This is a genomic window from Stenotrophomonas testudinis (assembly GCF_024499815.1).
Taxonomy (GTDB): domain Bacteria; phylum Pseudomonadota; class Gammaproteobacteria; order Xanthomonadales; family Xanthomonadaceae; genus Stenotrophomonas.
Window position 1 is genome coordinate 1 of sequence record NZ_JAMOKY010000029.1, and the last position, 48,703, is coordinate 48,703.

48 protein-coding genes and 2 pseudogenes are annotated in these 48,703 nt (G+C 65.3%); 22 read left to right on the plus strand and 28 right to left on the minus strand.

Annotation, left to right across the window (positions count from 1 at the left end):
- Positions 1–107: 107 nt before the first annotated feature.
- A complete protein-coding gene (locus NQ204_RS14500) occupies positions 108–1,799 on the plus strand; it encodes an ABC1 kinase family protein (protein ID WP_488192367.1) in 1,692 nt (563 codons plus the stop codon).
- A 233-nt stretch (positions 1,800–2,032) separates the two neighbouring features.
- Entirely contained in the window at positions 2,033–4,138 is a 2,106-nt protein-coding gene (locus NQ204_RS14505) for a phosphoglycerol transferase I (RefSeq protein ID WP_256644238.1), read from the plus strand.
- 613 nt (positions 4,139–4,751) lie between these two features.
- Here the strand turns inward: NQ204_RS14505 and NQ204_RS14510 are convergent.
- Both NQ204_RS14510 and NQ204_RS14515 read right to left on the minus strand, forming a co-directional pair.
- Complete coding sequence (locus tag NQ204_RS14510) at positions 4,752–7,148, minus strand: DUF3772 domain-containing protein (protein WP_256644267.1); 2,397 nt, start codon at positions 7,146–7,148, stop codon at positions 4,752–4,754.
- Positions 7,149–7,327: 179 nt separating this feature from the next.
- Entirely contained in the window at positions 7,328–7,576 is a 249-nt protein-coding gene (locus NQ204_RS14515; RefSeq protein ID WP_079223952.1) for a hypothetical protein, read from the minus strand.
- A gap of 184 nt (positions 7,577–7,760) precedes the next feature.
- Here NQ204_RS14515 and NQ204_RS14520 point away from each other — a divergent pair, with 184 nt between their 5' ends.
- The 3 genes from NQ204_RS14520 to NQ204_RS14530 all read left to right on the plus strand — a co-directional run bounded on the left by NQ204_RS14520 (position 7,761) and on the right by NQ204_RS14530 (position 10,086).
- Positions 7,761–8,255, plus strand: a complete 495-nt coding sequence (locus tag NQ204_RS14520; protein WP_116862559.1) for a lipocalin family protein — start codon at positions 7,761–7,763, stop codon at positions 8,253–8,255.
- A gap of 9 nt (positions 8,256–8,264) precedes the next feature.
- Positions 8,265–9,473 (plus strand): NAD(P)/FAD-dependent oxidoreductase, encoded by a 1,209-nt coding sequence (locus NQ204_RS14525; protein ID WP_116862558.1) that lies wholly within the window; start codon positions 8,265–8,267, stop codon positions 9,471–9,473.
- 124 nt (positions 9,474–9,597) lie between these two features.
- On the plus strand, positions 9,598–10,086 hold the full coding sequence (locus NQ204_RS14530; protein WP_108770283.1) for a hypothetical protein: 489 nt from the start codon (positions 9,598–9,600) through the stop codon (positions 10,084–10,086).
- A gap of 86 nt (positions 10,087–10,172) precedes the next feature.
- Here NQ204_RS14530 and NQ204_RS14535 read toward each other — a convergent pair whose 3' ends face one another.
- On the minus strand, positions 10,173–10,607 hold the full coding sequence (locus NQ204_RS14535) for a PepSY domain-containing protein (RefSeq protein ID WP_256644239.1): 435 nt from the start codon (positions 10,605–10,607) through the stop codon (positions 10,173–10,175).
- A gap of 151 nt (positions 10,608–10,758) precedes the next feature.
- Here NQ204_RS14535 and NQ204_RS14540 point away from each other — a divergent pair, with 151 nt between their 5' ends.
- From NQ204_RS14540 to NQ204_RS14550, 3 genes are read left to right on the plus strand one after another with little or no spacing between them, the layout of a single operon-like run.
- Positions 10,759–11,049 (plus strand): PepSY domain-containing protein, encoded by a 291-nt coding sequence (locus NQ204_RS14540; RefSeq protein WP_116862565.1) that lies wholly within the window; start codon positions 10,759–10,761, stop codon positions 11,047–11,049.
- Positions 11,049–11,708, plus strand: a complete 660-nt coding sequence (locus NQ204_RS14545) for a response regulator transcription factor (RefSeq protein ID WP_116862556.1) — start codon at positions 11,049–11,051, stop codon at positions 11,706–11,708. Before NQ204_RS14540 ends, NQ204_RS14545 begins: the two co-directional genes overlap by 1 nt.
- A complete protein-coding gene (locus NQ204_RS14550) occupies positions 11,705–13,036 on the plus strand; it encodes an ATP-binding protein (RefSeq protein ID WP_256644240.1) in 1,332 nt (443 codons plus the stop codon). Before NQ204_RS14545 ends, NQ204_RS14550 begins: the two co-directional genes overlap by 4 nt.
- Positions 13,037–13,124: 88 nt before the next feature.
- Here NQ204_RS14550 and NQ204_RS14555 read toward each other — a convergent pair whose 3' ends face one another.
- Both NQ204_RS14555 and speA read right to left on the minus strand, forming a co-directional pair.
- A complete protein-coding gene (locus NQ204_RS14555; protein ID WP_256644241.1) occupies positions 13,125–13,445 on the minus strand; it encodes a DUF6122 family protein in 321 nt (106 codons plus the stop codon).
- A gap of 42 nt (positions 13,446–13,487) precedes the next feature.
- Entirely contained in the window at positions 13,488–15,377 is a 1,890-nt protein-coding gene (gene speA, locus NQ204_RS14560; protein ID WP_116862553.1) for an arginine decarboxylase, read from the minus strand.
- 191 nt (positions 15,378–15,568) lie between these two features.
- On the opposite strand from speA, the gene speE reads away from it, so the two are divergent.
- Positions 15,569–16,420, plus strand: coding sequence for a polyamine aminopropyltransferase (gene speE, locus NQ204_RS14565; protein ID WP_116862552.1), 852 nt, complete (start codon positions 15,569–15,571; stop codon positions 16,418–16,420).
- Positions 16,421–16,577: 157 nt separating this feature from the next.
- Here speE and NQ204_RS14570 read toward each other — a convergent pair whose 3' ends face one another.
- On the minus strand, positions 16,578–17,483 hold the full coding sequence (locus NQ204_RS14570; protein ID WP_165835661.1) for an aspartyl/asparaginyl beta-hydroxylase domain-containing protein: 906 nt from the start codon (positions 17,481–17,483) through the stop codon (positions 16,578–16,580).
- A 416-nt stretch (positions 17,484–17,899) separates the two neighbouring features.
- On the opposite strand from NQ204_RS14570, the gene NQ204_RS14575 reads away from it, so the two are divergent.
- From NQ204_RS14575 to NQ204_RS14585, 4 genes and pseudogenes are all read left to right on the plus strand, one after another.
- Positions 17,900–18,409, plus strand: a complete 510-nt coding sequence (locus NQ204_RS14575) for an alpha/beta hydrolase (protein WP_256644242.1) — start codon at positions 17,900–17,902, stop codon at positions 18,407–18,409.
- 6 nt (positions 18,410–18,415) lie between these two features.
- Positions 18,416–18,679, plus strand: a pseudogene (locus NQ204_RS19695) (alpha/beta hydrolase); the annotation flags it as partial.
- A gap of 52 nt (positions 18,680–18,731) precedes the next feature.
- Positions 18,732–19,169: an alpha/beta fold hydrolase gene (locus tag NQ204_RS14580; RefSeq protein ID WP_256644243.1), complete on the plus strand. Its 438-nt coding sequence runs from the start codon at positions 18,732–18,734 to the stop codon at positions 19,167–19,169.
- A gap of 212 nt (positions 19,170–19,381) precedes the next feature.
- The gene (locus NQ204_RS14585; RefSeq protein WP_116862549.1) at positions 19,382–20,041 is read left to right on the plus strand and encodes an RIO1 family regulatory kinase/ATPase domain-containing protein; all 660 of its coding nucleotides are present in this window, start codon (positions 19,382–19,384) and stop codon (positions 20,039–20,041) included.
- A gap of 138 nt (positions 20,042–20,179) precedes the next feature.
- Here the strand turns inward: NQ204_RS14585 and NQ204_RS14590 are convergent, their stop codons facing one another.
- A complete protein-coding gene (locus NQ204_RS14590; RefSeq protein WP_116862548.1) occupies positions 20,180–20,518 on the minus strand; it encodes a P-II family nitrogen regulator in 339 nt (112 codons plus the stop codon).
- A 135-nt stretch (positions 20,519–20,653) separates the two neighbouring features.
- Here NQ204_RS14590 and ubiK point away from each other — a divergent pair, with 135 nt between their 5' ends.
- The gene (gene ubiK, locus NQ204_RS14595; RefSeq protein ID WP_116862547.1) at positions 20,654–20,908 is read left to right on the plus strand and encodes a ubiquinone biosynthesis accessory factor UbiK; all 255 of its coding nucleotides are present in this window, start codon (positions 20,654–20,656) and stop codon (positions 20,906–20,908) included.
- A gap of 69 nt (positions 20,909–20,977) precedes the next feature.
- Here the strand turns inward: ubiK and NQ204_RS14600 are convergent, their stop codons facing one another.
- From NQ204_RS14600 to NQ204_RS14620, 5 genes are all read right to left on the minus strand, one after another.
- Positions 20,978–22,027: a radical SAM protein gene (locus NQ204_RS14600; RefSeq protein WP_256644244.1), complete on the minus strand. Its 1,050-nt coding sequence runs from the start codon at positions 22,025–22,027 to the stop codon at positions 20,978–20,980.
- Between the two features lie 19 nt (positions 22,028–22,046).
- A complete protein-coding gene (locus tag NQ204_RS14605; RefSeq protein ID WP_343238523.1) occupies positions 22,047–24,119 on the minus strand; it encodes a peptidase domain-containing ABC transporter in 2,073 nt (690 codons plus the stop codon).
- Positions 24,120–24,140: 21 nt separating this feature from the next.
- On the minus strand, positions 24,141–25,376 hold the full coding sequence (locus tag NQ204_RS14610; protein WP_256644245.1) for an ABC transporter permease: 1,236 nt from the start codon (positions 25,374–25,376) through the stop codon (positions 24,141–24,143).
- Positions 25,373–26,665, minus strand: a complete 1,293-nt coding sequence (locus tag NQ204_RS14615; protein ID WP_256644246.1) for an ABC transporter permease — start codon at positions 26,663–26,665, stop codon at positions 25,373–25,375. The genes NQ204_RS14610 and NQ204_RS14615 overlap by 4 nt, the downstream gene beginning before the upstream one ends.
- Positions 26,666–26,731: 66 nt before the next feature.
- A complete protein-coding gene (locus NQ204_RS14620) occupies positions 26,732–26,917 on the minus strand; it encodes a hypothetical protein (RefSeq protein ID WP_256644247.1) in 186 nt (61 codons plus the stop codon).
- 550 nt (positions 26,918–27,467) lie between these two features.
- On the opposite strand from NQ204_RS14620, the gene NQ204_RS14625 reads away from it, so the two are divergent.
- Positions 27,468–28,277, plus strand: coding sequence for an SDR family oxidoreductase (locus NQ204_RS14625; protein ID WP_256644248.1), 810 nt, complete (start codon positions 27,468–27,470; stop codon positions 28,275–28,277).
- Positions 28,278–28,328: 51 nt separating this feature from the next.
- Here the strand turns inward: NQ204_RS14625 and NQ204_RS14630 are convergent, their stop codons facing one another.
- The gene (locus tag NQ204_RS14630; RefSeq protein WP_488192366.1) at positions 28,329–29,159 is read right to left on the minus strand and encodes an alpha/beta fold hydrolase; all 831 of its coding nucleotides are present in this window, start codon (positions 29,157–29,159) and stop codon (positions 28,329–28,331) included.
- A gap of 241 nt (positions 29,160–29,400) precedes the next feature.
- Between NQ204_RS14630 and NQ204_RS14635 the strand changes: the two genes are divergently transcribed.
- Positions 29,401–30,906 (plus strand): YifB family Mg chelatase-like AAA ATPase, encoded by a 1,506-nt coding sequence (locus NQ204_RS14635; protein WP_256644249.1) that lies wholly within the window; start codon positions 29,401–29,403, stop codon positions 30,904–30,906.
- A 145-nt stretch (positions 30,907–31,051) separates the two neighbouring features.
- Here NQ204_RS14635 and NQ204_RS14640 read toward each other — a convergent pair whose 3' ends face one another.
- From NQ204_RS14640 to NQ204_RS14660, 5 genes are all read right to left on the minus strand, one after another.
- On the minus strand, positions 31,052–31,684 hold the full coding sequence (locus NQ204_RS14640; protein WP_256644250.1) for a DUF4253 domain-containing protein: 633 nt from the start codon (positions 31,682–31,684) through the stop codon (positions 31,052–31,054).
- Positions 31,685–31,921: 237 nt separating this feature from the next.
- Positions 31,922–33,118, minus strand: coding sequence for a GAF domain-containing sensor histidine kinase (locus NQ204_RS14645; RefSeq protein ID WP_116862538.1), 1,197 nt, complete (start codon positions 33,116–33,118; stop codon positions 31,922–31,924).
- 139 nt (positions 33,119–33,257) lie between these two features.
- On the minus strand, positions 33,258–34,289 hold the full coding sequence (arsB, locus tag NQ204_RS14650) for an ACR3 family arsenite efflux transporter (protein ID WP_256644251.1): 1,032 nt from the start codon (positions 34,287–34,289) through the stop codon (positions 33,258–33,260).
- 14 nt (positions 34,290–34,303) lie between these two features.
- Positions 34,304–34,807, minus strand: a complete 504-nt coding sequence (locus NQ204_RS14655; protein WP_256644252.1) for an arsenate reductase ArsC — start codon at positions 34,805–34,807, stop codon at positions 34,304–34,306.
- A 37-nt stretch (positions 34,808–34,844) separates the two neighbouring features.
- On the minus strand, positions 34,845–35,174 hold the full coding sequence (locus NQ204_RS14660) for an ArsR/SmtB family transcription factor (protein WP_116862535.1): 330 nt from the start codon (positions 35,172–35,174) through the stop codon (positions 34,845–34,847).
- A 17-nt stretch (positions 35,175–35,191) separates the two neighbouring features.
- Here NQ204_RS14660 and arsH point away from each other — a divergent pair, with 17 nt between their 5' ends.
- Both arsH and NQ204_RS14670 read left to right on the plus strand, forming a co-directional pair.
- Positions 35,192–35,920, plus strand: a complete 729-nt coding sequence (gene arsH / locus NQ204_RS14665; RefSeq protein WP_256644253.1) for an arsenical resistance protein ArsH — start codon at positions 35,192–35,194, stop codon at positions 35,918–35,920.
- A gap of 125 nt (positions 35,921–36,045) precedes the next feature.
- A complete protein-coding gene (locus NQ204_RS14670; protein ID WP_256644254.1) occupies positions 36,046–37,416 on the plus strand; it encodes an alpha/beta fold hydrolase in 1,371 nt (456 codons plus the stop codon).
- Positions 37,417–37,457: 41 nt separating this feature from the next.
- Here the strand turns inward: NQ204_RS14670 and NQ204_RS14675 are convergent, their stop codons facing one another.
- From NQ204_RS14675 to NQ204_RS14700, 6 genes and pseudogenes are all read right to left on the minus strand, one after another.
- Positions 37,458–37,934, minus strand: a complete 477-nt coding sequence (locus NQ204_RS14675; protein ID WP_256644255.1) for a nuclear transport factor 2 family protein — start codon at positions 37,932–37,934, stop codon at positions 37,458–37,460.
- 62 nt (positions 37,935–37,996) lie between these two features.
- The gene (locus NQ204_RS14680) at positions 37,997–38,566 is read right to left on the minus strand and encodes a TetR/AcrR family transcriptional regulator (RefSeq protein ID WP_256644256.1); all 570 of its coding nucleotides are present in this window, start codon (positions 38,564–38,566) and stop codon (positions 37,997–37,999) included.
- Positions 38,567–38,989: 423 nt separating this feature from the next.
- Positions 38,990–39,901, minus strand: a complete 912-nt coding sequence (locus NQ204_RS14685; protein ID WP_256644257.1) for a CPBP family intramembrane glutamic endopeptidase — start codon at positions 39,899–39,901, stop codon at positions 38,990–38,992.
- 206 nt (positions 39,902–40,107) lie between these two features.
- Positions 40,108–40,411, minus strand: a pseudogene (locus NQ204_RS14690) (transposase); the annotation flags it as partial.
- Between the two features lie 102 nt (positions 40,412–40,513).
- On the minus strand, positions 40,514–41,038 hold the full coding sequence (locus tag NQ204_RS14695) for a DUF6622 family protein (RefSeq protein WP_256644258.1): 525 nt from the start codon (positions 41,036–41,038) through the stop codon (positions 40,514–40,516).
- A 142-nt stretch (positions 41,039–41,180) separates the two neighbouring features.
- Positions 41,181–41,525 (minus strand): hypothetical protein, encoded by a 345-nt coding sequence (locus tag NQ204_RS14700; RefSeq protein ID WP_256644259.1) that lies wholly within the window; start codon positions 41,523–41,525, stop codon positions 41,181–41,183.
- Positions 41,526–42,006: 481 nt separating this feature from the next.
- On the opposite strand from NQ204_RS14700, the gene NQ204_RS14705 reads away from it, so the two are divergent.
- The 3 genes from NQ204_RS14705 (at position 42,007) to NQ204_RS14715 (ending at position 43,077) form a co-directional block, all read left to right on the plus strand.
- Positions 42,007–42,234, plus strand: a complete 228-nt coding sequence (locus NQ204_RS14705; protein WP_256644260.1) for a LysR family transcriptional regulator substrate-binding protein — start codon at positions 42,007–42,009, stop codon at positions 42,232–42,234.
- Between the two features lie 9 nt (positions 42,235–42,243).
- On the plus strand, positions 42,244–42,540 hold the full coding sequence (locus NQ204_RS14710; RefSeq protein ID WP_256644261.1) for a hypothetical protein: 297 nt from the start codon (positions 42,244–42,246) through the stop codon (positions 42,538–42,540).
- Positions 42,541–42,642: 102 nt separating this feature from the next.
- The gene (locus NQ204_RS14715) at positions 42,643–43,077 is read left to right on the plus strand and encodes a hypothetical protein (protein WP_256644262.1); all 435 of its coding nucleotides are present in this window, start codon (positions 42,643–42,645) and stop codon (positions 43,075–43,077) included.
- A 176-nt stretch (positions 43,078–43,253) separates the two neighbouring features.
- Here NQ204_RS14715 and NQ204_RS14720 read toward each other — a convergent pair whose 3' ends face one another.
- The 4 genes from NQ204_RS14720 to yidA all read right to left on the minus strand — a co-directional run bounded on the left by NQ204_RS14720 (position 43,254) and on the right by yidA (position 47,744).
- Positions 43,254–43,550 carry a hypothetical protein gene (locus tag NQ204_RS14720; protein WP_116862524.1) on the minus strand — a complete coding sequence of 99 codons (297 nt, stop codon included), beginning with the start codon at positions 43,548–43,550 and terminating at the stop codon, positions 43,254–43,256.
- A 108-nt stretch (positions 43,551–43,658) separates the two neighbouring features.
- The gene (locus NQ204_RS14725) at positions 43,659–44,024 is read right to left on the minus strand and encodes a hypothetical protein (protein ID WP_256644263.1); all 366 of its coding nucleotides are present in this window, start codon (positions 44,022–44,024) and stop codon (positions 43,659–43,661) included.
- 246 nt (positions 44,025–44,270) lie between these two features.
- A complete protein-coding gene (locus tag NQ204_RS14730; protein ID WP_256644264.1) occupies positions 44,271–46,577 on the minus strand; it encodes a TonB-dependent receptor in 2,307 nt (768 codons plus the stop codon).
- A 333-nt stretch (positions 46,578–46,910) separates the two neighbouring features.
- Positions 46,911–47,744, minus strand: a complete 834-nt coding sequence (gene yidA / locus NQ204_RS14735; protein WP_116862522.1) for a sugar-phosphatase — start codon at positions 47,742–47,744, stop codon at positions 46,911–46,913.
- Between the two features lie 169 nt (positions 47,745–47,913).
- On the opposite strand from yidA, the gene NQ204_RS14740 reads away from it, so the two are divergent.
- A complete protein-coding gene (locus tag NQ204_RS14740; protein WP_256644265.1) occupies positions 47,914–48,576 on the plus strand; it encodes an exopolysaccharide biosynthesis protein in 663 nt (220 codons plus the stop codon).
- Positions 48,577–48,703 lie beyond the last annotated feature (127 nt).

Here is a 48,703-nt window from a genome sequence, read left to right on the forward strand (position 1 = left end):
CCCCCCCCCCCCCCCCCCCCCCCCCCCCCCCCCCCCCCCCCCCCCCCCCCCCCCCCCCCCCCCCCCCCCCCCCCACCACCCCTGTCTTGCCTGCATGGGAGTTCCGCTTGAGCAATCCGTCCACCGCCACGGCCAATCCCCCGCTGGTCAAGGGCATGAACCGGCGCAGCCAGATCCTGCGCCTGCTGATGCGCTACCGCCATTCGGGCGTTTTTTCCGGGATGAACCTGGAAGCCTCCGGCCCCCACACCGATATCCCGGCCGACGGGAACCCTGACCAGTTCGTCAGCGACCTGGAGGCACTGGGGCCGACCTTCGTCAAGCTTGGGCAGATGCTCTCCACGCGCCCGGACATGATCCCGGCCGAGTTCGCCACGGCCTTGGAACGCATGCAGGAGAATGTGGCGCCCATCCCGGTCGAGCGCATCCATGCCGTCATCGAGCAGGAACTGGGCGCCGGGGTCAACAAGCTGTTTGCTTCGTTCGACCCAGAGCCGTTGGGCTGCGCCTCGATCGCTCAGGTTCACCGCGCGGTCCTGCACGACGGACGACTGGTGGCGGTCAAGGTGCAGAAGCCGGAGGTCGCCGCGCAGCTGCGTTCGGACCTTGATGCGCTGCGCAGCTTCGCCCTGGCCGCCGACCATCTCACCCAGGTTGGCCGCCGAGTACGCCTGCGCGACTGGCTCAATGAGTTCGGCAAGACGCTGATGCAGGAGTTGGACTACCGCACCGAGGCGGAGAATCTGGCCCGCTTCGGCCGCCACCTCTCGCCCTTCAAGCGGTTGTGGGTGCCCCAGCCGCTGTGGGATTACTGCAGCCAGCGCGTATTGACGATGGAACTGGTCAACGGCGTTCGCGTCGATGCAATCCCCGCCGTGCGCCGTACCGAGCAGCCGATGGACCCCCTGGCTGCCGCGCTGATCCGGGGCTATCTGGACCAGATCTTCGTGCATGGCGAGATCCATGCCGATCCGCATCCCGGCAACCTGCGGGTGACGCCCGATGGCCGCCTCGCGATCTTCGACCTGGGCATGGTCGCGCACATGCCGCCGCGCCTTCGCGAGCGCATGCTGAAGATCCTGTTCGCTGCCGTGGATGGACGAGGCGAGGAGGTGGCCGACGACCTGATCAGCATCAGTACACGCCTGGAGTCATTTGACGAGGAGCGCTACCTGCGTGAGACCGGGCAACTGATTGCCCGATATGCGGCCAGCGGCAGCTTCACCGAGGGCAAGGTGGTGTTGGACATGGTGCGCATCGCCACCGCCTGCGGCCTGCGCACACCGCCGGAACTGAGCCTGATGGGCAAGGCGCTGCTGAACCTGGAGAGCGTCTGCCTGCTGCTGGCACCGGAACTGGACACCCGCCGCATCGTCGAACGACAGCTGCAGCACGTGATGCGGGCACGCCTGAAGAAGTCACTCTCGATGCCCAACCTGGCAAGCGAGGCGATGGAGCTGCAGCAGCTGCTGCGCGATGGGCCGCGCAAGCTGACCGACATCATGGCGTTGCTGGCCGAGAACCGCCTGCAGATGAAGGTGACCGGCCTGGAAGAATCGCGGCTGATGGAAAACCTGCAGAAGATCGCCAACCGCGTGGCGGCTGGCATCATCAGTGCAGCGCTGATCATGGCCGCCTCGCTGATGATGAAGCTGGAGAGCGGCTGGCACATCTTCGGCTACCCGGCCATCGCGCTGTTCCTGATGCTGATCGGCGTCGTGCTCGGACTGGGCATCGTGACCAGTGCATTGCTGTTCGATCGGCGTGCACGTGCGCGCGAGGAACGCGGGCATCGTTGAAGAAGCGGGAAATCACGCCGTTTTTTTAATGAAATCGCGTCGCGGGTTTCACGCTGGTTTTACTTGAAACGCGCGATTTCACCTCATGTAACAAACAAACATTTCAGTCAGGTTCGTGCATGCACTATCGGGTCATCAGCCTGTCATGCACGTGTGCTTGAGGCAGCGCTGGTCGGATGGACACGCGTCGGTACGACGTCCATCACCACCTCCCGTCACTGCCGAAGCCGCTTATGCTCTGGATCCTGCTGCTGTCGCTGTTGCTGTTGGCCTGGCTGTTCCTCGCTTCCGATAAATGGGTGTGGTGGAAAGCGAGCACGTTTTCGCTGCTGCTGCTCTCCCTCAGCACGTGGTGGTTGATCGACAAGCTGTCCGGGGATGGCCTGAATGCCGCAACGCTCTACCACCTGGGCGCCGACATGGAAGGCGCCGGCATCGCGGACTTCAAGGGCTATATCGCCGGCTACATCGCGCTTGTCCTGGTGTCGCTGCTGCCGCTGTTTGCCACGCGGGTGAAGCGCTGGCGTCGTCCGGGCCGCGGTGGCGCATGGTTCGCCGGCTTCGCGGTGGTGTGGATCACCACGATCATGATCAGCCCGCTGGCACGTGATGGCCAGCGCCTGTACCAGCAGCTGCGCCCGGTCGATTTCGCCCGCATCGCGCCGGAGTACCAGGTGCCGACGCAGCCGCTGCAGCGCCCGCGCAACATCGTCTGGATATACGGCGAAAGCCTGGAACGCACCTATCTGGACGAAAACGTGTTCCCGGGCCTGATGCCCAACATCAACCGTCTCACCAGCCAGTCGCTGGACGTGCGCGGGCTGGCCTCGGCCGAAGGCAGCGGCTGGACCATCGCCGGGCTGGTGTCGTCGATGTGCGGCGTGCCGCTGACCACCTCGCAGGGCGATGAAAACAGCATGGACCGCATGGGCACGTTCCTGCCCAAGGCCGTGTGCCTGGGCGACTACCTCAAGCAGCAGGGTTACACCAATCATTACCTGGGCGGTGCCAGCGGCCGCTTCGCCGGCAAGGGCCAGTTCCTGGCCAGCCACGGTTTCGATGAAGTGCACGATCTGGAATGGTTCAAGCAGCAGAAGAAGATCGGCCGCGCGCATTACTCGCCGTGGGGCGTGCATGACGACGTGCTGCTGGACACCGCCTACCAGCGTTTCGAACAGCTCTCGCGCAAGGGCGAGCCGTTCATGCTGACCACGCTGACCATGGACACCCACCACCCGGCCGGCCATCTGCCGGTGGCGTGCAAAGGCCAGCGCTATGAAAGCAAGTACGGCAACATCAACATGCTCAATGCACTGAAGTGCAGCGACCGGCTGATCTCGCAGCTGGTGCAGCGCATCCAGGCCAGCCCCTATGGCAAGGACACGCTGATCGTGATCGCCTCGGACCATCTGGCGATGCCCAACGACCTCACCGACATCCTGACGAAACAGAAGCGCGAGAACCTGCTGCTGTTCCTCGGCGATGGCATTGCCCCGCAGCAGCTGAAGGCCGACGCAGGCACCACGCTGGATTCGGGTGCGACCCTGCTCAACCTGCTGGACCCGCAGCTGAAGACGATGGGCTTCGGTCGTTCGCTGATCGACACCCAGCGCGCGCCCAGCGCCAGCGTGGCGACCCAGCGCGATGGCGGCCGCGATTATCCGCAGTACCTGGCCTTCGCCCGCTCGTTGTGGCTGGGCGAGCCGACCCGCGAACTGAAGATCGATGGAGATGACCAGGTGGTGGTCGGCCTGCAGCACGTGCAGCCGCCGGTGCTGCTGGAGTACGACAAGGACTGGGGCCTGAAGTCGGTATATCTGGAAAACACCTCGCGCCAGTTCGACGATGCCGACCCGGACAACACGCTGGCCTATGTGGATCGCTGCACGGCGTTCGAGGACGGCTCGGCCGACGGCGACTGGTGCGCGCTGCTGGTGAACCGCGACAACGGCATCAAGCTGTTCCGCGATGACGACCTGCGTGGCGGCATCGCGGTGGATGCACCGCTGGAATCGTTCCAGGGCCCGCGCCCGAGCGTGCGCCAGGCGCACATGATCACCCAGAAGGGCCGCCGCACCCGTGCGGGCCAGTACATGCTGGAACTGGTGGCGAGCCAACGCCCGGACCGCGGTTTCTGGATCGAGGCGGTGTCGTCGCAGCGCAAGGTGGTGCTGGCCCAGCAGTGGGTGCAGCCGGATGCGGACGGCAAGATCAACGTCTCGTTCGGGCTGGACCACGAGGTGGATGATCTGGAGATCCGGGCGTGGTTGAACCATGCCGAGAAGCTGGCGGTGGATACGTTTGCGCTAGTGCCGTCGCGCGCACGACCGCGGGGGTAGAGGGTTTTTCTTCTGCCGGGCTTGCAGCCCTGCACCCGCAGAAGCAACGGCAAGGGCAACGGTAACGGCAACGGCAACGACGGGCATTCCGTGGGATGGCGGGGCACTGTGGGTTTGCGCGGACGCCGTAAATACGTCCCTGTAGGCTTGGTCGCCGCTTGCTCGTGTGCGCTGTCCTGCGCACACGGCAAGACCGGGGTTGGGCGTCCTGCCGAACCCGCCCGAGGCATGCCTCGGGCCCATGCGGCTCGCACCCCGCAAACCCACAGTGCCCCGCCTTCGACAGTTGGCCGGTGGCTGTAGGTGGGTGGCGACCGTTGGTCGGCACATCTGTCAGATATCGATATCCGACCCCGTGCCGACCAACGGTCGGCGCCCACCAACAGCAGCATCATGCCGTTCCGACAGATCGCGGAGAACTGTCGAAGGCGGGGTGGGTCCGGTTGAGGGGGTGTGAGCGGCATGGATGCCGCGACCAAGCCTACATGGACGTATTTACGGCGTCCCCCTCAACCGGACCCGCCCCGCCAACCCTCAGCAAACCAGCTTCTGCTGTTGCTTTGGCTTCGGCTTGAAGCAGGTGCAGGGCTGCAAGCCCTGCAGAAAACCTCAATTACTCCGGAGGGGTGTCGCGTACCAGGTGGATGTCGGTCGGGGTCGACAGCGGGATGTCCCGCTCGGCCAGTATCTGCAGCAGGCTGAAATACAGATCACTGCGCGTGCCGTACACCTGCCGCGGGCTCGCCACGTAGGCGAAGCTGTTGAACGTGATCTGGCCGCCGCCAATGCTGTCGATGAACACCGACGGCGCCGGCTGCTGCAGCACCGCCTGGTGCGCACCATAGGCATCCAGCAGCGCCTGCTTCAGGCCCGCCACGTCGGTGCTGGTCGGCACCGCGAACTGGATCTGGATGCGGCCCTGGTTGTTGCCCATCGTCATGTTGCGGATGGTCTTGGTGATCAGCTCCGAGTTCGGCACGATCAGCGTCGACTTGTCGCCCACCTGGATCTCGGTCGAACGCACGTTGATGCGGCGGATGTCGCCTTCCTGGTCACCCAGCTTCACCCAGTCGCCGATCTTCACCGGTCGCTCGGCCAGCAGGATCAGGCCCGAGACGAAGTTCTGGATGATCGCCTGCAGGCCGAAACCAATACCCACCGACAGCGCGCTGGCCAGCAGCGCCAGGTTCTTCATGTCCAGGCCCATCGCGGTCAGCGCCCACAGGCCCACCAGGATGATGCCGACGTAACCGGCGATGGTGCTGATCGAGTTGCGCGCGCCCAGGTCCAGCTCGGTCTTGGGCAGGTAGGTGTCGGTCAGCCAGCGCTGCATCAGCTGGGTCAAGCCCACGCCGATCAGCAGCACCAGCACGCCGGTGGCGATGCGGCCGGGCTGCAGCGTCAGGTCCTTGTTGATCGTGATGCCGTTGGCCAGGGCGGCGATGCGCTCGACGATGGTGCCGACGTTGCCGAACGGCGCGGCCAGGGCCAGCAGCGCGATCAGCACCACCAGGGTGCGCAGCACCGCCGACAGCAGCACGCCGGCCTGCTCCAGCCGCGACACGCTCAGGCCGGTGCTCAGCAGAATGGTCTGGCCCACCTTGCTGTCGGCGTTGAGCAGCCAGGTGCAGAGGTCATCGACGAATTTGAACAGCAGCAGCGCCGCCAGCACCACGATGCTGCCGCCGATCAGCTGCTGGTTCACGAACTTGGCGAAGTTCACGTAGCCCAGCAAAGTGGCGATGATCGCGGCAGTAACCGCGAGGTTGCCGGCCACGCGGGCCAGCACCAGCCAGCTGCTGCGACGTACCGGCACCGCCGCGCCCACGCCGTCGGCCTGCGCCTCCAGCTTGGCCTCGGCTTCGGCAGTCTGGCGGCGATGCAGGCGCGACAGGGTAACCAGCATGGCCATGATCAGCCCGAGGTAGGTCAGCGCGATCACGCCGTCCAGCGCCACCGTGGTCACATCGCTGGTGCGCGTGGCCCGGTCGATGGCCACCAGCACCGTGCTGAACCAGGCCAGCGCGGCCGCGCCCCAAGCGTACTTGCGCAGCTTCAGCGCGGCGGTGTCATCCAGGTTCAACAGGCGCCACGAGGGCCGCTTGGGCACCAGCAGGCAGGCGCTGAGCGCGGCAATGAAGGCGGCAGCGAAGCTGGCCTGCTGCACGCCGTCGGCCACGGTCTGCAGGCGCGGGGCGATACCGCCAATGGCATTGAGCGAGGCGATGAACACCACCACCGCGTAGCCCGGCAGCAGAGTGCCGACCAGCAGCAGCCACATGGCCAGGCCGGAACGGCGCAGGCGGCCATCGGGCGCGCGCTCGGAGGCGGCGAAGCGGCGGCCCAGCGCGCGCAGCCACAGGCGCAGCGGGAACATCATCACCAGCGCGGCCAGCAGGCCCAGCAGCGGCGTGCCCCAGCCTTCCTTGTCCAGGGCGGCCACCAAGGCATCGCGGCCCTGCGCGGCCAGCGGCGTGACCCGGGCGATATCCACCGGCAGCTGCTTGGCGACCTTCCGCCACAGCGCGGGCGACAGCGGCGAATCGACCTTCTGGCCCAGTTCCTCGGTGCGCTGCGCGGTGCGCTGCTTCTCGATATCGTTGGCAAGCTGGCCGGCACGCACGGCACTGGACTTGGCCTGCGCGACCGAAGACGCCAGCGCATCACGCTGGCGGGTGAGGTTGCGGCGCTGCGCCGCCAGCTCGGGCAGCTCGGTGGTGCCCTCCGGCGCCGTGCCCAGCTGGGCCAACTGCTCGGTCAACTGGTCCAGCTGCGGCTGCAGGCTCTTGTCCAGCGCCTCGGCATCGCGGCGCACCTGCGATGCGGTCTCGGACAGCATCGCCAGCGTTTCGGTGGCCTCGGCGGAATCGCGCTTGCGCTCCACGTCCTTCAGGCTGGCATCGAACTGGGCCAGCTGCTGCTTCGGCGTCGGGTCGTCGACCTGGGCCAGCACCGGCGCGGCCAGCAGCAGCGCACCACACAGCAGCAGCGCCAGCGACGGGCCACGCATCAGGATCGTTCGGAGGAAGGAAAGCAAGCCAGCCACACCGGTTCGCGCGGACCACCGCGCCTGCGCGCGACTATACGGCACGGCTGGTCACGCCCGCGTAGAGTCGAGCTTGCTCGACTGGCGTGATGCCATTCGCTACGCGAAATGCAGTCGACCAGCGGTCGACTCTACCCAAGCCCTCAGTACTTCAAGCGCAGCTCTTCCACCTGCGGCTGCTGCAGCGCGTACCAATCCTGGAATTCCTCTTCGCTGATCTCATCCGGCGCGTACACGGCGATGGGGTGCCAGTCGTGGTCGGTCGGCAGCGGCTGGCGCGGGCCCGCGCGCAGGCTGTAGCTGACGCCCTCGTAATCCACCACGTCGTCCACCTGCGGCCACTGCTCGCGGGCAAACGCGGTTTCACTCTTCAACAGGATCACCTGGTACATCGGCACCTCCACTTCGCTTGTATGGGGAAAAAACCCGGCGCTGACGCAAGGATAGCGCTGCGCCGGCGACAGCTGCGCCGCCGCGCGGGCGACGCATTGTTCTGGACGTGGGCCTCGCCCCGGCTTCACCTGCCCATGGCGAGCCCGACGGCATGGTGGAGGTCCGTTCCCAAACTGCCTGTCCATGACCGACCACCCCCCGCTGAAGACCGTCGCCGACCTCAAGCTGCCCCGCTACCTGGGCACCTGGTACGAGATCGCCCGCCTGCCCATGCGCCACGAGCCGGAGGGCTGCACCGACGTGTCGGCGCACTACAGCCTGCTCGACAACGGCAACGTGCAGGTGCACAACCGCTGCCGCATGGACGGCGAGGTGGAAGAGGCCATCGGCGAAGCCAGCCCGGTGGACAATGACAGCGCGCGTTTGGCCGTGAGCTTCCTTCCCAAGGGCCTGCGCTGGCTGCCCTTCACCAAGGGCGACTACTGGGTGATCCAGGTGGCCCCGGACTACAGCGTTGCCCTGGTCGGCAGCCCCGACCGGAAATTCCTGTGGCTGCTGGCCCGCGAACCGCAGCTGGATGCCACCGTGCGCGACCATTATCTGGCCACGGCGCAGCAGCAGGGCTTCGATCTGTCCGAACTGATCCACACCCCGCATACCGGCAACCCCACGGCCTGAGCCCACCCCATGGACCTGAAGAGCGGCTACCCCTGGTGGGCCGTGAGCAATGGGCTGATCCAGGCCTTCCCGTCGCTGCAGCAGGACCTGCGTTGCGATGTCCTGGTGGTGGGCGGCGGTGTCACCGGCGCGCTGATTGCCGATGAGCTGTCCGGCCACGGCCACGAGGTCGCGGTGATCGAGCAGCGCGACATCGGCTGGGGCAGCACCGCGGCCAGCACCGCCCTGCTGCAGTACGAGATCGACACCCACCTGCTGGACCTGGCCCGCCAGTACGGCACCGATGCTGCGGAACTGGCCTACCGCGCCTGCGCAGAGGCCATCCCGGCCCTGGGCGAAGTGGCGCGCGGGCTGAAGAACGTCGATTTCCAGCGCATGGACAGCCTCTATCTGGCCAGCCGCCATCGCGACGTGCCGGTGCTGATGGCCGAGGGTGCCGCACGCCGCCAGGCCGGACTGGACGCCCGCTGGCTGCAGCCGGACGACCTGCAGCAGCGCTTCGGCGTGGACGCCGGTGGCGCGCTGCTGACCCGCCAGGCCGCGCGGGTCGATCCCTACTGCCTCACCTATGGCCTGCTCAAGCGCGTGCGCCGCCGCGGCGGCCATGTGCATGACCGCACCGTGCTGCACCGCCTGGACGCCACCTCACGCGGCGTGACCGCGCGTACCGAGGCGGGGGCCGCCATCCGTGCGCGCCACGTCGTGCTCGCGATGGGCTACGCCAACCAGCGCTGGATCGACCAACGGGTGGCGCGCAACCGCAGCAGCTACGCGTTCATCACCGACCCCATCGGTGCCGACGTGCTGGGCCCGCTGCAGCGCACGATGGTGTGGGAGAGCGCGCGCCCCTACCTGTACCTGCGGGCCACCGGCGAAGGCCGGCTGCTGGTGGGCGGGCTGGACGATGCCATCGACATCCCGGCGCGCCGCGACCGGCGAGTGGAGGGCAAGGCGAAGCAGCTGATGAAGCAGCTGCAGCACTGGTTCCCGCAGCTGGACCCGACCCCGGCGTTTTCCTGGGCGGGCACCTTCGCCGAGACCGCTGACGGCCTGCCGTTCTTCGGCCCGCACCCGCAGTGGGGGCCGCGTGTGCACCTGGCCATGGCCTACGGCGGCAACGGCATCACCTACTCGATGATCGGTGCCGGGCTGCTGCGGGCGCGGATCGAGCGGCGCCGGCATCCGCTGCAGGACCTTTTCGGGTTCGGCCGGGTCTAAGGGGATCCGGGCCTGGCCCGGATCTACCACAAGCCCGCGGCGACAGGCATCATTCAAGCAACGCCTGTTAGCGTCGGCCTGTACCGCCGCGCGTGGCGCGGTCCCTGCCCGTTGGAGCATCGCGATGATCCGTCCCCTGACCCTGCTGCTGTGCCTGGCCAGCCTTCCCGGGACCGTCCTTGCCCAGTCCGCTGCGGGTGCCACGGCACCGCAGTCGCCCGGTCTGGACCTGTCCGTGCCGCAGGCACCGATGCGCTATCTCAACGACCCGACCGTGCAGCAGGACCCGCCGGGCACCTACTACGGCGACAAGAGCGGCCCGCGCGTGCACGACGACGCCCGCATCGCCGACGTGACCGACGACAAGCTGAAGGTGTCCGGCAGCTTCACCACCGGCATCGGTTATTCGAAGGGCTACGGCAACTCGCACTACAACGCCGCCACGCTCAACCTCAGCAAGAACTACACCACCGATGAGGGCAAGACCCACGGGGTCAACGTCAACATCCATGTCAGCGAAGGCAAGGGCCCGGGCTTCGGCCCGTATGGTGGTGGTTTCTATGGCGGCGGTGGCCCGGGTTACTGGGATTACCCGCCGCCTTATGGCTGGTAAACAGCTCCCGCTGCGCTCGCCGGGCATGGCCCGGCGCTACCGTCAGAGCCCACGCTCGGCTGCACATCGCCCCGCCGTTACCGACCTCAATCCAGCCAGCCATCGCGCTCGCTGTGGAGGATCCGCCCGTCATGGCCGCTCAGGCGCACTTCCACGCGCTGGTTGCGGGCGTTGCGTGCTTCCAGCGACCAGGTCGCGCCATCGCGTTCCAGCGAATGGATCTCGCGCAGCCCGTGCGCCTGTGCCTTGGCCAGCACCTGCTCGGTGCCCAGCAGCGCGCGGCCATCGTGTTCGTCGAAGATCTCGCCGGTCTTCGGGTCGACATATACCTCGCTGAAGCGACCATCGGCACGGCTGACATCGGCTTCCCACAGGCCATCATCGCGCTCGATCTCGTGGATCTGGGTGTAGCCGGCCTTGCGCAGGGTCTGCTCGACCTGGGCCATGCCCAGCGGGGCCGCCTGCACGGCGGGGGCGAAGGCCAGGGCGGTGACGGTGGCGAGGGTGAGTGACTTCAACATGGGGGGTCTCCTGTTCGATGCCGGACCATCCCGGCACCGCCACGATGCCGGGTGCGGTTAACAGCCCCTTAGCCGGCGCTGTTAGCCAATGGTTAGCCGCAACCGGCACACTCGCGCCATCCTCCCCGCATGGCTGCCCTCCCCCGTGACGCTGCTGTTCGCCCTGCCCCTGCTGCTGGCCCTGGCCAGCCCCGCGACCGCCGCCCGGCCTGCCCAGGATCCGGCGCAGGATGTCGCGCGCCGGGCCGTGCAGCAGGGTCGCTACGTCGCGCTGGAAGGCGTGGTGCGCGATGCGCTCAAGCGCCACCCCGGCCAGCTGCTGGAAGTCGAGCTGGACGATGGCGTGTATGAAGTGGAGATCCTGCGCGCCGACGGCGTGGTGGTGGAGCTGGACTATGATGCGCGCAACGGCAGGCTGCTGAAGACGGAGCTGGACGACTGATGCGCATTCTGCTGGCCGAGGACGATGCGGCGCTGGCACAGCGCCTGCAGCCGCTGCTGGAACAGGCCGGTTACGTGGTGCAGACCGTGGCCGATGGCCGCCAGGCCGAAGAGATCGGCCAGATCGAGGATCTGCAGGCGGCCATCGTCGACCTCGGCCTGCCCGGGCTGGACGGCCTGAGCGTGATCGAGCGCTGGCGCAGCAACGGCCGCAGTTTCCCGGTGCTGGTGCTGACCGCCCGCGGGCGCTGGCACGACAAGCTGGCCGGTTTCGATGCCGGCGCCGATGACTACCTGACCAAACCCTTCCAGGCCGATGAACTGGTGCTGCGCCTGCGCGCCCTGATTCGCCGCAGCCATGGCCATGCCAGCCCACGCCTGCACTGTGGTCCCCTGCAGCTGGACGTCAACGCCGGGCGCTTCGAACTGGACGGCCAGGCCCTGGCGCTCAGCCCGCAGGAATTCCGCCTGCTCAGCTGCTTCATCCACCATAGTGGCCAGGTGATCGGCCGCGACCGGCTGGGCGAACAGGTCTTCGATGGCGGCCTCGACCCGGATTCGAACGCGCTGGACGTGCTGCTCGGGCGCGTGCGCCGCAAGCTCGGCAGCGACCTGATCCAGACCGTGCGCGGCCAGGGCTGGCGGCTGGCCGCACCGTGAGCGGGCAACCCTCGCTGCGCCGCCGCCTGCTGCTGGCCGGTGGCATCGGCCTGCTGCTGGTTTCGCTGCTGGCCAGCGCGCTGCTGGGCGAACTGTTCAAGCGCAGCGCGCGCGACCGCCTGGACCATGAGCTGCAGCAGGACCTGCTGACCCTGATCGCGCAGATGGAAACCACGCCTGACGGGCAGCTGCAGCTGCGCCAGGAGCCCAACGATGCGCGCTTCCAGCGGGTGTTTTCCGGTGCGTACTGGCAGATCGCCAACGCCCACGGCGAGGTGCTGCTGCAGTCGCGCTCGCTGTGGGATGAAACCCTGTCGGCCGCGGCAGCCGGCGAGGCCAACCGCAACCTGCCCGGGCCGCTGCAGCAGGCGCTGCGTGCGCGCGTGCAGGAGGTGCGCCTGCCACGCGCCACCGAGGCATATCGGGTGACCGTGGCCACCGACCGCAGCGCGCTGGATGCCGACGTGGCGGCCTTCCGCCAGCGCACCGCGCTGGCGCTGGGCGTGCTGGTGGCAGTCTGGCTGGCGGTGCTGGCCAGCCAGGTGCAGTTCGGCCTGCGCCCGCTGCGGCGCCTGGCCCATCAGCTTGAACGCGTGCGGCGCGGGCAGGCCCAGCGCATCGACACCGATGGCCTGGGCAGCGAGATCGTGCCACTGGGCGAGGAGCTCAACGCCCTGCTCGAACACCAGCAGAGGATGGTCGCGCGTGCGCGCACCAGTGCCGAAGACCTGGCCCATGCATTGAAGACGCCGCTGAGCGTGCTGGCGGCCGAGGCCGATGGCGACGGGACGGAATGGCGCACGACCGTGCGCGAACAGGGCGCGCGCATGCAGGCCAGTGTCGACCGCTACCTGGCGGTGGGCCTGGCAGCGGATCATCGCCAGCGCACCGGCGTGGCACCGGCGGCGCGGGCGTTGTGCGGGCTGATGACCCGTGTGCATGGCGAGCGCGGCGTTGTGTTTGGTGCAGAGGGTATCGACGAGGCGCTGCAGTTTGCCGGTGCGCGTGCGGACCTGGAGGAAATGCTGGGCAACCTGCTGGACAACGCCGGCAAGTGGGCACGGCAGCGGGTGTCGATCAGCGCGGCAAATGACGAAGCGCAGCTGCGCATCGAAGTGCGCGACGACGGCCCCGGCCTGGCCGCCGATGCGCTGGCGCAGGTCACCCAGCGCGGCGTGCGCCTGGATGAGCGCGAAGGCAGCAGCGGGCTGGGCCTGGCGATTGTGGGAGATATCGCCGCCAGCTACGGCGGGCGGCTGGTGCTGGAGAACGCCGAGCCGGGGTTGCGCGCGACGGTGTGGTTGCCCGCATCCCGCGCCATCTTGTAGAGCCGAGCCCATGCTCGGCTGCAGCGCGCGTGCGAATGCAGCCGTTTGGAGCAGCCGAGCATGGGCTCGGCTCTACAAGGGCACTGCGTCAGCGGTGATGCATCCACCAGCAGTCGATGGCATCCAGCGCGATGTGGATCATCAAACCAATGCCTAACAGCCGGGTCTTCTTCGGCACGCACAGCCCCGCATACACGGCAATCGCCGGTGCGGTGTGCAAGGGGTGGAAGCCGATGCTGCAGCGGTTCGGCGCGTAGATCGGGTCGGCCAGCAGATGGTCGAGGTCGATGATCCAGCCCAGCAGCAACAACAGCCAGGCCGAAGCAAACCGCCTGCGCCAGAACAGCCATGCCAGCAGGGCTGGCACGGCGGCATGCAGGAACAGATGGAAGATCGCGCGCGCGCTCATCGGCGTCGGTCGCGCCGGGTCATCCCCGGCGCATCGCAGACATCACGCCAGCGGTTCGTCGGACAGGTAGGTGTAACCGGTCAGGCCGGCTTCCAGCGCCTGCGACAGTTCCTGTGCACGTTCCGGCGACAGCTCGGCCGCGGCCACACGCTGGGCATAGGCCGCGCGCAGGTCGTCCAGCTTGTAGCCCACGTAATCCAGCATCACGTCGGTGGTGTCACCGCGGCGCTGCTGGGTGATCGCGTAGCCATCGGCATCGGCCACCACTTCCACGGCATCGGTATCGCCGAACAGGTTGTGGATGTCGCCCAGGATTTCCTGGTAGGCACCGACCATGAAGAAACCGATGCGGTAGCTCTCGCCGTGCTTCATCGCGTGCAGCGGCAGGGAGGTATCCAGGCTCTCGTTCTCGACGTAGGTCTTCACCATGCCGTCCGAGTCGCAGGTCATGTCGGCGATGATGCCGCGGCGGTCCGGGGTCTCGTTCAGGCGCTCGATCGGCACGATCGGGAACACCTGGTCGATCGCCCACGCATCGGGAATCGATTCGAACACGCTGAAGTTGACGAAGTACTTGTCGACCAGGCGCTCGTTCAGTTCGTCCAGCGCCGGGCGGTGGCTCTTTTCGTCGTAGCTCAGGCGCGCACGCACACCGTGGGCGATGGCATAGAACAGATCGTCGATGCGCGCACGCTGCGGCAGGTCGATCTGGCCCAGCGCATAGCTGGCCAGGCCTTCGGCGTGGAAATGCTGCGCTTCCTGGAACAGTTCCACCGCCGGACGGGTGTCCAGTTCCTCGTGGATCTCGCGCAGATGGCGGATCGAGGCCGGCTCATCGTCATGCTGGTCCGGCACGCGGCCTTCCTGCGCCTGCTCCACTTCAGAGACATTGGCGATCAGCACCGCGTGGTGGGCGGTCATCGCACGGCCGCACTCGGTGACGATGCGCGGCGGGGTCAGGCCGTGTTCTTCGCAGGCGTTGGCCAGCGGCTGCACGATGTTGCTGGCGTACGAGTTCAGCCCGTAGTTGATCGAGCAGAAGCTGCGCGAACGGGTGCCTTCGTAATCCACGCCCAGGCCGCCGCCCACGTCCACATGGGTGATCTTCGCGCCCAGCTGTGACAGCTCGACGAAATAACGGGTGGCTTCGCGCATGCCGTTGGCGATGTCGCGCACGTTGGAAATCTGCGACCCCATGTGGAAGTGCAGCAGGTTCAGGCAGTCGGCGTATTCGGTATCGCGCAGCGACTTCCACAGGTCCAGCAGCTGGCGCGGGGACAGGCCGAACTTGGCCTTGTCGCCACCGCTGTTCTGCCACTTGCCGGCGCCCAGCGAGGCCAGGCGCATGCGCACGCCGAGGCCCGGCTTCACGTCCAGCGCCCTGGATTCCTCCAGCACCAGCTTCAGCTCGGACGGCTTCTCGATGACGATGAAGGTCTGCAGGCCCAGCTTGCGGCCGATCAGGGCCAGGCGGATGTACTCGCGGTCCTTGTAGCCATTGCAGACGATCAGGCCACCCGGGCGCGACAGCGCCAGCACGGCCATCAGCTCGGGCTTGCTACCGGCTTCCAGGCCGAAGCCTTCACCGTGGTGGCTGGCCAGGGTGCCGGCCACGCCGCGGTGCTGGTTCACCTTGATCGGGTACACGGCGGTGTAGCCGCCCGGGTAGTCCCAGTCCTGCTGGGCCTGGGCGAACGCCGCCTGCAGCTTGCCCAGACGCTGGCCGAGGATGTCCGGGAAGCGCACCAGCAGCGGCAGCTTGGCGCCGCCGGCACGTGCGGCGTCCACCACCTTGGGCAGCGACACCACCGGGCCATCTGCCCCGGTCGGTCTCACCACCATGTGCCCGGCCTGATCCACATCGAAATAACCATCCGCCCAATGCGGGATCGAGTAGGTCTTGCGGGCTTGGTCGAGGGACCAATCGGTCATTGCAGTCGGCCTTGTTGGCAATAAAAGGGGGGGCATGATAACGCCTATATGCCCACAGGTTCGTTATCATGCGCGCCCGCGCCCGTGGCAGGTCTGAACCTGAACGGGCCGATCCGTCCGGATGTGGCATCTGTGCCACGCGGCCCCGCCCGCCAGCCCGGCTTCAACCCTCCGAACAGGACCGTAATCCAATGACTGACAGCAGCAACTGGTACATCGAACACTTCGAACGCACTGGCTCGGCGATCGGCTACCGCATCACCGGCAAGCTGGACGAGGTGCAGTCGCCGTTCCAGAAGATCGAGATCTTCCAGACCACCGACTGGGGCAACCTGATGACCATCGACGGGGCCATCATGCTGACCAGCAAGGACAACTTCTTCTACCACGAGATGATCAGCCATCCGGTGCTGTTCACCCACGCTGCGCCCAAGCGCGTGGTCATCATCGGTGGCGGCGACTGCGGCACCCTGCGCGAAGTGCTCAAGCACAAGGGCGTGGAGAGCGTGACCCAGTGCGATATCGACGAGCAGGTCACCGTGATGGCGCGCAAGCACTTCCCGGAACTGTGCGATTCCAACGATGACGCCCGCGCCGAACTGCTGTTCGACGACGGCGTGGCCTACATGGCCAACTGCCCGGCCGGCAGCGTGGACGTGGTGATCGTCGATTCGACCGACCCGGTCGGCCCCGGCGAAGGCCTGTTCAACAAGGCGTTCTACGAGAGCTGCTTCAAGGCTCTGAAGGACGACGGCATCCTGGTGCAGCAGTCCGAATCGCCGCTGATGCAGCTGGAGCTGATCAACGAGATGCGCACCGAGATGGGCAAGGCCGGCTTCGGCTCGTTCAAGACCCTGCCGTTCCCGCAGCCGTGCTACCCCACCGGCTGGTGGAGCGTGACCATGGCGCGCAAGGGCGAGAGCGGCTTCGATTTCCGCCAGGCCGACTCGGCTGCCAAGACCTTCAATACCCTGTACTACACCGCCGCGCTGCACACCGGCGTGCTGGTGACCCCGCCGTTCGTGCAGGCGGCGTTGAAGTAAAGAAAAACCCGCGCTGGCGACAGCGCGGGTTTCTGCTGTCTGTAGAGTCGAGCCATGCTCGACTGCTTCTGCGCGAAGTGCGGCCGAGCATGGGCTCGGCTCTACAACACGGCGGGACGCATCCGGTAGCGCCGGGCCATGCCCGGCGAACGTTGGATCAGATCGCCCAGATACCCGCAATCACCGCCACCACCAGGCCCCACTTGATGATCTGGTAGGCCACCACGCTGCGCTCGCGCAGGGCCTTGGCCTTCAGGCGCACCTTGTACACGCCCCCGAAGGCCTTGTTGACGCCACCGGTCGGGTCACCCGGCAGGTTCGGCGAGGCGCCGCCGGCCAGCAGCGTGGACGCCACCGCGCGGTTGAACAGGCCCGGCAGGCCGAAGCGCAGCGGGCGGGCGATATCGCAGAACAGGATCACGCGGTCCTGGTCGGTCTCGTTGTGCGCGTGGTGGATGTAGGTCTCGTCGAACATCATCCACTCGCCATCGCGCCAGCTCTTCTTCACCCCGTCCACCACGATGTAGCAGCCATCGTCGTTGGGCGTGCTCAGGCCCAGGTGCAGGCGCAGCGAACCGGCGAAGGGATCGCGGTGCGGGCGCAGTTCGCTGCCCGGCGGCAGCTGCGCGAACATCGCCGCGCGCACGTCGGGAATCGATTCGATCAGCGCCACGGTCTTCGGGCACATGGCCTTGGCCGACGGGTGCGACGGGCCGTACCACTTCAGGTAGAAACGCTTCCAGCCACGGCGGAAGAACGAATTGAAGCCGGCATCGTTGTAGCTGCTGGAGGCGGCGATCTTCTGCGCATCGCGCAGCGCCAGCGCCTCGTCGCGGATCACCTGCCAGTTCTGCCGCAGCGGCTCCAGCTGCGGAAGCTCTTTGCCCGGGTCCAGGAACGGCGTGGTCGGCACCTTCGAGAACAGATACATGATGACGTTGATCGGGGCCATGAAGCTGGAGTGGTCCAGCAACTGGCGCGACCAGCGCGCGCGGACCTTGCCGCGGTAATGGATGTACAGCACGCAGGCCACGAACAGCGCTGCCAGGACAATCTTGATGATCAAAACACTTTCCTCCAGCGGGCGCCGGACAGGGAAACGAACGATGCGGCCGCGCGGCCAGCACCAGGTTGGGGGACGCGGCAGGGGACGGTGACGTGCCGGTGGGGGCGGCCGCCGATGTCGCGAGTTAACAGCTTATGGTCCGCAGCCGCTGCGCCGGGGTCAAGTTACCCGTGCGCCCTGTTCAGCATCACGTAGCTGAACAACCGGCCTACACTGCCCGGATGCCAGCCCGCGACCCCGCCCCCTACCCTGCCCTCAGCGCCCGCTACGGGATTTCTTCCCGGACCAGCCCGCCGCCATGCCCCGCAGCAAGGCCTTCCACTGGGCGGGGGGCGCTGCAGCTGGACCGCCACGGCCCGCCCGATGCCGACGCGACCGTGGTGCTGGTGCATGGCGCCGGCGGCTAAGGGCGCATGTTTGCCCCACTGGCGGCTGGCCTGGCCGACGCCGGGCATGAAGTGCTGGCACCCGACCTGCCCGGCTATGGCCTCAGCACCGCCCCTTGGAGCGCCATCGAATACGGCGCTTGGAAGCAGGCCCTGCTGGCCCTGATCGAGGCCGAGCACCAGCGCCGGCCGCGCCCGATCGTGCTGCTCGGCGCCAGCATCGGCGGCTATCTGGCCTACCTGGTGGCGGCCGAACCGCCGTGGGTGCGGGGGCTGGTGGCGACCACGCTGGCCTGCACCACGCGATCCCGTGGTGCAGGCCGCGCTGGTACGCCAGCCATGGATGCGCGCCCTGCTGCCCACGCTCCCGCCCCCTACCCTGCCCTCAGCGCCCGCTACGGGATTTCTTCCCGGACCAGCCCGCCGCCATGCCCCGCAGCAAGGCCTTCCACTGGGCGGGGGGCGCTGCAGCTGGACCGCCACGGCCCGCCCGATGCCGACGCGACCGTGGTGCTGGTGCATGGCGCCGGCGGCTAAGGGCGCATGTTTGCCCCACTGGCGGCTGGCCTGGCCGACGCCGGGCATGAAGTGCTGGCACCCGACCTGCCCGGCTATGGCCTCAGCACCGCCCCTTGGAGCGCCATCGAATACGGCGCTTGGAAGCAGGCCCTGCTGGCCCTGATCGAGGCCGAGCACCAGCGCCGGCCGCGCCCGATCGTGCTGCTCGGCGCCAGCATCGGCGGCTATCTGGCCTACCTGGTGGCGGCCGAACCGCCGTGGGTGCGGGGGCTGGTGGCGACCACGCTGGCCTGCACCACGCGATCCCGTGGTGCAGGCCGCGCTGGTACGCCAGCCATGGATGCGCGCCCTGCTGCCCACGCTGCGGCCCCTCAGCCGCCTCACCCGCGGCCTGCGCGTGCCGGTGCGCTGGTTCACGCACATGCAGCGCATGTCGCGCGACCCGGCCCTGACCGCGCTGGTCTGCGCCGACCCGCTGGGCGGCGGCAACCGCGTGCCGCTGGGGCTGCTGGCCTCGCTGTTCGACACCGCCCCGGCGCTGGAGCCCGAGCAGTTCCAGCGCTGCCCGGTGCTGATGCTGCACCCCGCCTGCGACGACTGGACCCCGGTGGCGATCAGCGACCGCTCATTCCAGCGCTTGGCCGCGCCCGGGCAGCGGGTGCTGCTGGAGGCGTGCGGCCACTTCCCCATCGAGCACCCCGGCCTGGACCAGCTGCGCGACGCACTGCTGCCGTTCGTGAGCGCATTGCCGGCCAGTTGCAGGCAAACCATTGATTGAAAAGGCCTGAAGCGCTAAGTGAGACGAAATTGTCCGATCAGGCGTGACGAACTGTTCCAGCTACGGCCCCGACATTTCTCCGACAAAACGTGGATTAGCGAACTCGGCGGTACTAAAATTCACTTAACGAAAGTTTAGCTACCTCCCCCCAGTCGTACCGGTTCGCTTGACGCTGCAGCGCCACCCACCGGGTCGTCGTCCGAGACCCCGCCATGACTTCCACTGTTTCCCCCTCCCCGTCCTGCGGCGATGACGCCGTGGCCCCGCTGCTGCTCAAGCGCGGTGAACGTTTCCTCGCCCCCGATGTGTACCGCACCTGCCTGGACGGCCGTCCGGCGGTGGTGAAGGACTATTCCCGCTACCGCGGCACGCCGGTTTCGCTGATCGCGCGCCTCATGGTGCGCCGCGAAGCGCGCATCCTGCAGCGCCTGGGTGGCTGGAAGCACGCCCCGGCCCTGCTCGGCACCCTCGGTGGCCTCGCCCTGGGCATGGAATTCATTCCGGGCCAGACGCTCAGCACCGCGCAGGCGGTGGGCAATGAAGTGTTCGACCAGCTGCAGCACGCGCTCAGCCGCCTGCACGCGGCAGGCATCACCCACAACGACCTGCACGGCACCAACGTGGTGGTGAGTGGTGGCGTGCCGGTGCTGCTGGACTTCACCTCGGCCTGGCGCGCCCCGCGCTGGCTGCGCCGCAACCCGCTCAGCCGGCAGATGCGCCGCAGCGACATGAAGAATCTGCTGAAGATCCGCCAGCGCGTGACCGGCCAGGCGCCGAGCGCCGCGCAGGCCGCCCTGGTGGCCGACCCGGGCTGGGTCGCGGCCGTGCGCCAGGGCTGGAAGCGGTTCTACAAGTGGGCGAAGCAGCGCTGAGCGCTGCTGTAGAGTCGCGCCATGCTCGACTGCTCTGCCTGCATCACGCGCGAAACGCAGTCGAGCATGGCTCGACTCTACAAGACGGCGAAACGGCGAAACGGCAGCCGAGCGTGGGCTCGGCTCTACAAGAGCGGATTACAGCGCGTCTGCGTCCAGCTCGCCGGTACGAATGCGCACCACGCTGCCCAGGTCGTACACGAACACCTTGCCGTCGCCGATCTTGCCGGTACCCGCGGCCTTCACGATGGCTTCGACCACCAGTTCCACCTGGTCATCGGTCACCGCCACTTCCAGCTTCACCTTCGGCAGGAAGTCGACCACGTACTCGGCGCCACGGTACAGCTCGGTATGGCCCTTCTGCCGGCCAAAGCCCTTCACCTCGGTCACCGTAATACCGGTAACCCCACGCTCGGCCAGCGCCTCGCGCACGTCGTCGAGCTTGAACGGCTTGACCACCGCCATGACCATCTTCATCGTCGATCTCCTGTATTCCGGCGTGGAGGATAGCGCCTGAACGCGCCCGGCGCGAAACCGCCGCCGCCTGTCCGGGCGCGCGGCCCGCAAGTATCCTTATGCGCAGAACGGCCTGCCAGGCCACGGAGTACCCCCATGATCGACCTGAACCACCTCGATGACCTCGCCCGCCGCCTGAGCGACCTGGTCCCGCCGGGCCTGCGCGAATCGCGCGAGGAACTGCAGGCCACCTTCAAGACCGCGCTGCAGGCCGGCCTGGCCAAGCTGGACCTGGTGACGCGCGAGGAATTCGAAGTGCAGCGCGCGGTGCTGTTGAAGACGCGCGAGAAGCTGGATGCGTTGGAGGCGCTGGTGCGTGAGCTGGAGGGGCGGGATTCAGCCCAAGGCTGAGCGCCCCGGAGTGGACGTACGAGGGAATGCGACCTCCTGCCAAAGCAGAGGTCGCGCCCACAGCAGTGACTAGCCAGTGCGGCCGATCAGCGGACACCCAAGTTCTGATGCGTCACCCGACAAAAAGCCTCGCGTCCAGAACTTCATCTTCTCGGGGTCCAAGGCTACCGTCCCGTCTTCAGCCAAGGCCCCAACCACGTTACCCTCGCTGCCCAGCGCCACGGTGCACTTCCCAATGCGCCCATCCGCTCGGATAAGCATGTGGTTGGGTTTGGCTGCATAGCACACGTGACTGACACGGAGACCCGATTCCTTCAGTGACTGGAACGCCGGGTTCGACTCTGAAAGCCCTGACACCGAAACCTGGCTTTCAAACTCAGCTTCCACTCCATTCTCGACATAGAAGCCCTCAGCTTCAAAGTGCGCCTGCAGGAGCTTGGATATCCGGACGGCCTCGGCGTGCGAAATCATCTGCAGAGACTCGCCCTTCCCGCCAAGATTGGATATGTCGCGCAGAAACACCGTGAAGCGTGCATCTGCCTTGAAGTCACCACACAGTCGGCGCGAAAGTCGCATCAGACTTTCTTCATTTCCCGGCATGATGTGCAATCGCATCATCACCGTGAAGTTGAAGCTGGAGGCCTTCATCGCAAGCAGGTTCTCGTAGATCCGATGAAACGTGCCAGCCCCAGAGGCATACCGTCGCGTCAGATCGTGAGCATCCGAATCGCCATCCAGGGATATCTGGAAGAAGTTCACGCCAAGTGCTATCAGTTCACTGAACAACGGCGGGGTCAGCTCAAAACCGTTCGTGGTCATGCTGCAATCCAGCAGCTCGAGAGCCCCAGAGGAAGAATGCGAGTGGAAGTCCCGAGACAACTCCAGGACAACACCCTTCGCTAGAAGTGGCTCACCGCCAAACCATTCCACACGCAGCTCTTTCAGCCCATGCTGCTCCACACGCCTGCGCACCAGCGCCTTGATTCCGGCAATGGTTGGCGCACGCATTCGACCAATCTCGAAATCCTCGTAGCAGTAGACACATCGAAAATTGCACTTCTCGGTCGGCATGATCGTCAGCTCCAACCGCCTGTTCAATCGTTCCTGAAAGTTCTCCACCTACCTCTCCTTGTAGTTGCTACCCCACCCTGATCACACGCACTCCCTCCGGTAGAGTGGAAACCCGGTGCGTCACAATGATCCTCGTCATCTGCAGTCCCAAAAGGACACTCATGATCTGCTGCTCCGCCTCGTAGTCGAGCTGGCTCAGCGTTTCATCCAGAACCAGAACTCTCGGCGCCCGATAGAGCGCGCGCGCCAACAGAAGGCGCTTCTGCTGGCCACCGGACAGCAAACGCCCTTCATCCCCCACCTGGGTCGCAAGCGCCATCGGCTGGGACGATGCAAAGTTGTCGAGGCCCGCAGCAGCGAGGCATTTCCACACGCGCGGGATATCAGCCACCTCCCCAAACGTGATGTTCTCAAGCACAGTCCCTGACAGCAGGGTGTCCTGCTGGAGGACAGTTCCAATCTGGCGGCGCAGGAGGGGCAAGTGACAGGCCTTCACGTCATGACCGTCCACTTCAAGCACGCCGTCTGTCGGTGCCACCAAACCAGCCAGGATGCTCAACAGCGTTGACTTACCCACACCCGACGGACCAACGATGGCCACCATCTCACCCGGCCGAATGGTGAGGCTTACATCCTTGAGCACCCAGGGATCATCGACGGAGTAACGAAAGTGGATCCCACGACAGACAACGGACGGCGCAGGACGTCTGTCGCCCGCTCCGGCCCAGGCCGCACACTCCTCTGCGGGCTCGGAGAGCACCTCCGAAATTCTCTGCAGATGCACCCGCGCCATCTTTACGTCCATCACTTTTGGTACGAGCGCACTTGCGCGCTGGCAGATCATTTCGACATAGATGGTCACGGCGACAAGAGCACCGACGGATAGAACTCCGCTATCAACCGCCAACACGCCTACGTGGACCACGAGAACCGTCAAGAGAGCGAGAATGACATCGCTTCCGGACTGCGAAAAGATAGCCATGCGCTGAAGAGAAATACTCGCTCTGATAAGTGACGAGTTGCCCCTGCGGAACCGGTCACCCCTGAGTCGCTCCATTCCGTTCAGCTTGACCGTCTGTGCTGCACGCACGGTCTCGATCACCTCACGGTCCTGCGATGCGAGCCTGTTTGCGAGCACGTTGCACGCGACGCCTACACGACCTGACGTGGATACCCGAAGGGCCATGCACAAAGCCGCTCCAGAAGCGGCCATCACCGCAAGCGGGAGGCTATAGGTACAGCACGCCGCCAGCAGGATGAACAGCGCAAGCGCATCGACCGCGCATTCCACGATCCCGGACGATGCAAGCTCCTGAACTTCGTGCACCGATCCCAGCCGCGAGATGACATCTGCTGGATGCCTGCGCAGGAAGTAGGACGGAGGAAGCTCCAGTATCCGGCCAAACACACTGTTCGAAAGCCCGCCAACAATCGAAGCACCCAGGTCTGCAGTGAGCAGAGCGCGGATGGAAGTAGCCCCTACCCTCGCAATCGCAATGAAAGCGAATATGAGCAACAGGCCTTCCGCACTTAATACTCCAGTGCCCCCTAGACCATCTACCGCGGACTGGATGTACAAAGGCGCTGCGACCGTAAGCAGCTCCGCCACTAAAGCTAGAAGCAGTATTGGGAGATACCGGAGCCTGCGTGGACGCATCTGCGACGTCAGCGCCGACCAGGGGCTTGGCTCCACCGGCATGTCTTCACACTGTCTGCTACCGCCAGTAAACCGAAGCAATGCACCGGAGAATCGCTTCTCCAATTCGGCGCAGGAAAGAACCATCTCACCGACAGCCGGGTCGAGCACAAGAAACTGCTCGGATCCAAGTCGCTCGACGACCACAAAATGGCAGCCATCAACCAGAATAACGCAGGTCGCATCAAGCTTTCTCAGTGCTGACCCGGTTCCGGCAAACACGCGGTGCTGCAAGCCAAGGTCGCGGGCAATCTCCGAGAGACGAGCAACCGTCGTACCTCGAAGTGAAACCGGGTATCGACGCCGCAGCCAGCGAAGGGTTACCCGCCGATCGAATCTGGCAGCGATCATCGCCAAGCACGCCAGACCACACTCCGTTGACTCGGACTGAAGGACGACGTCTCGACTCCGAAGCATCCAGCGATTCCACAGCCCAAGCACCATGCTATTCTCCTGGACACGCGGTCATCGCTGGCGAAACGCCAAGGCGGGATCAACCTTGGCCGCGCCCAGAGCGGGAATCAGCGCGGCGATCTGGCAACTCAGCAACGTCAGTCCCGCACCCAGCGCCACCGACGCGGCGCTTACTGCAGCCATCTCCAGCTGGCTCGCGAGAAGACGGTTCCCCGCTACGGCAAACCCCGCACCCAGGGTCACGCCAAGCCCGGCAACAACGGCACTCTCCACGGCGAAGAGAGCCACCACGTCACGTCGGGATGCCCCAAGCGCGCGCCGGATGGCAATCGACCGGTGTCTGGCAGAGACCCAGTAATGACTCATTCCGAAAATCCCCAGGGCTGACGAAGCGGTCACAACAACAACTACTGCCAGCAACACACTTGATCTGGATGCGTCTTTGGCGAAGTGCGCTGTCCTGAGCTCGGCCACTGAGCGAACGGGCTCCTGTACAAAGCCCGGCATGGACGAGGACAGGGCGCGAGTCACGGCCCGCTTCGCCTCTAGATCAAATGGCACGTTTCGACGGACGGCATACAGCCCCCCGATACTCTGGGCATCGATCTTTACTTCCGAGATCACGGCCTCGTAGTCGCTGGCATCACCGGTGGATGCGCTCCTGAAGTCTGCCGTGATACCCACAACTCGCAGGGTCAGCGGATAGCTGCCCCACACCTCGGTGTGGATCATTTTTCCAATGGCGCCCCCCGCAGGGAATAGGCGCTTGGCAAGACTCTGGGTGACGACCGCAGGTACGGCCAACGTGCTGTTGGGCTCAAGTACGTCCTCTACGGCGGGTGCCTGCAGGCTATCCAGTGCAACGCCCTGGACAACTGACGTGCCCAGCACGCTCGCGAGCTGCTCGCTTCCAAAGTAGATATACGGGTGCCCTGACGCATCGCGGTTGGACTTCTCCAGCCGCACCGACCCACGCTCCACCGCGAAAGGGACCGGGCCGAGTGCTGCGGCGCTGATACCTGGCACGTCCCGCAGTGAACGCAGCCCAGCACCCGAACTGGTTGCAGCGTCTTCGAAGCCGATGACGCCTATGTTCTGCACCACGGCGATACGGGCCTCACTCAGGCCGGACTCGGCATCGATGCGCTCCGAAGCCTCCAGAACAATCGTGGCTATGTTTGCAAGCACCGCCATGGACACTGAGATCTGAAGCACCATGAGGCCAACGACGGTGAGGTGCTTCGACACCGTTCTCAGCGTCGTCATCATCGCGTGAGCCATCGTCATGGGACTTCCCCCATGCGCAACGATACGAACCGCTGGCTGGCTCTCCACAGCGGAATCGACGCCGACAGAAGTGCAGACATCGCCGCGATCAGGGGGCACAGGGCCACGTACCACCACGCAATGGAAAGGTGCGATGCATACGCACTGGAGAGATCCTGCACGACCTGGAATCCGAGGAGGACCATTGGAATGGAAACGAGCCCTCCGGCGGCCCCCAGCACCGCTGACTGAACGGCGAGCTGCCTTACGATGTCTCCACGGGTTGCGCCAAGCGACCGGCGAATGGCGATCTCCCTGGACCGACCCACGAAGCCAGCCAGGAAGAGTCCGGCGGCATTCACGAGGCAGATGACCAGGACACCGGCTGCGAACCACAGCTGTGTACTGACTTCATCAGGAATTACGTCATTGATCGCCAGCCACTCCTTGAGCGGTGCCACGCGGGAGAACACGCCAGTGGCTCTGCCTGAATCGACCTGCGCCAGTCCATAGCTGTGCAGTGCACTGGTGAAAGCGCCAAGCGCCCGCGCATCGTTCAGCTTGACCCATAGCTGCAACCAGGCACACGATGCGCTCTCCGGATTCTCATGGACGCCATTGCGACAGGACATGGCGCCCATCCCGTAGTCCTTTGGCAGCGCACGCCATGCTGCCAACGGAATGTAAAGACGCTCGCTTTCCGCATAGGCACTGCCTCGAAGATCGTGGAATCGTGGAATGGGATTCCAGTCCTCCACGACGCCGACGATCGAGAAGCTTCGCGTGGCCAGCTCGACCTGTCTGCCCACCGCCGTTTCCGATCCGAACAGCTCCCTCGAGAGTGATCGCGAGATCACTGCAACGCGCGCGCCATTCTGGTCATCATCGGATCGCCAGAAGGCCCCGGAAAGCAGCTTCAGGTCGAGCAGGGAATGCGCACCAGATGTAAAACCTCGAACAGCAATCATGCCGAGCGGCCGATCCGTTCCCATGGGCCGGTAGGGAAGCCAGGATGACGATGTTGCTACGCTCGGTACGCCGGTGAGCCGGGTGATTTCCTGCACATCGTGCAGCGACAGCACAGACAGCGGCCGGGCAGAGCTGGATCGGGCGGCATCATCACGCAGATCAAGCTCCACGTGATAGAGAGACTGGCTGATGCTGGGTGCAGGATCGCCCCCGAGGCCGATCCGGATCAGCAGCATCGTGGCAAACGCGCTTATGCCAGTCGCTACGGCGAGCACGATCAGGATGCTGAGAAGTTTCGATCTATGGATGCCGGACAGTGCGAGTTCCAACGCGTATCGCATGCGTTCCTCTCCTTGGTGCGCTGAGAGAGATGCGCCGCCACGAGAGCGGCGCATCACGTGCAGGTCTCAGGAGGACTTGCATGAACAGCCGGAAACGCAGTTCCCGCTGTTTACCTTGCAGACTGCGCCGGCGGCCTGGACGCCCCCGGCGCCCAGCATTTCCAGAGCGCGTGGATCACGCACTTCGCAAAGGCCGTTCTCGTCATAGACGAATGGGTGATTGGTTTCAGCGGTCTGTCTGATCTCTTTCATAACCTCTCCTTGGCGCTGCGATGTGCCCCGACAAGCCCAGCGGCTTATGGGGATCTGCCGATGTACGGCAAATACGATTCCCGCGGCCTCATACGGGTCGAGTTCGTTTCTTCCACTCAACCTCACTCACTGCCAATAGATTCTTGCTATCGACAGTTTTAAAGCTTGTCGCAATCGATGGGAGTGACTGGCGCACAGCCGTTTCGAGAACTGTGTGACGAGCTGGCAGCCTTCGCGTTTTGCGTATCCTCGGGCTCATGCTGCGTGCCTAAAACGTCACGAAGTTCCACGCCTGCCCATTAAACACGTGTAACCGGGTCGGAACAGCTCGACGAGACACGTGCCATTGTCACGCGCACCTCAGGGCAGATCTCCTGCGCTGCACCCTGCCTTTCCTCACTTATCGTTGGCACGAGGTAAGCCCATACTCAACTGCGGCGCTGAAGAGTCATGTACGACATACGACGCGTATCTGCTACCTGACGTAACCGGTCCCCACGTTCACCCGTGTATGTTGATCGATCCCAACCCTCGGACCTGGAGTAGTTCCGTGAAGCAAGCATTACCACTTCAAGGTCATGCCGCCCTCGTCACCGGGGCCAGCTCCGGCATCGGCTTGGCCGTTGCAGAGGCGCTGGCGCAGGCCGGGGCGTCAGTGGTGGTGAACTATCACTCGCACGAGGAACCGGCACGCGAGCTGGTGGATCGCATCGTTGCCGAGGGCAGCCGTGCGATCGCGGTACAGGCCGACGTCGCGAAGGAAGCCGAGGTCATCCGCCTGTTTGATGAGGCGGCCTCCGCCTTTGGCCGGATCGATGTGGTGGTTGCCAACTCGGGTATCCAGAAAGACGCCCCCATCGCGGAGATGTCGCTGGATGACTGGAACGCGGTGATCGACGTCAATCTCACCGGCCAGTTCCTCTGCGCGCGCGAGGCAGTGAAGCGCTTCCGCTCGCAGCCTGAAGCGCATCGTCCCGCGCGCAGCGCCGGTTCAATCATTACCCTCAGTTCCGTCCACGAGGTCATCCCTTGGGCTGGGCACGTGAACTATGCCTCGGCGAAGGGCGGTATCCGCATGCTGACGCGGTCATTGGCGCAGGAAGTCGCCGCAGACCGTATCCGCGTCAATGCCTTGGCGCCCGGTGCCATCCGCACGCCCATCAATCGCGATGCCTGGGACAGCGAGGAAGCGCTGACCAAGCTGCTCAAGCTGATTCCCTACGGGCGCATCGGCGAGCCGGAAGATGTCGCACGCGCCGTGGTCTGGTTGGCCTCGGACATGGCCGACTACATCACCGGGACTACGCTGTTTGTCGATGGCGGCATGACCCTGTATCCGGAGTTCCGCGACAACGGTTGACCTACGCATCCGGTAAGTCGGCCGGCCGCCTGCGCCGCCGGCCTCGCTGGGTCAGTGGTCCGCAACGGCCGGCATGGCCGCCATCTCACCGATGGCCTGCACCACCGCCGGCGGGTCCTCCTTCGCGATGCTGTGGCCGGTAGCAACATAGCGATGCACGCCGCGTGCGAAGGTCGAGAACAGCAGCGCGTGCTGCGCCCTCCAGATCACCTTGCCCGCCGCGGTTTCTTCGAAGACCAACGGCTTGTCGGCCACTTGGGTTGCAGTCAGTAGTGCCACCGGCACGTCCGGCATCGCACGCTCGCCCGCAGCATCTGCCGCATCAAGCTGCTCGACCAGCACGCGGTAGTCTGCGGCCATCGACGGCGGCAGCATCGCCAGCAGCGCGGCATCATCGGCCTGCACCCGCGCCGCATCCGCCGTCCTGTAGGCGAGGCGCTGGCTTATCGTGGCCGGGTCCACCAGCACGATGCCGCGCACGCGCTGCGGATGGCGCCTCGCGAACTCCGTCACCAGCAGCCCGCCGTAGGAATGACCGACCAGGATCACCTGCTGGCCCGGCGCGACGGTCTCGATCAGCGCGCTCAGATCACTCAGGTGATCATCAATGCGCTTGGTCTCGCCATCGCTGCCTGACTTGCCCAGCCCTGCCCGCGCATAGGCGACGCTCCGGTAGTCTGCCCCCAGCCCGGCGATCACCTGCTTCCATGCACCCGGGCCCTGTCCGAAGCCGGCCTCGAAGACCACCGTGGTGGTGCCCGACCCCGATTCCTCGCCCTGCAGCGTGTAGCCCCCGCGCCTGACCAAAATCTCGCCCGCGTGCGCCAGCCCGGCGGTCGCCAGCAGGAGGGCGGCTGCCCACATCGTCATTGCCTTGCCCATCAAGCGCCCCCTGTCGGGTGCGCGCAGACCCTTGGGATGAGGAGGCTGGCGCCGATGCGCCGAACCGCGACTCGCGGTAAGTCGTGCTGGTAATGTAGTGCGCTACCACACCACTTACCCCATGCCATAGGTCATTGCTATTAGTTGTGGGCGATCCCCTAGCCGCGCGCTCTGAAAACCCTGATGGCGATCAGTTGCATCCGCGTCGCACCATCAAGCACCTCTCCGCAGGAATTCACACATGAGCCTGGCGCTGGTCTACAGCCGTGCCCGTGCCGGGGTCGATGCCCCATTGGTGCGGGTGGAAGTGCATCTGTCCGGCGGCCTGCCGGTCACCCAGATCGTCGGCCTGGCCGAAGCCAGCGTGCGCGAGTCACGCGAGCGCGTGCGTGCCGCCCTGCTCTGCGCGCGCTTCGATTTCCCGCAGCGGCGCATCACCTTGAACCTGGCCCCGGCGGACCTGCCCAAGGAAGGCGGCCGCTACGATCTGGCCATCGCGCTGGGCATCCTCGCCGCCAGCGGCCAGGTCGATCCACAGTCGCTGCTGCGTTACGAGTTCCTCGGCGAGCTGGGCCTGACCGGCGAACTGCGTCCGGTCAGCGGCGCGCTGCCCGCCGCGATTGCCGCCGCCGAGGCCGGGCGCATCCTTGTGGTGCCGCCGGGCAATGCTGCTGAGGCTGCCCTGGCCGAGCATGCCGACGTGCGCGTGGCCCGCACCCTGCTGGAGTGTTGCGCCGGGCTGGGCAACCCACGTCTGCTGCCGCCGGTGCAGCGCGTGGACACCACACCACTGCCCCTTCCCGATCTGGCCGACGTGCGCGGGCAGGCACTCGCGCGGCGCGCATTGGAAGTGGCCGCCGCCGGTGGCCACCATCTGCTGCTGATCGGCAGCCCCGGCTGCGGCAAGACCCTGCTGGCCTCGCGCCTGCCCAGCCTGCTGCCGGAGACCGGAGAAGATGAGGCGCTGCAGCTGGCCGCGATTGCCTCGGTCAGTGGCGAAGGCCTGGACCCGAGGCGCTGGCGGCAGCGGCCGTTCCGCGCGCCCCACCACAGCGCGAGTGCGGCGGCCTTGGTGGGCGGTGGCAATCCACCCTGCCCCGGCGAGATCTCGCTGGCGCATCACGGCGTGCTGTTCCTGGACGAGCTGCCGGAATGGAACCGCAGTGCCCTGGAGACCCTGCGTGAGCCCTTGGAGTCCGGACACATCCGCATCGCGCGTGCCGCGCGTAGCGTGCAGTACCCGGCGCGCTTCCAGTTGGTGGCGGCGATGAACCCCTGCCCGTGTGGATGGGCAGGCGACCGCAGCAATCGTTGCCTGTGCACCGATGAGCGCATCACCCGCTACCGCGCGCGGGTCTCTGGGCCGTTGCTGGATCGCATCGACCTGCATATCAGCGTGGCCAGGATGGATGCAGTGGAACTGCGCGAGAGCACCCCGCTGGGCGAACCAAGTGCGGTGGTGCGGGCACGGGTCGAAGCAGCGCATGCACGGCAGCGCGCGCGAGGTGGGCTGAATGCGCATCTGCCACCGGCAGCACTGAGAGCGTGTACGCGGTTGAGCGAGGGCGATCAGGATCTGCTGGAGCAGGCGATCGAGCGGCTGCAGCTGTCGGCTCGGGCGATGCACCGGATTCTGCGGGTGGCGAGGACGATTGCGGATCTGGATACGTGCGAGGGAATCGGGACGGCGCACCTGGCGGAGGCCATTGGATATCGGCAGCTGGATCGGGGCAAGGCGGCTGCCTGAAAGCATCTCCGCTACCTGCAAAGTTCCCTGTCAGGGACGCATCGCCACTACCTGCTGCCGCCCACTGTCACCCAGGATTCGCCTTGCCCTGACTTCTACAGCTTGACTGATAACTTCGGTAATTCCTCGACCAGGCGCCACGCGACTAGTCCCACCAAAGGACGATCACTCCTTCCTGTTTGACCGCCGCCTGAAGTGACTCGATGTCACCGACCCCTTGATCAACGATATCCGGGCAGAACGCGTAAAGCCTTTGGGAAAACTCTGGAAGATCCGCTGGAATAGTCTTGAGCTTGAGTTGAATGGTGTCGGTCTCAGCTTGCCGGATATCAATCCCGAATTGAGCGTCCCACCGTTTCAGCTCTTCGATGATCTGATCGGTGGTCATGTCATGGTTGACAGCATCGGTAGCTGCGAGGCGGACGATGTCAAACTGGTCCTGACCTGGTGCCACCACCAGTTCAGCGCCCCTGATCCTCGGATCATCGAGGTTGTGGGTTGTTCCAACAAAAGCGACGTAGCCAGAGGGCACCTTTCCCCGAATCGACTCAAGCAGCGTCTGCGCACTCTCGACAGGCACGATGACGGAATATCCACCCGTTCGCTTTGCCCTGCCAAAGTCATTTGTCCAATAGTCGCGAACGTCTGACTTCGTAACCGTGGCGAGCAGCGCCTGCGACGTCCCCTGGGGCGGCGGCGGCGTACCGACGCAAGCATTCAAGCCTGATGCTGCAAGAAGGAGTGCAAACATCCTTCCAATGGCTGCGTACCTTTTCATGCTGTGTCCAATCCTTGAATGATGCCAAGCGCTAGCTCCGTCCCTCTGCGCGGGCTGCCGCGCCAGCCGGCGTCTGCCATGAAGAGGTGAGTAGACCTCCTCGGACCTCGGCTGCGCCCACACAGCCCAGAAGGTAACCGCCACCGCAATGACGCCGTCGGCGATCGGTAGGCGGGCGGGGTGCGGTGGCTGTCGAGGGTGCCGGTCGCGCTTCAGGAAGCAGCATTCCCCCTGCCCTTACGGACGTACCGCGCTCGGCATCTGGAACGTGAACACAGTTCCGGCGCCTTCATCCGACGTCACCTCGAGTGTCCCGCCGTGAGCCCTTGCGATTTCCGAAGCGATGTAGATGCCGAGGCCCAGGCCGGGCCTGGGCACTTCGCCCTGCTCGCGGGAAAACGGGCTGAAAATGTTGCCCAGCCTTTCCGAAGGAATGCAGCCTGCATTGTGCACAGCGAGCACCAGACCATTGGATGCAGCGTGAACCTTCAACGTGACAGGCGCAGAGCGCTCACCGTGCTGCGCGGCATTGGTCAGCAGGTTTGCCAGCAGTTGCGAAAGCCTGCTGGGGTCGCAGACCACGCTGCCCTCGATCTGCATCTGGACGCTGATGTCCTGGCGGCCGGTAGCGATCGCCACCTCCTCCGCCACGCGTTCAAGATCTGCCTGCAACGAGTGGCTTTCGCGGAGCGAGATCGGAATGCCGCCGCCCAACCGCCCCCGGGCAAAATCGAGCACATCGCTGATCAGCCCATCCATGCGGGTGACGCCCGATGCGATGTGCGCGAGCATCTGCTGCTGGCGCTCGGATGTTGCCTCCATGTCCAGCGAATCCGCAGCAACGCTGATCGCCTGCAGCGGGCTGCGAAGATCATGGCCCAGCACCGCAATGAACTGATCGCGCAGGTCTGAATCCCGCTGCGCATCGGACAGCGCTGTCTGTGCTTCCAGCAGGCGATCCTCCTTGTCGAGGTAGTGCCCAACAAGATCGGCAAGCAGCTCCATCGAGCGTCGGACATGCACTTCATCGAAGTTGCCCGGCGTCGAATCAATGGCGCAGAGAGTACCGAAGAAGCTGCCGTCCGGGCGATGGATCGGAACCGACGCATAACTCTCAAGCCCGTAGATCCGCGGGGTGTGGTGTTTGGAATACAGCGGGTGTGCACTGGCGTGCGCGAACACGACCGAGGTGGGTGACTGCCTGATCTCGTCGCAGATGGTGGTTTCCAGAACCAGTTGCCCGCCAGGAACGAGGCCAAACCCCAGCGTGTCCAAGGTGGCGCAGGCCGTCCAGCTCGTCTCGGTCACCCGGGCAATCGCCGCGAATCGCGAACCGGTGATATGGGCCACGGTTTCGAGGATGCGCGGTACCGCCTCGATACGACCGATCTCAGCGATGTCGTTCAGCAGATTGGGATCGGTCAGGGTATGCATGTGCTGGCAGCCGGGGCGTGGTGGCGCATCATCCCATGAAACCGCCGGGGCAGCCGGGAAGGCTCAAGGGGCGTGTGCGGTCGGGGATGGATGTCCGCCACCGGCTGGAATCAGTCGTTGTCCAGCAACCGCAACCTGGTCAGATCCTCCCATTCCGCTCATACCAACCTTGAGTTCGGTTCACGATCCGAACTACGGACAGCATCACCGGCACCTCGATCAATACCCCCACAACAGTCGCCAAGGCCGCTCCCGAATGCACGCCAAACAACCCTACGGCGGCTGCTACGGCAAGCTCGAAGAAGTTGCTCGCGCCGATCAACGCCGATGGCCCGGCAATGCAATGCGCCACCCCAAGCCGACGGTTGAGCAGATAGGCCAGGCCCGAGGTGAAATAGACCTGCACCAGGATGGGTACGGCGATCAACGCGATCACCAGCGGCTGCCCCAGGATCTGCTGCCCCTGGAAGCCGAACAGCAGCACCAGGGTCAGCAGCAATGCCGCCAGCGACAACGTTCCGAGCGTGCGCAACACGCGTTCCATTCCGACCGCCCCGTTGCGGGCGAGCAGCCAACGCCGTAGCAGGGCAGCCACCAGCACCGGTGCCAAGATGTACAGGCCTACGGACAGCAACAGCGTGGCCCAGGGAACCGTGATCGCTGAAATGCCCAGCAGCAACGCGACCACAGGGGCATAGGCAACCACCATGATCGCGTCGTTCAGCGCCACCTGGCTCAAGGTGAAGTTCGCATCACCGCGGCACAGGTTGCTCCAGACGAACACCATCGCCGTGCATGGCGCAGCCGCCAGCAGGATAAGCCCCGCGATGTAGCTGTCAGCCTGCCCAGCCGGCAACCAATCCGCAAAGACGTGGCGCAGGAATATCCACCCCAGCAATGCCATCGAGAACGGTTTGACGGCCCAATTGATGAACAACGTCACCCCGATGCCTTTCCAGTGCTGCTGCAACTGGCGCATGGTGCCGTAGTCCACCTTCAGAAGCATCGGAATGATCATCAGCCAGATCAGCACCGCCACCGGCAGGTTGACCTTCGCCACCTCGGCAGAGGCCAGTGCTGCAAACGTGCCGGGCAGGAAGTGGCCGAGCAGCGTGCCGGCTGCGATGCAGAGCGCAACCCACAGGGTCAGGTGGCGCTCGAACAAGCGCATCGGTGCTGGTGCGTTCACGGTGAGCTGTCGGCCGGTTGCAGCTGGCCGATGCCGTCCAACGCACGCTGCAGCGCCGGGCGATCAGCCCATAGGCCTTGGGGCAGGTCCAGCAGCGCGTGCAGGCGCGACTTCACCAGGATGTGCGCCTGTGCAAATGCCGCTGCCTTGTCCGCATCGCTGCCATCCACCGCAGCCGGGTCTGGCTGGCCCCAGTGGCTGCGGATGAAATCACCAAAGACCACCGGGCAGGATTCGGCGGCGGCTGAATCACATACGGTGATCACCATGTCCATCTGCACGCCATCGGCGAATTCATCCCACGACTTGCTGCGCAGCCCATCGATGGGCATGCCTTCGGCCTGCAGCTGCGCGAGCGCGAATGGATTGATCTGACCGGTGGGTTGGCTGCCAGCGCTGAAGGCATTGAAGCGGCGGCCGCCCCACGCACGCAGCGTGGCTTCGGCAAGAACGCTGCGGGCGCTGTTGCCCGTGCAGAGGAACAGGACGTTGCAGGTCATGGTGCCGTCGCTTTGGTTGCACAGGGTGGGTGTGGCTTCAGCACTTGCACTGCGGGGCCGTGGGCGCGCACTGCTCGCTGGGCGAGCCCGCGCAACAGTTGTGCGTGAGGTACTCGATCAGACCTGTCATGGCAGTGAAGTTCGCGCGGTAGCAGACGTTCCGGCCCTGGCTTTCACTCTCCACCAAGCCGGCCTGTGCCAGCTCTTTCAGGTGGAAGCTGAGCGTTGCCGGGGGGACCTGCAGGGCCGTGGCGATGTCACCGGCCATGCGGCCTGCCGGGCCCGCCTCCACCAGCAGGCGGAAGGCGGCCAAGCGGGTGCCATGGCCCAGAGCGGTCAGGGCGGAGATTGCATTTGACGTTTCCATATTTCTAGAATAGTCGAATGCAGAAGCCGATCACAAGCCCCGACCTCCCCAACCTGCTGGAAGCCTCGCTGCCCCAGCCCGACCACAGCCTGCTTGCCGCCGACAATCAGGGGCCGCCGAGGATCCTGCTGCTCTATGGCTCGCTCAGGCCGCAGTCGTTCAGCCGCAAACTGGCGCTGGAGGCCGAGCGGCTGCTGCGTCACCTGGGCTGCGAGACGCGCGTATTCGATCCGCACCTGCTGCCGATGCTGGACAGCGTGGACAAGAGCCACCCTGAAGTGCAGCGGCTGAGGGAGTGGTCACAGTGGTCGGAGGGACAGGTCTGGGTCAGCCCGGAACGGCATGGCACGATCACCGGCGTGTTCAAGAATCAGATCGATTGGTTGCCGCTGGAGGACGGCAGTGTGCGCCCCACGCAGGGCCGCACCCTGGCCGTGATGCAGGTGAGCGGCGGTTCCCAGTCGTTCAACACGGTCAACACCCTGCGGGTGCTTGGCCGCTGGATGCGCATGCTGACCATTCCGAACCAGTCGTCGGTAGCCAAGGCATGGCAGGAATTCGATGACCATGGCCGAATGAAAGCCTCGCCCTACTACGACAGGGTGGTCGATGTGATGGAAGAGCTGGTGAAATTCACGCTGCTGACGCGGGGGCGCACGGATTACCTGGTGGACCGCTACAGCGAGCGGAAGGGAGACGAGATCGCGGCCGCGCTGGCTGAAGCGGCAGGGGCTACCGCCAGCTGATGGCTTGGGGTTGTGCAGCGGAAGCAGAAAGTAGAAAGCCACAGCTGTCCTGGATTACTTCCGGCATTCGCCCCGCCCCCTGCCGCCCTTCATCGTAAGCGATCAGTCAAGCTCAAGGATTGCCGATGCTCCGTAGTGTGCTGTGGGCAGTGTTGCTCTTGGTTTCACCCGTGGTTGCCACTGCGTCTGCCCCCAAGGCGCTGGCTTGCGGGGATGACGCATCAGACGCCCTGCGCGGTTCACAGTGCGCAATGGTGGACGTTCCGCTTCGCCATGCCGATCCGTCAGGCGAGCACATCGCGCTGTTCCTGCGGCGCATACCGGCCAGCGCGGAGGTGCCCAGGCGAGGCGAGGTCTGGCTGCTGTCTGGTGGCCCGGGCGAGTCAGGCGCCTCCCTGTATCCCCTGATCCAGACTTACCAGCGTGCGTTTCCCGGGTTTGATCTTGTAATCCCCGACCACCGCGGCACGGGCCGGTCATCGCGGATCTGCCCCATCCAGGAAGCACCTGAAAGCCCAGAAGGCACGGGGTTGGCAGGGTCCGAGTGGGGCCCCTGCATCAGCAGCATGTACGCCAACCTGCAGCGCACTTCGGCGTTTTCCGTTACCGAGGCTGCGCACGATCTTGGTGTTCTGATGTCAGGGGCAGAACGCGGTGGGCAGGTGTTGCTGTATGGCGTTTCCTACGGCACCCAGCTGGCGTTGCGTTCGCTCCAGGTCAATGATCTACATGTGGATGCGCTCATCCTCGACGGGCTGGTGCCGCCCGAAACCACTGAAACGTGGGATCTCAGCCGGCGCACAGCCCTTGTTGACAAAGTCGGGCGGCAGAGCATGGATGAACGTAGCCTCCAGCAGTATCGGCTGCTGCTGGCGGCGAAGGATGCGGCCTGGCAGAAGGTCGTGCCGGGCGGTGACCTGCGCCGGTTCTTCGCTGCGCTGCTGAGCTTCCCTACGCTGCGCGATCGAATGCCGAAGATCGTGCAGGACCTTTCCGAGGGCGATACCCGCACGCTGGCCGCCACGGTGAAGGACTGGAATGCAGCGCTGGCGCAGCTGGGACAGGGAGGAAACAACCAACCGGCCCTGCCGCTGGTGATGCTCATCGCCACCTCGGAGAACAACGCACGCCCTGAGCTCAGCCTGGAGACCGTGAACGAAGAAGCCAAGAATGCGCTGTTCGTCAGTCCCATTCCCGGCCTGCTCGTCAGTGGCAGTGTCCCGCGTTACCCGCGTGATGCCTGGTTCGGAAAGACCCCGGATACCCTGCCACGGACACTGATCCTGCAGGGGACGCTGGATCCGAATACCGCCTACACCGGTGCCCAGGAACACGCTGCCTTGCTCCACAGGTCGGGGCCTGTGACGTTCCACACCGTCGACCGCGGTGCCCATCTACTGCCGTTGGTGGCGCCAAGATGCTTTGTTTCGGCCGTGGGCAGTTTCATTAATGGCGACATGGTGAGCGAGCGCTGCGCAGAGCCCGTGCCAGAGTAAAAAGCTCACCCTGGCGCGGCTCCGCTCTGATCTGGGCGCGCTCACATTCCCAGATCAGACAGCCCCGGGTGGTCATCCGGACGCCGCCCCAACGGCCAATGGAACTTGCGGTCGCTCTCCTTGATTGGCATATCGTTGATGCAGGAGAAGCGCCGTTCCATCAGACCATCGGCAGCAAATTCCCAGTTCTCGTTGCCATATGAGCGATACCAATTACCCGAGTCGTCACGCCATTCATAGGCGTAGCGCACAGCAATACGGTTCCCGGTGAACGCCCACAGCTCCTTGATCAATCGGTACTCAAGCTCCTTCTTCCACTTGCGGGCCAGGAACTGCCGGGCTTCTTCCCGGCCATGGGTAAACTCGGCTCGATTCCGCCACTGGGTGTCGAGCGAGTAGGCAAGCGACACCTTGTCGGCATCGCGGGCGTTCCAACCGTCTTCGGCAAGACGCACCTTCTCAATGGCCGATTCCAGGGTGAAGGGGGGAAACGGCGGGCGAGCTTGAGCGTCGGACATGGCAAAGCCTCCAATCAAAGCGGATACATCGTTGGTTTCAGATTGCGAGAAACGTCGGGCCGCTAACGGACGGCCTGTTTCAGCAACAACTGCGCGACATCCCTCGCATTGTCTGCGGCGTCGTAATCACCCATCACGCGCGATACGGTGATGGCGCCTTCCATCAGAACCAGCAGCTGGCGCGCCAGCGCGTCCGGCTGCTCAATACCCAGCTGCCCGGTGAGTTCAAGCGTGTAATCGAGCAGCTTCTGCTTGTGATGCCTGGCAATCCTGCGAATCGGATCCTCAGGATTCCCGACCTCACCAGCGGTGTTGATGAACGCACAGCCGCGGTAATCTTCCGACTCAAACCAACCCTTGAGTACGGTGAACAGGCGCAGGATGCGCGCCTCGGGGCCATCGGCTTTGTCACATTCCTCCTGGAACCAGGCCAGCCAGCGGATGTCGCGCGCGCTCAACGCAGCAGCAGCCACCTCGTCCTTGTTCTCAAAGTGGCGATAGATGCTCTTCCGCGCTACACCCGAGGTCCTCACGAGAAGGTCCATGCCGGTGGCATGGATCCCGTTCTGGTAGATCAGGGCCTCAGCCGTTGCGAGGATCTTCTGCCTGGTGTCGGTCGATGTGCTGTCCATGCCACCAAGGTAGAACGCTCGTTCTACCTTGTCAACCCATCCGCACGATGTCGCTTGCCTTGGTCCGCCTGGTGCCATCCCAGATTGGTGTCGCTGCAGCTTCCCCCCCGGCGCAAAGCCACCCCGGCAAGGGGAGAGCTATCAGCGGGTGCTGCAATCTGTCGTCGGCAGATGAACGACAGAGGGCCCAGGTTCGGTCGTGCGAGAAACAGCCGATCAAGACGTCGCGCGCGTGAGAGAACACATTGGGTCACCATGACCCTGCGGCACGTCCTCAGCCACCCATCTCCAGAGTGCTGCTGCCCAACGTAGTGGGTTTACACAGGCAGCAGAGGCTCCATTGCTTGGTCGTCGCCGGTACGGCGCGAACCAGCATCCGATCGGCAAGGACCCCTACGGGGCGGTGTGGCCCAGGCAGTGGCGTTACCTTCCGGTCGGCAAGAAGTCCTGGGCTCCGCGCATCTTTCGCCACTGGATCCACGCGATCGCGGCGACGAAAAAGACGCTGCACAAGTAGCTACCTTCAGGCCCTTCCGCGCCACCGCTAAGGGCGTCGAGGCCTTGCGGGCGCAGCGCCACCAGCAGCGCCGGCAAGTGCGCATCGATGCCGGTGACGGGCAGCTCGAAGCCGGTCGCGAGCAACCAGTTCCACCCCACGTGCCAGCCCATCACACCCCAGATATTGCCGGTCCGCAGCGCCCAGGCGCAGGTAAACAGCGAGAACAGGAACATGCCGAGCGTAACCCGGAGCGGCTGGTGCGGACTGAAATGCAGGAAGCAGAAAACGAGCGACACCAGCAGCACTGCCACCGCGACATTGGTCTTGCGCGCCACCACCGACAGCATCCAGCCGCGGAAGATGATTTCCTCCACGCTCGCCTGGAACATGAAACTCAATAGCAGCAGACCGATGTTCAGCAGACTGACGGGCGACCACCAGGCCTGCCCAAAGCCCGCCGCCTGCATGCCGCCAGCCATCCAGATCCCGACTACGACCAGTACGATCGTGACGAATCCAACGGCCAGTCCGCGCAGGAAAGTTTTCAGCGGCGCCGGACCGGTCAGCCCGATGCTCGCCAGCGAGCGCCCTTCGACGAGGCCTACCCAGGCGAGCACGGCCGCCAGCGTCGGCGCGAAGCCGATCCACAGAAGCGCATGCAAGCCAGTGAGGCCGATCGGATCGCCGCGCGGCGTTGACCAGTGCTGCGACTGCATCCACCCGTCCAGCGCCATCACCGGTACCGCGTTGAACAGGATCATCAGGATCGGCGTCAGCCAGGCCCAGGGCAGCCAGCCGCGGGCTGGATCCGCCGAATACAGGGCAACGGGGGTCATGCGGGGCTCCAGGTCGACGTGGTGGCCGCAGCAAGCTGCCATCTGCGCGGGGGCGGTGCAACCCGTTTGCGACCAAGCAACAGAAGCCGCCGATGAATCACCCGGATTGCCGACGAACTATCCCTGAGTCGTCGCCCGTGGCGTCCGCTTTGGGTGGCGGTTTCATATGTGCGATGAAGCACGGACAGCTAACCAAGCAGCGGTAAAGCGTACTTCGCCATCACCCCTTGGCGAAGTACGCCGCGGCTTTTTTAGAATGTCGCGCGCCTCAGTCAGGCGTTTCACCTCGGCCTTCAGGCGCCGCACCTCGGCTGAGTCCTTCGGCGTCGGCAACATCGACCCATCAGGCTTGCCCGCCAAGGCCTCGCTCCTGCACTTGCGGAGCCATTGGTAAAGGCTGTGGGACGAGACGCCCAGCCGCTTGGCAACCTCGGCTACAGCAAGACCTCTTTCGATAACCTGCTTGACCGCCTCGGCCTTGAGCTCATCCGTGTACTGCTTGCATGCCATTAGACACCTCTCTCGCTTCCATTGATTATGGCTCTGAGATGTCTACGAAATCCTGGCCGGTCCAAAAGCTTCGATCGAAGAGCTGTCAGCCCCCTCCCTGCCTCAATGCGCCGGGCCCAGATTGCTGGGCATGCCCTTGCGCAGCACCGACAGATACCGGACGTACTTGCCAACGAAGATGCCGGTGAACCCGCCGGACAGCAGCAGATACGCGGCGCTGAAGTTGCCGTTGGCACTCAGCGCAGGCGACACCGCAAGTGCCACCTCAAACCCGTACTTCACCAGGAACGTGACCAGCAGCAGCGGCAGCAGGCTGTAATCCGCGCTGCGCCACAACCGGCCCGTCGCTCCGTCCACGGTCAGCGTCGCCCGGCGCAGCAGCATCCAGCCCAGCATCGCACCCGCACAGATGCCGGCGAGCCATTCGCTCCACGCTACCAGCGAACCGCCGTAGCGGTGGCTGATCGACCAGATGCCCCACACAGTGAACAGCGCCGGCACGATCGCGAGCCTCCGCAGCGAGGTCTGTCCTGGCCGCATGGCCGCGACACCGCGGGTGATGAGGTACGCCAGGATCACCCAGACCCAGATCGGGGTGTGCGAGAGGATGGGCAGCAGGAGGTTCACGGGAGGTCCTTTCAGTGAGTGGCCGCACGGAGGGCGGTGCGTGGCGCTCACTATTGACGGACCGGACTACCTGAACAAGTGACAGGTGTCAGCGATACCAGATGACTGCTGTTGCGTCCGGGCGCGGGTCACGGACGCCCGCTCAGGCCGGCGGAGCGGCTACGGCCGCAGCGGGCATGGCAGCGGCAGGCGCCACCGCCGGCGCGCCGGACCCCGTCCGCTCGCTGGCGGCGGCCAGGGCCTGGTTGATGCGCTGCGTCGTACCGCGCTGGTCCAGTTCCACGCCGATGAGGTAGGCGAAGCGGCCATCGCATCGGAGCTGCGTGGACTCGAGACCTTCCGTTTCCGCCAGGACACGCTTCAACGCCTTGGCCCAGCCGCGCCCAGGCACGCTGTCCAGTTCCACCACCACCACCGACTCGCCGCAATCCAGCGGCAGAGACTCGAGACGGACGACTTTTGGCGCTGCATGTAACCGGGCACTCATGGCGGGGAGCTCCTGCAAGGGGGCGACGGCCGAAGTATCCACGGCGTGCGCCAAGGGTCTGTCAAGGCAGGGACAGCCCGGTGTGTACGGGCAAGCTTCGCCCCGTCGATCTGCCAAGGTAATCGCTTCACGGCATTCCCCAGCACCTTATCCAAAGACCCGAACCTCTCCGCATACGGCGCACGCAGCCGCAGGTTCGACGCCCCATCCTTGGCCTGCACCACCACCGCCTTGCGATGGCTAAACTGACGGGGGCCATGCACGCCGTGGTAAGCGCCCATGGGCGCACCCTGTTCCATCACCTGCCCAGCGGCGTAGAGCCCACGCCGGCTGCCGACGAACTGGCGGCTGATGTGGCGACAAGCTGGACCACGCCGAGGCCGCGCTGGCCGCCGCCCGCACGCGTTCTGACGAAGTGGCCGGCGCGCCGCATATCGTCGGGCACACGGATTTTCTGGCCGAAGTTGTGGCCGCTGAACTGGTGCCCCTAGTCAAGGTAGGCGTGCGCGTGCGGCTGCAGACCGGCAGCACCAGCGTGGTCAGCCAGATGCTGCTGGATGGCTCGTGCGACCTGGGCACTACGGTCTACCCGCCCGAAGATGATCGGCTGCGCTGCGAAACGGTACGGCAGGAGCCGCTGCTGGCCATGGCTGCACCGGAGGTCGCGCAGCGCATCGCCGCGCGTGCGGATTGCGGTGTAGCGCTATGACAGGAGCCGTTGCTGGCCTACAGCCTGGACCGGCCGCTGGTGGACGCGTGGCTGCAGTTCAACCAGCTGGAGTTGCGCCCGCCACTGCCTGCATTGCTGGGGCAGTATCTGCGTGCGCTTACGCGTGCGCCTGATGTCGCGCGGCTGCTGGAGAGCTTCCAGAAGTGGCTGGTGGAGGAGTTTGGCCATGCGCAATCGGGAGGAAAGCGCGGTGAGCCGTCGTGGCTGGAGGTGCGGTTGCGGCGCGCTGTGGAGGGCGTGCTGCACGGAGAGCGGTGTGAGTCTGGGGGTGATCGGGACAGCTGAAGGCAAGGTTTCGGACTTGTCTCATTTCCTGCAGTGCTCACGCGGCTGACCATGCCTTCGGGTTCCGCCAGAAGGACATGGGGTTTGATCAGAATGCTCATCATGGGCGGCCAACAGGCCGCCCGTCACCACATCGCACGCGCCATTGGTCGACGCCGGCTGATCTGTACCGAATCGGTCCATAGCGTGGAAAGCGGCCTATCGATACTGGAATGGCGCCGCTACGACCTGGTGGGCATATTCCTGCTGCAGGGGCTTGCGCAGCGCCTTGAACGCACCTACGTGTTGCGTGATGCGCACGTGCAGCTGGTGCTGTTCGGTGCGGAGTGCGGCGATGAGGTGGCACGCATCCGCCGCCAGCTTCGACAGCACGGGCTGCCGCCGCCGATCGTGGTGCCGGCCGAGTTCGAGGCGTACGACGAATCGCTGTTCTGGCGGGCGCTGGCCGGGCACATGGTGGTGCCGCGCGAAGCGGTGGGGTCGGAGCGCCTTACTGCGGGGAGCAGTCGAGCAAGCTCGACGCTACCTACGGCCTAGGGGCTCGCGCGGCGACGGTGGCCAGGCGGCGGCTGACGAGGCCCGTAGAGGTCCTGCAGTTCGGTGGCGCGCTGGGGCGAGTTGTGGAGGTCGTGCCGCGGGAGGAGCGGTGGGTGTTTGGGGGATGAGCGGCGGGTGAGGCGTAGTCGAGCAAGCTCGACACTACCGGTCGGGGGCTACGCGATGTGGAAGGAGGCGCGGTGGGTGGCGTCGAAGTGGAGCGCTGCTACGGCCACCGTGCCGACCATGGGTAGCCGCGCGAGTGCGTGCTTCTCCCAGGGCTCTGCTGCGCCTTCCACATCGGCATCCACGGTGTGCACGCGGTACTCGCCCGGGTAGTCATCCAGCGCATCGTCAAAGGGGCAATCGAGCACCCACTGGCGTGAAGTCTCATCGGCTACCCACATCAGCCGCGGCAGGTCGTGGAACCCGCGATAGGCGAGGATGCGGTAGTGACCTGGAGGCAGAGGCATCGGCGTTTCCTGCGGTGGCGCGGAGGGATGGCCGCGTCTCTACGATACGCCTTGGGCTGGGGTCAGAGCCCTTTCCTGCCAGGAGCAGTCGAGCAAGCTCGACTCTACCTACGGCCTAGGCGCCCGCGCGGCGACGGTGGCCAGGCGACGGCTGACCAGGCCGTAGAGATCCTGCAGTTCTGCGGCACGGCCGGGTGTCATGTTGCTGCCGAACAGGACGCGTCCGAATGCCGCTTCATGAGTGTCATCGGGGAAGCGTTCGCGGGCGCGGTAGACGTTCTGGAAGACCAGCCAGGCCAGGCGCAGGCCACCGCCGGGGAGCGGGCGCACGAGGCGTTCGTAGGCCTGCCAGAACTGGTATTCGGCCTGCAGATCGACCGTCGGCGCCGCGTAGGGCACCGGACGCGGGCGCCCGTGGGCACGCGGGCGGGTCGGCAGGTAGGCGGGATCGGGCTGGGCCATGGTGGACAGCATGCCCCAGGAACATTGTGGGAACCTTGCGTGGGTGCCGGAATATCAGTGCGGGTTGTGCAAAGTGTGGCAAAGGGAGGGGTCGGATCCCTTTGCGGAGCAAAGGGCTCTGACCCCGGGTGACGCGTGCGCCGTTTTGGTAGATGCCAACCTTGGTTGGGAGGTTTTTCGGTGCCGGAAACATTCCGCCGGGCATGGCCCGGCGCTACCGGATTGCGCAGGGAGCATCCACGCATGGCGTGGATCTACTTAGAAGGTTATCGACGTGCTGAACATCACCTGCCGTGGCGCGCTGCGCTGCAGGGTCTGGTAATCCCCCGAGAACGAGGAGCCGGCAATCGTGGCGGTGCCGATGTTGTTGCGGTTGAACAGGTTGCTCACATCCAGCCGCAGTTCCAGCCCGGGCAGCACACTGCCCTCGCCCAGTGTGTAGGCGGCATAGGTGTTTACCTGCCAGAACGTGGGCACGCGGATATCGTTCTCGTACGTAAACGGCTGGCGCAGGTACGAGGTGCTGGTGGCACCAAAGCGCCAGTCACCAAAGTGCGCCGACAGATCGCTCACCAGCGAAACCTGCGGGTAACCGGGCTGGGCGTTGCCCTTGATGGGGTACACGCTATCGCCCACCACGAAATCGCTGCCGTAGTACGAGCGGGCCACGGCCACGCCCTGGTAGAACTGCACGCGCTCACTCAGGTCTGCGGTAACGCCCAGGTCCGCACCAATCACATGCATCTTCGGCATCAGCCGCACGGTGTTGATCTGCGCGAACTGGGTACCGATGGCCGCCGATAGCAGACGGTTGCGGATATCGTTGTAGAACACATCACCCGTCAGCGTCAGCCGCTCGAAGCGATGCGTCGCGCCCACGGTGAAGTTCCAGTTCTTTTCCGGGCGCAGCGTGCAGGCCACACGGTCGAACTCATCCTGGTCGCTGATCGTCCACGCCGAGGCGGTGTAGCCGATGTTGCCGCGCTGGGCCACGCGGTAACCGTTCATGGTGTTGGCGATGTCGATGAAGGCATCGGTGGAGTCGCTGGGGCTCCAGAACAGCGAAACGTGCGGCAGGAAGTTGTCCTTGGCACGCAGCGCGCCATACACCGGCCGGTCCGGCGTATCGCCGAGGCCACCGCCTTCGGTGTGGAAATCCACGGCCTTGAAGCCGACGCCCAGCTTCAACGTATCGCTCAGCGCAATGTCATCGTGCAGGTAGAACTGCTGCGAGCGGGTGACCCAGCGCGAGGCGTTGTCGGTGAGGAAAGCCGGGCCATACACATCAAACGGACCAGTGGCCTTCAGCGGCTTGCCCTGCCCCAGCAGCGGCTGCTCGTACCAGTCGGTGCGGGCGGCGGCCTTGCTCTGTTCCTGCCAGAGCCCTGCGGTGAACGTATGCGCGCCGATCTCGAACTGCAGGTTGGCCATGCCGCCCAGGCGGTTCACGCGCGGGGTCTGCACCTGCTCGGAGAACGGTGCGCCGTTGGGCGATGGCACGGTGGGGTCGGTCAGCGTGGCCTGGGTGTGGCTGTTGGCGTTGTACAGCTGCACGTTGCCGCTGAGTGTGGGCGTGATCTGGAAACGATGATTGATGGACGCCACGCGGTCGCGGGTGATCTGGCCGGTGTCGTAGGGAATCAGTTCGGACAGCTCGCCGCAGGTGTAGGCACCGCAGGATTTGTCCGCATTTTCCGGCGAGGCGACGTAGTACGCCCACGCATAATCGGGATAGAAACTGTCGGCCTTCCAGCCCAACTTACGGATCATGTCGAAGGAGATGTTGTTGTAACCCCAGACCTTGGCCTTGCTGTCGGAGGCGAAGACGGTGAAGTCACCCCAGGCCACATCCTGCTGCGCCTTCAGGTTGCCGCGCAGAAAGTCCTGCGTGCCTGCGCCCTGGTACTTGTCCGCCGAGACGCGCTGCACGTCGACCAGCACTTTCGGGCCGTGCTCGCCCAGCTGGCCGGTCTGCGCAGACACCGTGGTGACCAGAGTGCGGTTGCTGCCCACGCCTTGCTTGATGCGCAGGCTTGGCGTGTCCTGCAGGTCGCGCAGGCGATATTCCAGGCTGCCGCCGTTGGCGCTGCTGGAAAACACACTGACCGGCGCGCCGCCCGGGCTGACGGTGATCGCGCCGATGCCATCGGGCACGCCGACATTCACCACGCTGGTGCCGGTGAGCGAGAGAAAGCCGTTGTCATTCAGCGGCACGCCTTCGAAGGTGATGCCCATTTCATTCATGCGGAAACCGCGCACGAACAGGCTGGTGGCGGAGATATCCAGGCCCAGGCCATCGGTGGCGGTGTAGCTGGCGCCGGGCACGGCCTTGAGCATGGCCAGCCCGTTGTTGCCGGTGACCATGCCATCGACGTCGGCGGCGTTGATGATGTAGCGGTTGGGGCCGACCACCTGCGTGGGTGCGACGGCGGCACCGCGCGGCGTGGCGATGACCTGCAGGGCATTGAGGGTGGTGGGGGCGTCGTTGGTTTCGGCGGCGTAGACCGGTGCGGCGATCGCCGTGCTGAGTGCCAAGGCGAGCAGCGTCGTGGGTGGAGTGTTCATGGCCAGATCCAGGTGCAGGGGGAAGAAGACGCAGGCACACGCCCAGCGCGTGGCAGCACCGGCGGCGATGCTGTGGCTGGAATGCGATTGCGTTGAAGGGGCGGCGGCGCTGTACGCGCCGATCAGGGGCAGTGGAAGACGTTCAACTGCCAGGCGATGCGATGGAGTGATTTCGACGGTCGGAAGTGTTGCACTGCCGTGCCGCGCACGCCATTGCACCGTAGTACAGCGCGGTTATACGCGGGTATCGTGCGGGCCTGGTAGAGGCCGACCTTGGTCGGCGCTCGGGATCTACGTGTGCCAACCAAGGTTGGCACCTACCAGAGCAATGGCTTACTGCAACACGAACCGTTCGATCGCCCGCGCCACGCCATCTTCGGAATTGGTGCTCGTTTCAAAACGCGCCACTGCCTTCACTGCGTCGATGGCGTTGCCCATCGCTACGCTGGTGCCGGCGAACTGCAGCATGGTCAGGTCGTTTTCCTGGTCGCCGATGGCCATGACGTTGGCGCGGTCGATGCCAAGGTGCTCGGCCAGCTTCTGCAGGCTCGGCCCCTTGCCGGCGCGGTGGTCGAACACTTCCAGGAAGAACGGCGCGCTCTTCAGCACGGCGAAGCGCTCGGTCAGTTCGGCCGGCAGGCGCGCGATGGCCGCGTCCAGCACCTCGGGCTCGTCGATCATCATCAGTTTGATGAAGGACATCGACGGATCCATGTCCTCCACGCGGCGGTACGACAGCGGCACGTGCGAGAGGTGCGAATCGATGACGGTGTAGCGGCTGATGTCCTGGTTGGGCGTGTACAGGCGCTGGCCATCGAGGGCCTGGAAGTGCACGCCGATATCGCGCGCGACCTGTTCGCAGTAGCGGAAGTCTTCGAAGCTGAGCGGGAACTCGGCCACGTTCTCGCCGGTGCCCAGTCGCCGCACCAGGCCGCCGTTGCAGGCGATGCAGTAGTCGTCGTCGCCGTTGATGCCCAGTTCCTGCAGGAACGGCGCCAGGCCGGACACGGGACGGCCGCTGGTCAGCACGATATGCACGCCCAGCGCGCGTGCCTGCGCGATCGCCGCCTTGGCCCGCTCGGTGAGCTTGTGGGCGGGGTCCAGCAGGGTGCCATCCATATCGATGGCGACCAGTGCGATGGTCGATTGCCTGCGGCCCATGTCCATCAACGTCCAACCTTGCATGTGGGGACCGCTATTTTAGGGCAGTCGCGCCCCTGCCCGCCTCATGCGCGGTTCATACCGCCGGGCGCGGCTGCAGGGATACTCAGCAAGCCTGTGCGCCCCCCACCGCAGGACGGCCCCCATGACCGCCCTACCCTGGAGATCCTGACGCATGACCTACCGCGCCCCCGAGGCCACCGACACCGCACCGCTGGCCGAGCAGATCGAAGACCTGATCCGCGGCCTGCCCGGCGAGCACATCCGCGTGGGTACGCTGCTGCAGGCGCTGGGCGACGAGGGGCTGATGCTGATCGTGATCCTGCTCTCGGCGATCTTCCTGATTCCGGTGTCGATTCCCGGGCTGAGCACGGTGTTCGGTGCGTCCATCCTGCTGATCGGCCTGAGCCGCGTGCGCGACCGCCCGCTGTGGGTACCGCGCCGCCTGGCCGAGCGCGAGGTAGCGACCGAGAAGCTGAAGGCCAACCTGGGCCGCGCCCTGAAGTGGGTGCACCGCATGGAGCGGTTGTCGCAGCCGATGCGGCTGGCGGTGATGGTGCGTTCGAAGAAGATGATGCGGCTGAACAACCTGGTGCTGGTGTTTGCCACGCTGTTGTTGATGGCGCCGGCGGGGCCGATTCCCTTCAGCAACACCCTGCCCGCGCTGGCGCTGATGTCGTTCGCGATCGGGTTCATCCAGCGCGATGGCGCGGCGGTGGCGGCGGGTTATGCGTTCGTGGTGGCCACGGTGGTGTACTTCGGCGTGCTGCTGGGTGGGGTGGGGTTTGCAGCGGAATCGGTGTTCAGCGGGATGCGGGGTGGCAGCGCGTCTGGGTAAACGGGTGCTGGCCGTTTGTAGAGCCGAGCCCACGCTCGGCTGCTTCTCGATTTTTGTAGAGTCGAGCGGGGGGGGGGGGGGGGGGGGGGGGGGGGGGGGGGGGGGGGGGGGGGGGGGGGGGGGGGGG

Excerpts from the sequence above, each read along its gene's own strand:
- NQ204_RS14510 (WP_256644267.1), bottom strand. The coding sequence starts at position 7,148 with ATGCGTGGCCCGTCGCTGGCGCTGCTGCTGTGTGGTGCGCTGCTGCTG.
- NQ204_RS14505 (WP_256644238.1), top strand. The coding sequence starts at position 2,033 with ATGCTCTGGATCCTGCTGCTGTCGCTGTTGCTGTTGGCCTGGCTGTTC.
- arsB (WP_256644251.1), bottom strand. The coding sequence starts at position 34,289 with ATGCGCTTGTTCGAGCGCCACCTGACCCTGTGGGTTGCGCTCTGCATC.
- NQ204_RS14655 (WP_256644252.1), bottom strand. The coding sequence starts at position 34,807 with ATGACCTGCAACGTCCTGTTCCTCTGCACGGGCAACAGCGCCCGCAGC.
- NQ204_RS14660 (WP_116862535.1), bottom strand. The coding sequence starts at position 35,174 with ATGGAAACGTCAAATGCAATCTCCGCCCTGACCGCTCTGGGCCATGGC.
- yidA (WP_116862522.1), bottom strand. The coding sequence starts at position 47,744 with ATGGACATGGGCCGCAGGCAATCGACCATCGCACTGGTCGCCATCGAT.
- NQ204_RS14630 (WP_488192366.1), bottom strand. The coding sequence starts at position 29,159 with ATGGGCAAGGCAATGACGATGTGGGCAGCCGCCCTCCTGCTGGCGACC.
- NQ204_RS14555 (WP_256644241.1), bottom strand. The coding sequence starts at position 13,445 with ATGAGCGCGCGCGCGATCTTCCATCTGTTCCTGCATGCCGCCGTGCCA.
- NQ204_RS14590 (WP_116862548.1), bottom strand. The coding sequence starts at position 20,518 with ATGAAGATGGTCATGGCGGTGGTCAAGCCGTTCAAGCTCGACGACGTG.
- NQ204_RS14725 (WP_256644263.1), bottom strand. The coding sequence starts at position 44,024 with ATGCTGTCCACCATGGCCCAGCCCGATCCCGCCTACCTGCCGACCCGC.
- ubiK (WP_116862547.1), top strand. The coding sequence starts at position 20,654 with ATGATCGACCTGAACCACCTCGATGACCTCGCCCGCCGCCTGAGCGAC.
- NQ204_RS14640 (WP_256644250.1), bottom strand. The coding sequence starts at position 31,684 with ATGAAAAGGTACGCAGCCATTGGAAGGATGTTTGCACTCCTTCTTGCA.
- NQ204_RS14645 (WP_116862538.1), bottom strand. The coding sequence starts at position 33,118 with ATGCATACCCTGACCGATCCCAATCTGCTGAACGACATCGCTGAGATC.
- NQ204_RS14680 (WP_256644256.1), bottom strand. The coding sequence starts at position 38,566 with ATGGACAGCACATCGACCGACACCAGGCAGAAGATCCTCGCAACGGCT.
- NQ204_RS14700 (WP_256644259.1), bottom strand. The coding sequence starts at position 41,525 with ATGAGTGCCCGGTTACATGCAGCGCCAAAAGTCGTCCGTCTCGAGTCT.
- NQ204_RS14740 (WP_256644265.1), top strand. The coding sequence starts at position 47,914 with ATGACCTACCGCGCCCCCGAGGCCACCGACACCGCACCGCTGGCCGAG.
- arsH (WP_256644253.1), top strand. The coding sequence starts at position 35,192 with ATGCAGAAGCCGATCACAAGCCCCGACCTCCCCAACCTGCTGGAAGCC.
- NQ204_RS14635 (WP_256644249.1), top strand. The coding sequence starts at position 29,401 with ATGAGCCTGGCGCTGGTCTACAGCCGTGCCCGTGCCGGGGTCGATGCC.
- NQ204_RS14520 (WP_116862559.1), top strand. The coding sequence starts at position 7,761 with ATGACCGACCACCCCCCGCTGAAGACCGTCGCCGACCTCAAGCTGCCC.
- NQ204_RS14535 (WP_256644239.1), bottom strand. The coding sequence starts at position 10,607 with ATGTTGAAGTCACTCACCCTCGCCACCGTCACCGCCCTGGCCTTCGCC.
- NQ204_RS14530 (WP_108770283.1), top strand. The coding sequence starts at position 9,598 with ATGATCCGTCCCCTGACCCTGCTGCTGTGCCTGGCCAGCCTTCCCGGG.
- NQ204_RS14525 (WP_116862558.1), top strand. The coding sequence starts at position 8,265 with ATGGACCTGAAGAGCGGCTACCCCTGGTGGGCCGTGAGCAATGGGCTG.
- NQ204_RS14675 (WP_256644255.1), bottom strand. The coding sequence starts at position 37,934 with ATGTCCGACGCTCAAGCTCGCCCGCCGTTTCCCCCCTTCACCCTGGAA.
- NQ204_RS14610 (WP_256644245.1), bottom strand. The coding sequence starts at position 25,376 with ATGACGATGGCTCACGCGATGATGACGACGCTGAGAACGGTGTCGAAG.
- NQ204_RS14720 (WP_116862524.1), bottom strand. The coding sequence starts at position 43,550 with ATGCCTCTGCCTCCAGGTCACTACCGCATCCTCGCCTATCGCGGGTTC.
- NQ204_RS14575 (WP_256644242.1), top strand. The coding sequence starts at position 17,900 with ATGTTTGCCCCACTGGCGGCTGGCCTGGCCGACGCCGGGCATGAAGTG.
- NQ204_RS14605 (WP_343238523.1), bottom strand. The coding sequence starts at position 24,119 with ATGGTGCTTGGGCTGTGGAATCGCTGGATGCTTCGGAGTCGAGACGTC.
- NQ204_RS14715 (WP_256644262.1), top strand. The coding sequence starts at position 42,643 with ATGGGCGGCCAACAGGCCGCCCGTCACCACATCGCACGCGCCATTGGT.
- NQ204_RS14615 (WP_256644246.1), bottom strand. The coding sequence starts at position 26,665 with ATGCGATACGCGTTGGAACTCGCACTGTCCGGCATCCATAGATCGAAA.
- speE (WP_116862552.1), top strand. The coding sequence starts at position 15,569 with ATGACTGACAGCAGCAACTGGTACATCGAACACTTCGAACGCACTGGC.
- NQ204_RS14580 (WP_256644243.1), top strand. The coding sequence starts at position 18,732 with ATGCGCGCCCTGCTGCCCACGCTGCGGCCCCTCAGCCGCCTCACCCGC.
- NQ204_RS14620 (WP_256644247.1), bottom strand. The coding sequence starts at position 26,917 with ATGAAAGAGATCAGACAGACCGCTGAAACCAATCACCCATTCGTCTAT.
- speA (WP_116862553.1), bottom strand. The coding sequence starts at position 15,377 with ATGACCGATTGGTCCCTCGACCAAGCCCGCAAGACCTACTCGATCCCG.
- NQ204_RS14515 (WP_079223952.1), bottom strand. The coding sequence starts at position 7,576 with ATGTACCAGGTGATCCTGTTGAAGAGTGAAACCGCGTTTGCCCGCGAG.
- NQ204_RS14730 (WP_256644264.1), bottom strand. The coding sequence starts at position 46,577 with ATGAACACTCCACCCACGACGCTGCTCGCCTTGGCACTCAGCACGGCG.
- NQ204_RS14585 (WP_116862549.1), top strand. The coding sequence starts at position 19,382 with ATGACTTCCACTGTTTCCCCCTCCCCGTCCTGCGGCGATGACGCCGTG.
- NQ204_RS14545 (WP_116862556.1), top strand. The coding sequence starts at position 11,049 with ATGCGCATTCTGCTGGCCGAGGACGATGCGGCGCTGGCACAGCGCCTG.
- NQ204_RS14685 (WP_256644257.1), bottom strand. The coding sequence starts at position 39,901 with ATGACCCCCGTTGCCCTGTATTCGGCGGATCCAGCCCGCGGCTGGCTG.
- NQ204_RS14670 (WP_256644254.1), top strand. The coding sequence starts at position 36,046 with ATGCTCCGTAGTGTGCTGTGGGCAGTGTTGCTCTTGGTTTCACCCGTG.